The organism is Nonomuraea sp. NPDC048882, from assembly GCF_040649755.1.
Taxonomy (GTDB): domain Bacteria; phylum Actinomycetota; class Actinomycetes; order Streptosporangiales; family Streptosporangiaceae; genus Nonomuraea; species Nonomuraea maheshkhaliensis.
Map to the genome: position 1 here is coordinate 1 of NZ_JBEZGB010000037.1, position 55,148 is coordinate 55,148.

General features: G+C 71.8%; 49 protein-coding genes. 22 read left to right on the forward strand and 27 right to left on the reverse strand.

Annotated elements, in window-relative coordinates; genetic code table 11:
- Window positions 1-182: 182 nt before the first annotated feature.
- Window positions 183-1,289 (reverse strand): saccharopine dehydrogenase NADP-binding domain-containing protein, encoded by a 1,107-nt coding sequence (locus AB0C27_RS54980; RefSeq protein WP_357863055.1) that lies wholly within the window; start codon window positions 1,287-1,289, stop codon window positions 183-185.
- A gap of 98 nt (window positions 1,290-1,387) precedes the next feature.
- Here AB0C27_RS54980 and AB0C27_RS54985 point away from each other — a divergent pair, with 98 nt between their 5' ends.
- Window positions 1,388-2,332: a helix-turn-helix domain-containing protein gene (locus AB0C27_RS54985; RefSeq protein ID WP_357863058.1), complete on the forward strand. Its 945-nt coding sequence runs from the start codon at window positions 1,388-1,390 to the stop codon at window positions 2,330-2,332.
- Window positions 2,333-2,421: 89 nt separating this feature from the next.
- On the forward strand, window positions 2,422-3,840 hold the full coding sequence (locus AB0C27_RS54990; RefSeq protein ID WP_357863060.1) for a glycerophosphodiester phosphodiesterase family protein: 1,419 nt from the start codon (window positions 2,422-2,424) through the stop codon (window positions 3,838-3,840).
- A 17-nt stretch (window positions 3,841-3,857) separates the two neighbouring features.
- Here AB0C27_RS54990 and AB0C27_RS54995 read toward each other — a convergent pair whose 3' ends face one another.
- The 8 genes from AB0C27_RS54995 to AB0C27_RS55030 all read right to left on the reverse strand — a co-directional run bounded on the left by AB0C27_RS54995 (window position 3,858) and on the right by AB0C27_RS55030 (window position 14,597).
- Window positions 3,858-4,592: a polyprenol monophosphomannose synthase gene (locus tag AB0C27_RS54995; RefSeq protein WP_357863063.1), complete on the reverse strand. Its 735-nt coding sequence runs from the start codon at window positions 4,590-4,592 to the stop codon at window positions 3,858-3,860.
- A 10-nt stretch (window positions 4,593-4,602) separates the two neighbouring features.
- Window positions 4,603-6,081 (reverse strand): glycosyltransferase family 39 protein, encoded by a 1,479-nt coding sequence (locus tag AB0C27_RS55000; protein WP_357863066.1) that lies wholly within the window; start codon window positions 6,079-6,081, stop codon window positions 4,603-4,605.
- 58 nt (window positions 6,082-6,139) lie between these two features.
- Entirely contained in the window at window positions 6,140-6,817 is a 678-nt protein-coding gene (locus AB0C27_RS55005; protein WP_357863068.1) for a response regulator transcription factor, read from the reverse strand.
- Window positions 6,814-7,911: a histidine kinase gene (locus tag AB0C27_RS55010; protein ID WP_357863175.1), complete on the reverse strand. Its 1,098-nt coding sequence runs from the start codon at window positions 7,909-7,911 to the stop codon at window positions 6,814-6,816. Before AB0C27_RS55010 ends, AB0C27_RS55005 begins: the two co-directional genes overlap by 4 nt.
- A gap of 150 nt (window positions 7,912-8,061) precedes the next feature.
- Window positions 8,062-8,454, reverse strand: a complete 393-nt coding sequence (locus AB0C27_RS55015; protein ID WP_357863071.1) for a hypothetical protein — start codon at window positions 8,452-8,454, stop codon at window positions 8,062-8,064.
- Complete coding sequence (locus AB0C27_RS55020; protein WP_357863074.1) at window positions 8,451-10,754, reverse strand: excinuclease ABC subunit UvrA; 2,304 nt, start codon at window positions 10,752-10,754, stop codon at window positions 8,451-8,453. Before AB0C27_RS55020 ends, AB0C27_RS55015 begins: the two co-directional genes overlap by 4 nt.
- Window positions 10,755-10,857: 103 nt before the next feature.
- Entirely contained in the window at window positions 10,858-11,622 is a 765-nt protein-coding gene (locus tag AB0C27_RS55025; protein ID WP_357863077.1) for a MerR family transcriptional regulator, read from the reverse strand.
- 83 nt (window positions 11,623-11,705) lie between these two features.
- Window positions 11,706-14,597, reverse strand: coding sequence for a BTAD domain-containing putative transcriptional regulator (locus tag AB0C27_RS55030; protein WP_357863079.1), 2,892 nt, complete (start codon window positions 14,595-14,597; stop codon window positions 11,706-11,708).
- A gap of 370 nt (window positions 14,598-14,967) precedes the next feature.
- Here AB0C27_RS55030 and AB0C27_RS55035 point away from each other — a divergent pair, with 370 nt between their 5' ends.
- A complete protein-coding gene (locus tag AB0C27_RS55035) occupies window positions 14,968-16,068 on the forward strand; it encodes a ThiF family adenylyltransferase (protein WP_357863082.1) in 1,101 nt (366 codons plus the stop codon).
- Window positions 16,065-17,291 carry a hypothetical protein gene (locus AB0C27_RS55040; protein WP_357863085.1) on the forward strand — a complete coding sequence of 409 codons (1,227 nt, stop codon included), beginning with the start codon at window positions 16,065-16,067 and terminating at the stop codon, window positions 17,289-17,291. Before AB0C27_RS55035 ends, AB0C27_RS55040 begins: the two co-directional genes overlap by 4 nt.
- A gap of 83 nt (window positions 17,292-17,374) precedes the next feature.
- Here the strand turns inward: AB0C27_RS55040 and AB0C27_RS55045 are convergent, their stop codons facing one another.
- The gene (locus tag AB0C27_RS55045; RefSeq protein ID WP_357863088.1) at window positions 17,375-17,932 is read right to left on the reverse strand and encodes a hypothetical protein; all 558 of its coding nucleotides are present in this window, start codon (window positions 17,930-17,932) and stop codon (window positions 17,375-17,377) included.
- Between the two features lie 184 nt (window positions 17,933-18,116).
- Here AB0C27_RS55045 and AB0C27_RS55050 point away from each other — a divergent pair, with 184 nt between their 5' ends.
- Window positions 18,117-18,584, forward strand: coding sequence for a GNAT family N-acetyltransferase (locus AB0C27_RS55050; protein WP_357863091.1), 468 nt, complete (start codon window positions 18,117-18,119; stop codon window positions 18,582-18,584).
- A gap of 12 nt (window positions 18,585-18,596) precedes the next feature.
- Here AB0C27_RS55050 and AB0C27_RS55055 read toward each other — a convergent pair whose 3' ends face one another.
- The 4 genes from AB0C27_RS55055 to AB0C27_RS55070 are packed head-to-tail and all read right to left on the reverse strand — an operon-like array spanning window position 18,597 to window position 21,501.
- Window positions 18,597-19,112: an N-acetyltransferase family protein gene (locus tag AB0C27_RS55055; protein ID WP_357863093.1), complete on the reverse strand. Its 516-nt coding sequence runs from the start codon at window positions 19,110-19,112 to the stop codon at window positions 18,597-18,599.
- Window positions 19,113-19,138: 26 nt separating this feature from the next.
- Window positions 19,139-19,759 carry a helix-turn-helix domain-containing protein gene (locus AB0C27_RS55060; protein ID WP_357863096.1) on the reverse strand — a complete coding sequence of 207 codons (621 nt, stop codon included), beginning with the start codon at window positions 19,757-19,759 and terminating at the stop codon, window positions 19,139-19,141.
- A gap of 43 nt (window positions 19,760-19,802) precedes the next feature.
- On the reverse strand, window positions 19,803-20,609 hold the full coding sequence (locus AB0C27_RS55065) for a hypothetical protein (protein ID WP_357863099.1): 807 nt from the start codon (window positions 20,607-20,609) through the stop codon (window positions 19,803-19,805).
- A 37-nt stretch (window positions 20,610-20,646) separates the two neighbouring features.
- Window positions 20,647-21,501, reverse strand: a complete 855-nt coding sequence (locus AB0C27_RS55070; RefSeq protein ID WP_357863101.1) for an enoyl-CoA hydratase/isomerase family protein — start codon at window positions 21,499-21,501, stop codon at window positions 20,647-20,649.
- A gap of 150 nt (window positions 21,502-21,651) precedes the next feature.
- On the opposite strand from AB0C27_RS55070, the gene AB0C27_RS55075 reads away from it, so the two are divergent.
- Window positions 21,652-22,296 carry a TetR/AcrR family transcriptional regulator gene (locus AB0C27_RS55075; protein ID WP_357863104.1) on the forward strand — a complete coding sequence of 215 codons (645 nt, stop codon included), beginning with the start codon at window positions 21,652-21,654 and terminating at the stop codon, window positions 22,294-22,296.
- On the opposite strand, the gene AB0C27_RS55080 is transcribed toward AB0C27_RS55075, so the two are convergent.
- The gene (locus AB0C27_RS55080) at window positions 22,291-23,292 is read right to left on the reverse strand and encodes an AsnC family transcriptional regulator (RefSeq protein ID WP_357863107.1); all 1,002 of its coding nucleotides are present in this window, start codon (window positions 23,290-23,292) and stop codon (window positions 22,291-22,293) included. The genes AB0C27_RS55075 and AB0C27_RS55080 overlap by 6 nt on opposite strands.
- A gap of 123 nt (window positions 23,293-23,415) precedes the next feature.
- Between AB0C27_RS55080 and AB0C27_RS55085 the strand changes: the two genes are divergently transcribed.
- The 10 genes from AB0C27_RS55085 to AB0C27_RS55130 all read left to right on the forward strand — a co-directional run bounded on the left by AB0C27_RS55085 (window position 23,416) and on the right by AB0C27_RS55130 (window position 32,300).
- Window positions 23,416-24,681 (forward strand): amidohydrolase family protein, encoded by a 1,266-nt coding sequence (locus AB0C27_RS55085; protein ID WP_357863110.1) that lies wholly within the window; start codon window positions 23,416-23,418, stop codon window positions 24,679-24,681.
- On the forward strand, window positions 24,678-26,138 hold the full coding sequence (locus AB0C27_RS55090) for an MFS transporter (protein ID WP_357863178.1): 1,461 nt from the start codon (window positions 24,678-24,680) through the stop codon (window positions 26,136-26,138). The genes AB0C27_RS55085 and AB0C27_RS55090 overlap by 4 nt, the downstream gene beginning before the upstream one ends.
- 10 nt (window positions 26,139-26,148) lie before the next feature.
- Complete coding sequence (locus AB0C27_RS55095) at window positions 26,149-26,529, forward strand: RidA family protein (RefSeq protein ID WP_357863113.1); 381 nt, start codon at window positions 26,149-26,151, stop codon at window positions 26,527-26,529.
- 1 nt (window position 26,530) lies between these two features.
- On the forward strand, window positions 26,531-27,508 hold the full coding sequence (locus tag AB0C27_RS55100; RefSeq protein ID WP_357863115.1) for a threonine/serine dehydratase: 978 nt from the start codon (window positions 26,531-26,533) through the stop codon (window positions 27,506-27,508).
- Between the two features lie 29 nt (window positions 27,509-27,537).
- Entirely contained in the window at window positions 27,538-28,071 is a 534-nt protein-coding gene (locus AB0C27_RS55105) for a hypothetical protein (protein WP_357863118.1), read from the forward strand.
- Window positions 28,071-28,661, forward strand: a complete 591-nt coding sequence (locus AB0C27_RS55110) for a thiamine pyrophosphate-dependent enzyme (RefSeq protein ID WP_357863121.1) — start codon at window positions 28,071-28,073, stop codon at window positions 28,659-28,661. The genes AB0C27_RS55105 and AB0C27_RS55110 overlap by 1 nt, the downstream gene beginning before the upstream one ends.
- Entirely contained in the window at window positions 28,658-30,037 is a 1,380-nt protein-coding gene (locus tag AB0C27_RS55115) for an aldehyde dehydrogenase family protein (protein WP_357863124.1), read from the forward strand. The genes AB0C27_RS55110 and AB0C27_RS55115 overlap by 4 nt, the downstream gene beginning before the upstream one ends.
- Before the next feature lie 21 nt (window positions 30,038-30,058).
- Window positions 30,059-31,066 (forward strand): hypothetical protein, encoded by a 1,008-nt coding sequence (locus AB0C27_RS55120; RefSeq protein WP_357863127.1) that lies wholly within the window; start codon window positions 30,059-30,061, stop codon window positions 31,064-31,066.
- A 142-nt stretch (window positions 31,067-31,208) separates the two neighbouring features.
- On the forward strand, window positions 31,209-31,427 hold the full coding sequence (locus AB0C27_RS55125; protein WP_357863130.1) for a hypothetical protein: 219 nt from the start codon (window positions 31,209-31,211) through the stop codon (window positions 31,425-31,427).
- Window positions 31,428-31,577: 150 nt separating this feature from the next.
- The gene (locus tag AB0C27_RS55130) at window positions 31,578-32,300 is read left to right on the forward strand and encodes a maleylpyruvate isomerase family mycothiol-dependent enzyme (protein WP_357863132.1); all 723 of its coding nucleotides are present in this window, start codon (window positions 31,578-31,580) and stop codon (window positions 32,298-32,300) included.
- A 77-nt stretch (window positions 32,301-32,377) separates the two neighbouring features.
- Here AB0C27_RS55130 and AB0C27_RS55135 read toward each other — a convergent pair whose 3' ends face one another.
- Window positions 32,378-33,220 carry an SDR family NAD(P)-dependent oxidoreductase gene (locus tag AB0C27_RS55135; RefSeq protein WP_357863135.1) on the reverse strand — a complete coding sequence of 281 codons (843 nt, stop codon included), beginning with the start codon at window positions 33,218-33,220 and terminating at the stop codon, window positions 32,378-32,380.
- Between the two features lie 65 nt (window positions 33,221-33,285).
- On the opposite strand from AB0C27_RS55135, the gene AB0C27_RS55140 reads away from it, so the two are divergent.
- Window positions 33,286-34,032: a TetR/AcrR family transcriptional regulator gene (locus AB0C27_RS55140; protein ID WP_357863138.1), complete on the forward strand. Its 747-nt coding sequence runs from the start codon at window positions 33,286-33,288 to the stop codon at window positions 34,030-34,032.
- Between the two features lie 112 nt (window positions 34,033-34,144).
- Here AB0C27_RS55140 and AB0C27_RS55145 read toward each other — a convergent pair whose 3' ends face one another.
- Window positions 34,145-34,984 carry an alpha/beta hydrolase gene (locus AB0C27_RS55145; RefSeq protein ID WP_357863140.1) on the reverse strand — a complete coding sequence of 280 codons (840 nt, stop codon included), beginning with the start codon at window positions 34,982-34,984 and terminating at the stop codon, window positions 34,145-34,147.
- 380 nt (window positions 34,985-35,364) lie between these two features.
- Here AB0C27_RS55145 and AB0C27_RS55150 point away from each other — a divergent pair, with 380 nt between their 5' ends.
- Entirely contained in the window at window positions 35,365-36,522 is a 1,158-nt protein-coding gene (locus AB0C27_RS55150; RefSeq protein ID WP_357863181.1) for a histidine kinase, read from the forward strand.
- Window positions 36,519-37,178 (forward strand): response regulator transcription factor, encoded by a 660-nt coding sequence (locus AB0C27_RS55155; RefSeq protein WP_357863143.1) that lies wholly within the window; start codon window positions 36,519-36,521, stop codon window positions 37,176-37,178. Before AB0C27_RS55150 ends, AB0C27_RS55155 begins: the two co-directional genes overlap by 4 nt.
- 46 nt (window positions 37,179-37,224) lie before the next feature.
- Here the strand turns inward: AB0C27_RS55155 and AB0C27_RS55160 are convergent, their stop codons facing one another.
- Together AB0C27_RS55160 and AB0C27_RS55165 are read right to left on the reverse strand one after the other, a co-directional pair.
- Entirely contained in the window at window positions 37,225-38,025 is an 801-nt protein-coding gene (locus AB0C27_RS55160; protein WP_357863146.1) for a hypothetical protein, read from the reverse strand.
- Between the two features lie 67 nt (window positions 38,026-38,092).
- Window positions 38,093-38,467 carry an STAS domain-containing protein gene (locus AB0C27_RS55165; RefSeq protein ID WP_357863149.1) on the reverse strand — a complete coding sequence of 125 codons (375 nt, stop codon included), beginning with the start codon at window positions 38,465-38,467 and terminating at the stop codon, window positions 38,093-38,095.
- A 192-nt stretch (window positions 38,468-38,659) separates the two neighbouring features.
- Between AB0C27_RS55165 and AB0C27_RS55170 the strand changes: the two genes are divergently transcribed.
- A complete protein-coding gene (locus tag AB0C27_RS55170) occupies window positions 38,660-39,091 on the forward strand; it encodes a hemerythrin domain-containing protein (RefSeq protein WP_357863152.1) in 432 nt (143 codons plus the stop codon).
- Window positions 39,092-39,117: 26 nt separating this feature from the next.
- Here AB0C27_RS55170 and AB0C27_RS55175 read toward each other — a convergent pair whose 3' ends face one another.
- Window positions 39,118-39,405, reverse strand: coding sequence for a DUF3040 domain-containing protein (locus tag AB0C27_RS55175; RefSeq protein ID WP_357863155.1), 288 nt, complete (start codon window positions 39,403-39,405; stop codon window positions 39,118-39,120).
- Window positions 39,406-39,670: 265 nt separating this feature from the next.
- On the opposite strand from AB0C27_RS55175, the gene gdhA reads away from it, so the two are divergent.
- Window positions 39,671-41,014: an NADP-specific glutamate dehydrogenase gene (gene gdhA / locus AB0C27_RS55180; protein ID WP_357863184.1), complete on the forward strand. Its 1,344-nt coding sequence runs from the start codon at window positions 39,671-39,673 to the stop codon at window positions 41,012-41,014.
- A gap of 171 nt (window positions 41,015-41,185) precedes the next feature.
- On the opposite strand, the gene AB0C27_RS55185 is transcribed toward gdhA, so the two are convergent.
- The 4 genes from AB0C27_RS55185 to AB0C27_RS55200 all read right to left on the reverse strand — a co-directional run bounded on the left by AB0C27_RS55185 (window position 41,186) and on the right by AB0C27_RS55200 (window position 48,099).
- On the reverse strand, window positions 41,186-44,173 hold the full coding sequence (locus AB0C27_RS55185; protein WP_357863158.1) for a P-loop NTPase fold protein: 2,988 nt from the start codon (window positions 44,171-44,173) through the stop codon (window positions 41,186-41,188).
- Between the two features lie 52 nt (window positions 44,174-44,225).
- Window positions 44,226-45,824, reverse strand: a complete 1,599-nt coding sequence (locus AB0C27_RS55190; RefSeq protein ID WP_357863161.1) for an MFS transporter — start codon at window positions 45,822-45,824, stop codon at window positions 44,226-44,228.
- A gap of 30 nt (window positions 45,825-45,854) precedes the next feature.
- Complete coding sequence (locus AB0C27_RS55195) at window positions 45,855-47,756, reverse strand: tetratricopeptide repeat protein (protein ID WP_357863164.1); 1,902 nt, start codon at window positions 47,754-47,756, stop codon at window positions 45,855-45,857.
- A gap of 193 nt (window positions 47,757-47,949) precedes the next feature.
- A complete protein-coding gene (locus AB0C27_RS55200; RefSeq protein ID WP_357863166.1) occupies window positions 47,950-48,099 on the reverse strand; it encodes a hypothetical protein in 150 nt (49 codons plus the stop codon).
- A gap of 186 nt (window positions 48,100-48,285) precedes the next feature.
- On the opposite strand from AB0C27_RS55200, the gene fxsT reads away from it, so the two are divergent.
- Window positions 48,286-50,790, forward strand: coding sequence for an FxSxx-COOH system tetratricopeptide repeat protein (gene fxsT / locus AB0C27_RS55205; protein WP_357863186.1), 2,505 nt, complete (start codon window positions 48,286-48,288; stop codon window positions 50,788-50,790).
- Here the strand turns inward: fxsT and AB0C27_RS55210 are convergent.
- The 3 genes from AB0C27_RS55210 to AB0C27_RS55220 form a co-directional block, all read right to left on the reverse strand.
- Window positions 50,778-52,103, reverse strand: a complete 1,326-nt coding sequence (locus tag AB0C27_RS55210; protein ID WP_357863169.1) for an HEXXH motif domain-containing protein — start codon at window positions 52,101-52,103, stop codon at window positions 50,778-50,780. The two genes, fxsT and AB0C27_RS55210, sit on opposite strands and share 13 nt — an antisense overlap.
- Before the next feature lie 10 nt (window positions 52,104-52,113).
- Window positions 52,114-53,268 carry an FxsB family cyclophane-forming radical SAM/SPASM peptide maturase gene (locus tag AB0C27_RS55215; protein ID WP_357863189.1) on the reverse strand — a complete coding sequence of 385 codons (1,155 nt, stop codon included), beginning with the start codon at window positions 53,266-53,268 and terminating at the stop codon, window positions 52,114-52,116.
- A gap of 226 nt (window positions 53,269-53,494) precedes the next feature.
- On the reverse strand, window positions 53,495-55,148 hold a 1,654-nt coding region (locus tag AB0C27_RS55220; RefSeq protein ID WP_357863172.1), incomplete at its 5' end, for an MFS transporter.

A 55,148-nucleotide genomic window follows, 5' to 3' on the forward strand; every position in this document is an offset into this window, starting at 1 on the left:
GCGGGGGGGTTCCCCGCGCCGGGCGCGCTGGGGCGCCGGGGGGGGCCCGCCCCCGCGCCCCCCCACGGCGGGGGCGAGCACTCCGGCGAGACCCGAGCGCCCCGGCTCCGGGCTGAGGCCAAGCCGACCCGATCGGCCCCAGCCGGTCAAGACGCCTTGGCCGGTCAGGATGCCTTGGCCGGTCAAGACGCCTTGGCCGGTTCGGGGAGTTCGACCGTCAGGTGCGGCTCCAGGGAGCGCAGGAAGCCGGCCGCGTCGAACATCGCGCCGGCCGAGGCCAGCCCCTTCACCCGGAAGTCCCCCGCCAGGATGCGCGCCACCGCCTCCACCGCCAGCGGCGCGGTGATCGCGTAGATGTCCCGGCCGGCGGCCGTGGCGCGATGCTCGACGCCGTCCGCGTGCACCACGACGTCCACGACGAAGGTCTGGTCGGAGCGCCCCGACTCGTCGGCCGCCTCGGGCGCCGGGGTGTCGGCGCCGGACAGGTCCCGCGCGGCCACGACCGTCATGTAGCCGCGCACCTCGGGCACGTCCAGGTGGCTCGGTACGGTCACGACGTCCGCCATGGTGAACTCCGCGAGCACCGCCCGCCGGCCCAGCGGCTCGGGGAAGGCCCAGTCCTGCTCCGTCAGCCCGTCGTCGTGGTACTCCAGCGCGCCGTTCCTGAACCGGACCCGGCGGCCGGCGCGGCGCTCGTGGGACACCCGGCCCGCCGCCCTGGTGCCCTCCGTGGGATGCCAGCTGCTCAGCCCGTACGCGACGTGCACCTCGTCGGCGGCCGTCGAGCCGCCCAGGGCCCCCAGGGCCGCTGTGGCGAGCAGGTCGCCGAGCCCGCCGTAGAAGGCCATCGCGGGCACCACCGGCGTCCCGGCCTGCGCGGCCTGTTCGGCGTAGGTGGCGAACATCGACGCGTTCGCCTCGATCTCGGCCGCCACGTCCACGTACGGGATGCCGGCTCGCAGGGCCGCCTCGACCACGGGACCTCCCGTCACCGCGAACGGCCCCGCGCAGTTGACGACGGCGGCCGCGCCGGCGAGCGCCCGATCCAGCGCCTCCGGATCATCCACCGAGGCCGCCCGCACCTCCACCCCGCCCGGCGCCACTCGACCCGACGCCTGCACGCTGCCCGGCGCGAGCCCTTCCCCGAGCTCCTTGGCCAGTGCCGTCAGGCGGTTCGCGTCGCGACCCGAGAGGATGGGGGTGAAACCGCGCCGGAGCAGTTCGGTCACGACGAACCGTCCCGTGTGCCCCGTCGCCCCGTAGACCACCACCGCGTCCGACGTACTCATGACTTCCCCGATCTCCGTTGTGCTGAGGAGTCCACTCTCCACGGACGCGGACCCCAAGTGTGAGAGTCCGGAACGACAGCATGCGTACACTTTCGGACATGCACACCGTCGCGCTGGCGACCGCCGGGCACCTGCTGCACTTCGAGCTGGGCGTGGCCTACGAGATCTTCGGCAACCCGCCGCAGGAAGCCGTGGACGGCTGGTACGACGTCCGGCTCTGCGGCCCGGGCCCGGTGCGGGTCGGCCCGTTCGCGGTCGAGCCGGATCACGGGCTGGACCGGCTCGCCGAGGCCGGCACCGTGATCCTGCCCGCGTGCGCGGACATCGACGAGCCGCCGCCCCCTGAGCTGGTCGAGGCCGTACGCGCGGCACACGAGGCGGGGGCCAGGATCGCCTCCCTCTGCACAGGTGCGTTCATCCTCGGAGCGGCGGGCCTGCTGGACGGCCGCCGGGCCACCACCCACTGGGCGCACACCGCCGAGCTCAGCGCCCGTCATCCTCAGGCCGTCGTGGACCCGGACGTCCTCTACACGGACAACGGCAGCGTGCTGACCGCCGCCGGCAAGGCCGCCGCCGTCGACCTCTGCCTCCACCTGGTCCACCTCGACCACGGCGCGGCCATCGCCAACTCGGTGGCCCGCCGCCTGGTCATGCCGCCGCATCGTCCGGGCGGGCAGGCCCAGTTCGTGGCCACGCCGGTGCGGGTCGCCGGCGACCACGCGCTCGCGTCCGTGCTCGCCTGGGCCAGTGAACGGCTGGACCAGCCGCTCACGGTGACGCAGCTGGCGCGGCAGGCGAACACGAGCCCGCGCAACCTCGCCCGCCAGTTCCGCGCGGTGACCGGGCGGACGCCGCTGCAGTGGCTGCTGGCCCAGCGGGTACGCCGTGCCCAGGAGCTGCTGGAGACCACCGACGAGAGCGTGGAGGCGGTCGCCGCCGCCACCGGCATGGGCACCGCCACGACGCTGCGGCGCCAGTTCAAACGGATCGTCGGCGTCCCGCCCGACAACTACCGCCGCTCCTTCCGCGCCTCATCCCGCTGACCCGCACAGCGGGCGCCGCGAGATCATCTCGGCTTGCGGGGGCGTCCGCCGTCTGTTCATATGAGCGACATGTCGTCATTACAGGGTCTATGTCCATGATTCGGAAGTTCTGTCGTGGCCTGGCCGCCACCGGCCTGATCGCTCTGGCCGGCGCCACCGCCCTCACCACGCTCCCCCCGGCCCCCGCGGCGGCGACCGCGCCCGGCGGGATCGACCGCGTTCACCAGCGCCTGCTCAAGCACGGCCGCGGCGCCCCGCTCATGATCGCCTCCCATCGCGGCCAGTGGCGCGCGGCCCCCGAGAACTCCCTGGCCGCCATCGACGCCGCCATCAGGGACGGCGCCGAGGTCGTCGAGATCGACGTACGGCCCACCAAGGACGGCCACCTCGTGCTCATGCACGACGAGAGCGTCGACCGCACCACCGACGGCACCGGCCGCGTGGCCGACCTGACCCTCGACCAGATCAAGGCGCTCCACCTCAAGCAGGGCCTGGGCGGCGGCCAGGCCGCGGTCACCGAGCACACCGTGCCGACCTTCGAGGAGGCGATGCGGACCGCCAAGGGAAGGGCGCTGGTCAACCTGGACAAGGGCTGGCCGGTCAGGCAGCAGATGTACGAGGTGCTGAAGCGCACAGGCACCGTGGACCACGGCCTGTTCAAGGGCGCTCCCACGGTCGAGGAGGCCGCCGCCTTCATGGCCCAGGACCCCGAGATCCTCTACATGCACATCATCGACGACGCCACCGCCGGCGTCGTCGGCACCTTCCCCGGCCGCCGGCCGGTCGCGTACGAGGTGGTCTTCGACAGCACCGACGATCCGCAGGTCACGCGGGAGACGCTGGCCGAGATCGCGCGGCACAGCCGCGTCTGGATCAACAGCATGTGGTACGGCCTGGCCGCCAAGTACACCGACGAGGCGTCCCTGCGCGACGAGAACCTCGGCTGGCGCACCCTGGTCAGGACCTACGGCGCGAACATGATCCAGACCGACAACGTCGAAGCGCTCGACTACTGGCGCGACGGCGGCGACCTGTCCCGCTACGGGCGCCAGCACGGCGACCGGACGATCCGCGTCGAGGGCGAGGACTTCGCGCCGGGCGGCGAGGGCGTCGGCTACCACGACCTCGACCCCAACCGCTGCACCGTGGCCCGCCCCGACGAGGGCGTGGACATCTGCGACCTCGAAGGCGCTATCGCGGTGAACTGGATCCGCGGCGGCGAGTGGCTCAAGTACCGCTTCGAGGTCAGGAAGGCCGGCCTCTACCAGGTCTCGGCCCGCGTCTCCTCGCCCTACTCCCCCGCCGGCACCGTCGTGCTCGACTGGGGCACGGGCACCGGTACGACGGCCCCGATCGCGAACACCACCAACCACGACGCGTTCACGCTCCAGCCGCTGGAGCGCCGCCTGCTCACCAAGGGCACGCACGAGCTGGTCCTGCGCATGCCGGAGAGCGCGTACCAGAACTTCAACCTCGACTACCTGCAGCTCGACCTGACCGGCCGCTGACGGGAGCGCCCGCCGTTTCATGATCGCGAGCCGGTGGGCGCGGGCCCGGAGAGGGTATGGAAGGCCCAGGCGGTGATCCGCCAGAGCGCCTCGAACAGGACGCCCGCGTCCATCTTGCTCGCCCCCGCCGTACGGTCGACGAAGGTGATCGGCACCTCCGCCACCGTGCAGCCCTGGCGCACGGCCCGCAGGGTGAGGTCCACCTGGAAGCAGTAGCCGCGCGACTCGACGCCGCCGCGCAGGATCCGGGCCAGCGCGGCGGCCCGGTAGACGCGGAACCCGCCGGTGACGTCGGCGACGGGCAGCCGGAGCGCCAGCCGGGCGTATCGGTTGGCCAGGCGCGAGAGCAGCTCCCGGTGACGCGGCCAGTTCGCCACCCGGCCGCCGGGCGTCCAGCGCGAGCCGATGACGAGATCGGCCCGCTCAGCGGCGCTCAGCAGCGTGGGCAGCCGCTCGGGCGGGTGCGAGCCGTCGGCGTCGATCTCCACCAGCAGGTCGTACCCGCGGGCGAGCCCCCAGCGGAAGCCCGCCGTGTACGCGGCGCCCAGACCCTGCTTCTCCTTACGGTGCAGGACGTGCACGCCGGGCAGCTCGGCGGCGAGCCGGTCGGCGATCCGGCCGGTGCCGTCCGGGCTGTCGTCGTCCACGACGAGCAGGTGGGCGGCGGGCACGGCAACGCGGATCCTGGCGACGATGCGGGGCAGATTGTCTCGTTCGTTGTAGGTCGGGATGACGATCAGGACGGCGCTCATGATGACTCCCTCAGCTCGCGTGCCTGTAGTCGGTCCAGCCGGTGGTCCACGGGGTGTGCGGTTCCGAGCAGATGGTGATGGGCAGGCCCAGCTCCTCGTTCGGGACGCCGGTGCCGTGGTCGACGGTTCCGGCGGACGCGCACCGCGCGAAGCGGGTCCGCAGCTCCTCGAGCGGCAGCCCCACGGCGACCACCGTGCGTGCGGTCTCGGGCGGCGGGCCCTGGTACCAGAGCTCGTTGTGCCCGCTGTAGACGGGTACGTCCGGGGCGAATCGGCTGAGCGCGCCGGCCTCGCCGTAGTTCGCGGTGATGACGACCGTCCCCTGCGGCAGCTCCCGCTGCACCCCGGCGATCTGGGCGGCGAAGCGCGGCCAGCCCACCGACTCCCTGGACACCTCGTTCGGCGAGTAGCCCAGCGCCGGCAGCGGGAGCAGTGGCAGCGCCACGGCGATCCCGATGAGCGAGGTGCCGAGCAGCCCGCACCACACCGCTCCGCGCCGGGCGGCGCGGCGCTCCATCCACGCGGCGACGGGTACGCAGCCGGCCGCGAAGGCGAAGATCAGGCTGCCCGCGACGTAGTCGGCCCGGCCGCCGGACGCCCAGCCGAGCAGGATCGTCACGAGGGTCGCGATGGCCAGCGGCCGCGTCTCCTGCCGCCCATACAGCCGGCGCCATCCGATCACGGCGATCACGAACGCTCCCATGCTGAGCAGCGCCACCGTCATCGGCACGAACATGATCCGGTTGATCGGCTCGCTGAGCGTGGCGGCCATGGTGAGCTGGGGCCAGCCGTTGACGGCCTGGTAGACCAGGTTCGGGGAGGCGAGCACGGCGGCCAGGACCGCCCCCGACCAGAACCATCGCTCGGCGAAGACGGCGCGCGGGCCGCGCACGGCCAGCCCGACGCCGATGAGCAGGCCGGTGGCCAGCCCGGTGATCAGCAGCACGATCAGGTGCTTGTTGTACGTCGCCGCCCCGGCCACGGCGCCGGCCGCCAGCCACCACCGTCCGTCGCCGCGCAGCAGGGCCCGCAGCACGAACAGGATGCAGGTCGTCCAGAACACGAAGTCGGCCGACTGGGTGAGCAGGGTGTGCCCGACGACCAGGGGGAACATGCCGGTGCCGAGACCGGCGGCGGCGAGCGTCTGGGCTCCCGCCCGGCCGCCGAGCTCGCGGGTGATCGCGGCGCCGACCAGGATCAACAGCCCCGCGCAGAGGGCGGGGATCACCCGCAGACCGACGATGGTGTCGCCGAACAGCTCCGTGGACAGCCGGGCCAGCAGCGGGGTCAGCGGGGGCTGGTCGAAGTAGCCCCAGGCGGGGGTCTGGCCGAGGAGGCGGAAGTAGAGCTCGTCGCGGTGGTAGCCGTAGAACGGGCTGAGGATCAGCAGGGTGACCACGACGGCGGCGGCAATGGGGCCGGTGATCCGCCAGGCGATGGCGGGGAGCGCGTAGGCGGTGGTCTGTGGGCTGGGGGCTTTGAGTAGCATGCCTTCACGGTCTTCGATGCCGCCCCGCCTGTCGTCTGGCCCCAAGCAGAACCTGAAGTCAGCCCCCAGTCATACCCGGCGACTCGCCGGGGCGGACGACGCCGTGGTCGAAGGCGAAGACGACCGCCGCGGCGCGGTCGCGTACCGCCAGCTTGGTGAAGATGCGGCCGACGTGGGTCTTGATCGTGCCCTCGCCGATCACGAGCTGCCGGGCGATCTCGGCGTTCGTGAGCCCCCGGCCGATGAGCTTGAGCACGTCGAGCTCGCGGGCGGTGAGGTCGCCGAGCCGCCGCACCGCCTCGGGGTCGGTCACCGGATCGATGCGGTAGCGCCGCAGCACCCGCCCGCAGACGGCCGGATCGAGCCAGCCGTCACCCGACGCCACCGCGCGGACCGCGCGCTGGATGTCCTCGGCCGGGGCGTCCTTGAGGCAGAACCCCGACGCGCCGGCCCGCAGCGACGCCGCCAGCACGCCGTCCTCGCCGAACGTGGTCAGCACCAGGACCCGGCAGGCCGGATCGGCGGCCAGCAGCGCGCGGGTGGCCTCGACGCCGTCCATGTGCGGCATGCGGATGTCCATGACGACGACGTCGGGCCGGGCGCGCGCGACCTCCGCCTGCGCGGCCCGGCCGTCGGACGCCTCGCCCACGACGTCGAACCCGTACGGCTCGCGCAGGATCGTCCGCAGACCCGCCCTGGCCAGCTCCTGGTCGTCGACGAGCACCACCGAGATCATGCCGGTAACTCCGTCCGCACGACCCACCGATCGTCCTCGGGGCCGGCGGTGACCCGGCCGCCGACCATGCGCACCCGATCCGCCATCGTCCGCAGTCCCATGCCGCCATTCTGCCGGGGCGGGCGATCGGGCAGCAGATTCGCCACCGTGGCCTCGACGCCGCCCTCGTCCGACACGCGCAGCCGGACCTCGACCGAACGGCGCGGCGCGTGCCGGCTCGCGTTGGCCAGCGCCTCCTGCATGAGCCGGTAGAGCACCATCCCGGTCGTCGGGCTCACCACGGACAGCTCGCCCTCGACACTCGACTCCAGATCGAGGCCCGCCGTACGGTATTCGTCGAAGAGCTCGGGCAGCCGGGGCGCGGTGGGCTGCGGCGCGACCACGGCGGGATCGGCGCCTTCCTCGGCCAGGACCCTGACCACCTTGCGCAGCTCGGCCATGCTCTGCCGGGCCAGCCGCTCGGCCTCGGCGAGCCCGGCCGCCGCCCGCTCCGGCTCGTGCTCGATCGCCAGCCGCGCGCCGCCCAGGTGCAACACCGTCACGGCGAGCGTGTGGGCGACGATGTCGTGCAGGTCGGCCGCCAGCCGCTGCCGCTCGGCCAGCGTGGCGGCGGCGCTGGCGGCCCGCTCGGCGCGGTGCAGCCGCTCGCCCACGTCGATGCGGTAGCGCGCGGCCCAGGCGCTCCAGAAGACGAGCGTCACGGCGCCCAGCCAGTTGGGCCAGCCGGGATCGGGGGTGGTGAACGCCGCCACCAGCACCACGGCCAGCGAGGCGAGCCACATGACGATCCCCGGCCAGAGCCGCAGGGTGAGCGCGACGAACGCGATGTAGAGCACCAGGATGAACCAGCCGACGCTGTTGACCGCGAGCCCGGTGAGGGCCCCGATGGCGGCGGGCGCCAGGAGCCCGGCCACCTCGGCCGGGCGGCCCGGCGCAGTGCGCACCATGACGAGGCAGAGGACGAGGAAGGCGGCGCCGCCGGCGAACGGCGGGACGCAGCCGCAGCCGGCCGCGATCGTCTGCGCCCAAGACAGCCCGACCAGCAGCACCAGCAGCCCGAGACCGACCGGCACCAGCCAGCGGGGAGTCCGCATCACCCGCTCATCGTAGGAACCGGGCACTCCTCCGCGCATCCACCCTGAGTCATACTCCGCCCTCTGCCCACGGTCTGACCTGCCGCGCCTCCGGTCATCCCGTGGGCGCGCCTGGACCAGGCCGCCCCCGCGACCCACGTCCCGGACGGGTCAGGCCGTGCGGGCGGCGCGGCGGGCGTGGTCGCGCAGGCGGCGGCCGGCCAGGTGGATGGTCGACAGGTGCCGGGCCGCGTCGGCCCGCATGGGAGCGGGGATGTCGGACAGCCCCCGATACAGCACGCACGAGAGCTGCAGGTAGCTCATGAACAGCGCCAGTTCGCCCGCCAGCGGCTCCGGCCGGCCGTCGGCGGTCACCGCCAGCGGCCCCTCCCACCCGTCCACCGTCTCCAGCAGGATCCGCTGCTGGCCGAGCAGGACGGCGAGCACGTCGCCGGCCGGGTAAGGGCCGGATCCGCGCATCGGATGCGCGGCCAGCACGCTCACCACCGCGTCCGCCGCCCCCGCCACCGTCGCCGCCAGCCGCCGCCGATCCTCACCGCTCATGACGCGCTCCCTTCCAGTGCCCGGCGCAGGTAGGTCGCGGTCGGGGAGGCGGGGACGGCGAGCAGCCCGGCGGGCGGCCCCTGGTAGAGCAGCCGACCGCCGCGGCTGCCGCCCTCGGGGCCGAGCTCGATCAGCCAGTCGGCGTACGCGATCACGTCGAGGTTGTGCTCGATCACCACCACCGTGGCCGCGTACTCGTCCACCAGCCGGTCGAGAGTGGTCAGCAGCCGCCGCACGTCGGCCAGGTGCAGGCCGCTCGTCGGCTCGTCGAGCACATACGTGTCGCCCCTGCCGCTCAGATGGACGGCCAGCTTGACGCGCTGACACTCGCCCCCGGACAGGCTCGTCAGCGGCTGCCCCAGCCGCAGGTAGTCGAGCCCGACGTCCCCGACCGCCGTCAGCACCGGGACGATCCTGACGTTGCCCGCGAAGTGCTCGCGCCCCTCCCCGACGGTCAGCTCCAGCACGTCGCTGATCGTCAGGCCGCGCACCCGGTAGCCGAGCACCTCGTCGGTGAACCGCCTGCCGTCGCAGGTCTGGCAGGTCAGGCTCACACCCTCCAGGGAGGCCAGATCCGTGAAGATCACCCCCAGGCCGGCACACGCCGGGCAGGCGCCCGAGGAGTTCGCGCTGAATAACGACGGGCTCACCTTGTGCGCCCTGGCGAACTCGGCCCGGATCGGATCAGCCACGCCGGTGTAGGTGGCGACGGTGGAGCGGCGGTTCGTGTGCGGCATCGACTGGTCGACGATCACCGCGTCGGGGTACTGCGTACGGAAGGCCCCGTTGATCAGGCTCGACTTGCCCGCGCCCGCCACCCCGCAGACCACCGTGAGCACCCCTGCGGGGACGTCCACGTCGAGGTCGCGCAGGTTGTGGGTGCGGGCGTCGACGACCGGCATCATCCCGGACGGAATGCGCACCCGTTCCTTGAGCCGGGTCGGGGCGTTCATGAAGTCGCCGGTCAGTGTGCCGGAGGCGGCCAGTTCGCCCGGCGGGCCCGCGAACACCGCCCGGCCGCCCGCCGCACCGGCCCCCGGGCCCATGTCGATGACGTGGTCCGCGGCGGCGATCACGTCGCGGTCGTGCTCCACCACGAGCACCGTGTTGCCCTTGTCGCGCAGGGCGTGCAGCAGGTCCGTGAGCCGGTGCACGTCGCGCGGGTGCAGCCCCATGCTCGGCTCGTCGAAGACGTAGAGCAGGTCGTTGAGGCTGCTGGAGAGATGCCGGACGATCTTCACCCGCTGCGATTCGCCGCCGGACAGGGTGCCCGTGCGGCGGTCCAGGCTCAGGTAGCCCAGGCCGATCGTGGCCAGGTGGCCCACGCGCGAGATCAACGCCTCGATCACCGGCTTCGCCTTCGGGACGTCCAGCGAGCGCAGCACGCCGAGCAGGTCGTCGGCCTCCATCGCGGTGAGGTCGGCGATGGAGTGACCGGCGATCCTGCTGTCCAGGGCGAGCGCGGACAGGCGCGTGCCGCCGCAGGCGGGGCAGGGCACCGAGGTGGTGAACCGGGCGATCAACTGCTTGGTCCGCGTGCCCGGCTCGCGGTCGGGTTCGAGGTAACGGCGGCGGAACTTCACCACCGCGCCCTCGTAGGTCATGTTCACCCGCTGGCCGCCCACGTCCACGGGGACCGTGCCGCCCGTACCGTGGAGCAGCTCTTCCCGCTCCTCCGGCGTGAAGCCCGCCACCGGCTTGGCCGGGTCGAACCGGCCGGATGCGGCCAGCAGGTACCAGTCGCGCGACCCGACGGCGAAGAGCGGCGCCAGCAGCGCGCCGTCGTTCAGGGATCTGGCCGGGTCGAGGAAGGCGTCCAGGTCGACGCCGACGACCTCGCCCAGCCCTTCGCACTCCGGGCACATGCCGGCCGGCATGTTGAAGGAGAACGCGTCGGCGTAACCGACGAACGGCTCGCCCGCGCGGGAGAACAGCAGCCGCATCAGCGGCGCGATGTCGGTGATGGTGCCGACCGTGGAGCGCGGGCCGCCGGACAGCGGCCGCTGGTCCACCGCGATCGTCGCGGGCAGGTGCTCGATCAGGTCGAAGTCCGGCCGCGCCGAACTCGGCAGGAACGTACGGACGAACGCCGGCAGCGTCTCGTTCCACTGCCGTTGCGCCTCGACCGCGATCGAGTCGAACACCAGGGACGACTTGCCCGACCCCGACAGGCCGGTGACGACCGTCAGCGTGCGTTTCGGGATCTCTACGTCGATGGAGGTCAGGTTGTGCTCTCTGGCACCGGCCACCCGGATCCACTCCGGGGCCGATGCGAGGTCCTCGCGTGGATGGACTTTCACGACTTCAAGCGTATCGTTGAAGCTCCAAGTTGAGAGTTGGCTGCCACCACCGCTGGAAATACGGGAAGTCGTGGCCGGAAAGTCTCAACTGGACGGTCGCAGCTCACGCGCCCGGGAAAAGACCGCCTTCCGGCGCGTCCGCGCTCAGGTAGTGGTGCAGGGCGGCGGAGCCCGTCAGCATGGCCGCCGCCGTACGGGTGAGCTCCGCCCGCCGCTCCTCGATCGCGCTCCGCAGCGCCCGCGTGCTCCCCGTCCTGCGCAGCTCGTCGAGCAGAGCCCTGATCTGCGGCAGAGGGTGGCGGCCCTGGCGCAGGATGTTGATCATCCGAGCGTCACGGACGTCGTCGGGGCCGTAGCGCCGGTAGCCGGTGCCTGGCTCGCGCGGCGGCCTGAGCAGCCCGGCCGACTCCCACAACCGCAGCGCCGAGGCACGCAGCCCGAGGTGCCTGGCGGCGTCCCCGATCCGCATCACACGCGCGGGTGTGTCCGGGGCCTGGGCGGCGCTCGCCACGGCGTGCAGGGCCTCGCTGGTCGCCTGGAGCTCCTGGCGCCGGCCGTGCAGGGCCGCGTGGCTCGCGTCGATGAGGGCGAGTCCTCGTGGTACGTCCCCTTCGTGGATGGCCTGCATGACCGCGCGGGCGGTGTCCCAGCCGAAACCCCTGGCCAGCGTCCGGTACGCGAGCAGGGCGGCACGGTGCCGGGTGTCGAACCTGCGGTAGCCGGAGGGCGTGCGCTCGGCCGGCGGCAGGATGCCCGCGTCGGCGTAGTTGCGGATCTGCTGGGTGGAGACGCCCACCTCGCGCGCCAGGTCCACCGGCCGCAACGCCGTCCGCCCGGCGCCGGGCTGAGTCGAGGGTTCTGCTGCCACGAGCCGATTCTCCTCCGCGACGTACGGCGGCCCGGCCCGCGTGCCCAGCCGTCAACCCGTACCCGCAGGCCGCGCGGAGCAGGTCAGTCGGTGGGGTCGGACAGGGCGGCGAGGCGGGTGCGGAGGGCGTCGGCGTCGCCGGGGGCGAGTTCGGCGGTGAGGGCGAGAGCGCGCTGGAGGGTCGAGCGGCCCTCGCGCAGCCGGCCCGCCGCCAGTTGCGCCTCGCCGAGCCGACGCAGCGTCCTGGCGCCGAGGGCGCGCTTGCCGCCCCGCCGCCAGGCCAGGGACCTGCGGTAATAGGTGATCGCCTGCTCGTACTGGCCGAGCAGGTGGTGGATGTGGCCCAGGCTGTCGAGGGTGGCGGACTCGCCGGGAAGGTCGTCTATCTCGCGGTGGATGGCCAGGGCCTCCTGGCAGCGGCGCAGCGCCTCCCCGTACGCGCCGAGCTGGGCGTGGAACCAGCCGATGTTGTTCAGCACCCGGCCCTCGCCCGCCCGGTCGCCGGCCGCCCGGCAGAGGCGCAGCGCCTGGTCGCTCAGGCGCAGGCCCTCGTCGTACTGGCCACGACGGTCCTCGATCACGCTGCGGTAGATGAGGCAGATCGCCTGCCCGACCGCGTCGTTCTGCCCGCCGAACAGGTCGAGCGCCGCGCGCAGGTGGGCCTCGCTGGTGGCGTCCTGGCCGAGCCGGATGAGGGCCTGGGCCAGCCCCACGTGGGCGTGAGCCTGCGCGGCCGGGTCGTCCTGCCGGGTCGCCGCCTCCAGCGCGATGTGGTGCACGGCCGCCTGGTCGTCCGAGCGTCCCTCCTGCGACAGGAAGCCCCAGCAGGCGCCGGCCAGCTGCCAGGCGTGCCGGTCGAACCCGAGGCGCGCGGCGTGCCTGATCGCGGCCAGCAGCGTCCGGTGCTCGCGGCCGAACCAGGCCTCGCTCTGCGCGCGGTCGGTGATGCGGGCCACGACCACGCCGGGCCGGGGCGGCGCCGGGGTCAGGGGGACGCGGTGGTAGAGGTCGAGGAGGCGGTCGCCCAGGCAGGCGCTGTGCAGGTAGTGGTCGAGCAGCCGGTGCAGCGCCTCGTGGCGCTCGGCCTCGGAGTCGTGCAGGCGGGTCAGCTCCTCGGCGTACGCGCGCAGCAGGTCGTGCTGGCCGTAACGTCCCGGGGTGCGCTCCACGGCCAGGCTCGCCCTGGTCAGCTCGGTCAGCAGGTGGTGCGCCTGGCGTACCGGGATCCCGGCCAGGCTGGCGGCCGCGGCGGTGGAGATCTCGGGCGCGGGCAGCAGGCCGCGCAGGCGGAACAGGCGGGCGGCGTCGGGGGTGAGCGCGCGGTAGGACCAGGACAGGACGGTCCGCATGTTCGTCGAGGCGTCACCGCCGTCGAAGACGTCCAGCCCGCCGTCACCGCGCGGGCCTGCGTTCCCCTCCCCTTCTGCATTGTCCAGGCCCGAGATCAGGGCTTTGAGGGGGAACGACGGGCGCGTCTGGGCGCGGGCGGCCACGATCGCCAGGGCCAGCGGCAGCCCCGCGCACCGGGAGACGATGTCGTCCACCGCCCGCGGCTCGGCGTCCACCTTGTCCACGCCGAGCCGGCGGGTCAGCAGCAAGCGGGACTGCTCGGGTGAGAACAGCCCCAGCGACAGCGTGCGGGCGCCCTCCGCCGCGACCAGGCCGGTCAGCTCGGCCCGGCTCGTGATCAGGGCCAGGCAGCCGGGCGCGTTCGGCAGCAGCGGCCGTACCTGGTCGGAGTCGAGGGCGTTGTCGAGCAGGATCAGCATGCGCCGCTCCGCCAGCAGGCTGCGGTAGAGCCCGACCTGCGCCTCCAGCGTGGCCCCCACCAGCTCGGACGGCACCCGCAGCGCGTCCAGGAACAGCCGCACCGCCTCGCCGGGCGGCCGGGCGATGTGGGTGGGGCCGTACCCCTGGAGGTTGACGTAGAGCTGGCCGTCGGGGAAGCGGTCGCTCACCCGGTGCGCCCAGTGCACGGCCAGGGTGGTCTTGCCGACGCCGCCCGTGCCGGTGATCACGCACGGGGCCATGGCGTGCGTGGCGGTGGAGTCAGGGGCCGGGAGCGTCAGCCGGTCCAGGGCGGCCAGCTCCTCCTCCCGGGCGGTGAACAGCTCGGTGTCAGGGGGCAGGTGACGCGGCACGGCGACGACGCCGGCGGGTGCCGTCATGGTGTCGCGGCCGGCCAAGATCGCCTGGTGGAGGCGTTGCAGTTCCTCGCCGGGCTCGATGCCGAGCTCCTCGGCGAAGCCGCGTCTGACGCGGCGGAAGACGGCCAGGGCCTCGGTCCTGCGGTCGCAGCGCAGCAGCGCCGTCATGAGCAGGGACACCAGGCGTTCCCGCAGCGGATGCTCGCCGACCAGGGTCGTCAGTTCCGCCGCCGCCTCCTGGTGCCGTCCCCGCCGCAGGTCGAGCGCGAGTCGTCGTTCCAGTGCCGTCAGCCGTTCCTCCTCGATGCCGGGAACGACGACGTCGGGCAGCCACCCGCCGGCCACGTCGGCCAGCGGCGCCGTCCCCTGCCAGAGCGCCAGCGCGGCGCGCAGCAGCCCGACGGCGCGCTCAGCGCCGCTGTCAAAGCCCGCCCCGCTCTCACCGCCCGCCCCGCTCCCAAAACCCGCCCCGCTCTCGCCGCCGGCGTTTCCGGCCGCGCGGACCAGCTCGCGGAAGCGGAACAGGTCGATGCGGTCGCGCGCCACCGTGAGGCAGTAGCCGTGCGCCGTGGTCACCAGCTCGGCCTCCTCGTACGGCGCCAGCAACCGGCGCAGCCGGGAGACGTGCCCCTGCACGGCGTTACGCGCGGACTCGGGCGACTCGGCCCCCCACAACGCGCTCACCAGCCGCGTCACCGGCACGGGACGCCCCGCTTCGAGCAGCAGCGTCGCCAGCACGGTCCGCTGCTGGGCGGTGGCGGGGCCGAGCCGCCGCCCGGCGTCCCACACCCCCACCGGCCCCAGCAGGCGGAACTCAAGGCCGTCCACGGTCAACCACCCACGTCTTACCACCCACGCATTCCAGCCACCCCCGTGCCCTCCGCGAGTGCCCGGCGGTGATCATCTCATGGCAGCCTAACCGCCGACTCAGCGGAAATTCAGCGCTATTTCAGCACCAAAGACCACCCTTGCCTCAAGCGGCACTCACGGCCGCGGAACCTCACGAGGAGGAATGTCATGGAGATCAAGGTCAAGAAGGTCGAGTCCGTCAAGGCCACCCAGAACCCCGCCACGTGAGGCGCTGACACCGCCTGGCGATTTCTCCGCGGGGAGGGGGACGAGACGACGACGCTCACGTCGCGCAGCGCCGTCGCCCTCCCCGCGGGGCCCCATTTTGCGTACTGGCGCTGGAGGCACGATGCGTGTGGCGTTGAAGGAATGTGACTGGGAGGCGGACGGCGAGGATCTGCTCGTGGTCTTCGACGCCCGCGAGGCGATCACCCTGAGCGATCCCGACGGGCAGGTGGCCGCGCTCCTGAGCGAGCTGCGCCGGGCCCCGCGGACGGCGGCCGAGCTGAGCGAAGCCCTCGGCGCGCGCGGGTTCGAGGTCTCGGCGGAGGACGTCGGCCAGGGTCTGCGCGGGCTCGACTCCCTGGGCCTGGTCGAGGACGCCGACGGCAGGAGCCTCGGCGACCCGGACGAGGACGAACGCCACTTCTCCAACCTCTGCTTCTACGGCACCTACGCCGCCCTGGACCGCCACCGCGCCGGCTTCCAGCGGCCGATGCGCGAAGCGCACGTCCTGGTGCTCGGCGTCGGCGGGGGCGGCTCCTCCCTCGTGCAGTGCCTGGCCGGCCTCGGCGTCGGCGAACTGACGCTGGTCGATCAGGACCGCGTCGAACCCCGTAACTTCGCCCGGCAGTTCCTCTACCGGCACGCCGACATCGGCCTGTCCAAGGCCGAGCGCGCGGCCGCGTGGGTGCGCGACTACGACCCGGGCATCAAGGTGAACGCCGTCGATCGCTGGGTCTCCTGCCCCGAGGACCTCGCGGACCTGGTCGAGGGCATCGACCTGATCGCGGGCGGCCTCGACGGTCATCCGCACGCCAACCTCTGGGCGAACGAGGCCGCCGTCCGGGCCGGGGTCCCGTACGTGCTGGGCGGTGCGAACCGGACGCAGCTGATGTACCTCTCCGTGGATCCCGGCCGGACGGCCTGCCTGGCCTGCGACTACGCGGACCGGCCCGCCGAGGACACCTCGGAGGGGATCGCGTACCGGATCGTGGAGAACATGAAGCTGAGCAACCCGCTCACGGGGCCGATGGCGATGCAGGTCGGCTCGCTGCTCGCGTTCGAGGCGCAGCGCTACCTGACCGGGTACGAGCCGCCGCGCGCGGCCGGCTTCCGGGTGACCCTCGATCTGCGCGAAGGACTGACACCCTCGTGGCAGGCCCTGCCCAGGAACCCCGGCTGCCGGGTCTGCCGGCTGGCGCCGCCGCGCGAGGGTGAGCGTCCATGACCGCCACGGGGACCGTCGCGCTCAAGGCGCTCAGCGTCGTGCCGGAGGGTGAGGACGAGGTGCTGGTCGGCGACCCCGCGACCGGCACGTTCGTGACGATCCCGGCGGTCGGCGGGGTGGTGATCGCCGCGCTCCAGCGGGGCGCGAGCGTCGAGGAGGCGGCGGCCGAGGCGGAGGAGTTCGCCGGCGAGCCGGTGAACGTGCCGTCGTTCGTGGAGACGCTCGGGGAGCTCGGCTTCCTGGCCGACCCCTCGGACGAGGCCGCCGCGCCCGATCCCGTACGCACCGCGCCGATCCAGGCCCGCCGCTGGATGACCAGCGTCCGCCCCGAGGTCGTCCGCCCCTTCTTCGGCCGCGTGGCCTGGACCTGTTACGCCGCCTGCCTGCTGTTCTCGCTGGGCGTCTTCGCCTTCCGGCCGAGCCTGATCCCCGCGCCCGCCACCGACGCCTTCCCCTTCGCCGACATCGGGCTGAGCGCGCTGGCCTGGCTGCCGTTCGTCTGGTTCGCGGCGGCCAGCCACGAGGTGGGCCACTGGCTCGGCGCGCGGGCGCTCGGCATCCAGACCCGCTTCGGCGTCGACCGCCGCATGATCATGCTGGTCTTCGAGACGGACCTCACCCAGCTGTGGACGCTGCCGCGCCGGGTACGGTACGGCCCGCTGCTGGCCGGCCTGGCCGTGGACTCCGTGCTGCTCGCCGCCCTGCTCACCGGCCGGCTGCTGATCGACCTCGGCCTCTGGCGGGCCCCTGAGCTGGTCGGGTCGCTGCTGGCCGCCTGGGTGTTCATCAAGGTCATGCAGATGCTCTGGCAGTGCCTCGTCTTCTTGCGCACCGACCTGTACGCGGTGCTGGTCAACGCGCTCGGCTGCCGCAACCTGTGGCGGGTGAAGTCGCTGATGCTGAAGCGGGCGTTCGGCCGGCTGAGCGCGGAGGAGGCCGCGGAGCTGGCGGACGCGAGCGAGGCCGACCTGCGTACCGGGCGCTGGTTCCGCTGGGTGTGGCTGGCCGGCGGGGCCGGCGTGGCCGCCTGGTTCTGCCTCCTGCTGCTGCCGGTCTTCGCCGAGGTCCTGCGCTGGGCCGCCGATGGGCTGGCCGAGGGGCCGCTGACGGTGGGCTTCTGGTACCGGCTGCTCTGCGCCGGACTGCTCCTCGGCCCCGAGACGCTGGCCCTGATCCTGGCCGTCAAGGAACACGTGGGCCGCCTGGCCGCCCGCCGCTCCTGACGTCACAGCTCGATGCCTTCAAGAGCCGGTACGGCCAGACCCCCGCCGAGTTCGCCCGTTCCTCCCACCCCTGAGGGATGTGGTCATGGGGTCGCGTAGGCGCAGACGGCGTACACCTGAAGGAATACCAGGTCGTCCGGGATGTCGGTGACTTCGACGAACCATCCGGATCCGGCGTCGTCGTTGACGGCGTGGTTCTCCGTCGCGGTCCACCCTCTGGATCCGCCGGGAATGAGGCGGAAACCGCCGTCGGTCGCGCTTCTCCCCCTTGGACACCTCGCCGTGGCTGCACACATCCGGTCGCCGGCCGCGCAATCTTGCATCTCCACCACCGTCTCGGAGCGGGGGCCGCCGTCCGGCGGGGGCGCCGAATTCTGCTGCGCGCCCAGTGCGCAGTTGTCGATGCGACGGATGGGTATCCGGCCTCCGTCGCTCTTGACGTTGAAGTTCCGCGCCCCGGGAGTGCACAGCATCGAAGCCGCCTTGCTCAGGTTCGGCAGGAAACCCGCGTCCGGCACGATGTCGTCGATGGCATCGAAGACGGGGTGGGGGTCTGCCAGTGCCGGCGATCCGCCGCCGGCGACGAGGGCGCCACTCACGGTCATGGCGAGAACTGCGGCGCATTTCCCGATCTTGTTCATGTGCTGCTCCGGGCTTTCGGCGAACCTCTGATCTGCGTGGAAAGGTAGCTGTTGTCGTCGGCGTTCATGGAGACGACACCCGCCGGGCTGGCTCATCGATGGTCCAAGGATGGGAAAGGCATAGATCGACGACTACGCACTGGCACCACAGTCGATATCCCGAATGTGGGATAGAGTCTCAAATGTGGGAAATCAGGTGAGGATCGTCGTGGACGACCTGTCCGGGGAGCGGATCGCCGCGTTTCTCCGTGAGCACATGCGGGAGATGCGGGCCACCACGCCCGAGGAGAGTGTGCACGCGCTCGATCTCGACGCGTTGCGCAGGCCCGAGGTCACGTTCTGGTCGGCGCTGGACGGCGAGGCGGTGGTCGGGTGCGGGGCAGTCAAGAGGCTGAACGCGGCGCACGCCGAGTTGAAGTCGATGCGCACCGCCGCCGACCGCAAGCGTACGGGGATCGCGTCCCTGCTCATGGAGCACATCCTCACCGAGGCCAAGGCCATGGGGTTCACCCGGTTGAGCCTGGAGACCGGCTCGACCGAGTTCTTCCTTCCCGCGAGGAGGTTGTACGAGAGGTTCGGCTTCGCGTACTGCGAGCCCTTCGCGGACTATCGGCCTGATGTGCACAGTGTGTTCATGACGAGACAGCTCTGACTCGCGCGCGGCTCAGCCGGCGGTGAGAGCTCGTTGCATGAGGATGGTGTCGATCGAGCGGCCGTGCTTGTGACCGACGTCGATCAACCGGCCCGCATGGGCGAAGCCGAATCGTTCGTGCAAGGCGACCGAGGCCGGGTTTCCGGTGTCGGCGATGACGGCGATCATGCGGCGGAAGCCCGCCGTCGCGCACTCGCCGATCAGGGGGCCGAGCAGGGCGCCGCCCAGTCCTCTGCCGGTCAGGCCGGGAGCCAGGTAGATCGAGTTCTCCACCGTGTAGCGGTAGGCCGGCTTGGGGCGCCACTGACCGGCGTAGGCGTAGCCGGCCACGTCGCCCGAGTGCTCGGCGACCAGGAACGGCAGCCCGCGGGCGGTGAGGTCGGCAAGGCGCTGCTGCCAGTCGGCGAGGCGCGGCGGGGTCTGGTCGAAGGTGATCACGGTGTGGGTGACGTAGTGGGCGTAGATCTCCGCCACGTCCTTGAGATCCTCCGTGGTCGCGGGGCGGATGATCGTCTCGGGATCTGTCATGACGTCCTCGTCTCTGAAGTGTCCGGTCACGGCAGAACGATCATCACGGCGTAGCGGACCGGGCCGGGGCCCGGATTGTGAAAGTGAGACGGTCCCCACAGTCGGAACCGCAGGCAGTCACCCGTCTGGAGCTCGTGCACGACGCCGTTCACGGTGAACTCCAGCGCGCCTTCCAAGATCCAGATGTGTTCCTCCTGGCCGGGGACGGGTGGCTTGTCATAGGGGATGTCGGCGCCCGGCAGGAGGTGGCCTTCGAGGAGCTCGCCCTTGAGCCCGGGGTGCGGCGGGGACACCGAGCGCCTGGTGAAGCCCGACTCCCCGTCCCGCCACACCAGTTGCCGGGCGGAACGCACCAGTTGCGGCGGCTCCGCCTCCACCTCGGCCAGGAGGTGCGACATCGTCCGGCCGTAGGCCGCGCACAGCTTGCCCAGCAGCGCCGCCGTCGGGCTGATCTCCGCCCGCTCCAGCCGGGACAGGGTGGAACGGCTCACGCCCGTCCGGCCGGCGAGGTCGTCCAGCGACCAGCCGCGCTCGGTCCGCAACTCGGCGAGCCGACCGGCCAGGCGAGCATCGACATCGCTGGGAGATGGATCGCTTGGACGGTCGGGCCCACTGCTGCCGGGCGCCTGCCGCTGAAGGCTTCTCATATATGGGATCCTATCCCTGATCAGGGACGGGCACGGGACGCGATCAGGGCTCCGACGGGACGCCGATCGCGTCGGCCCAGGTGTGGATCAGCTCGTCGTGACCGGTGAAGTGCCTGCGTCGCAGGACGCCGGCCGGGTCGATGTGGCGGGACTCCGACAGCCCGAACCGGCGCAGCAGGTCGAGGACGAGCGGTCGCGCCGTCGCCGTCAGGGCGGGAGACGAGCACGCCGCCAGGCCGACGGTGCGGCGGGCGGTGCCGGCCGCGGCCGGCCGGCGCACTCCCGCCCGGCCGTACGTCCCGCCGTCGTGGTTCCACACCTCCATCGGCACCACACGACCGTCGCCGGTGGCGGGGATGACCACGGCTTCGACGGCACCCTCCCCCGAGCCGGTCTCGTCGGCGCGGGTGGCGTAGGACGTCAGGAGGCGGAGCAGCGCGATCGTGATCCACGCCAGCGCCCCCTCGCCGATCGCCCACACCTCCCCGCCGTCGGTGGGACTCGCCCTGAGCGTTCCCACCTGGAGCGCGCCGAGCGCGGAGCCGTCCGCGTGCAGCTCGCAGTAGTACGTGCCGGCGGCCCGGCCGGGCGGTGTGAAGACGGCCCTGTCCGGATGGGGCTCCGGCGGTTCTGAGGCGATCCCGATCGGCGCCGGCCACGCGTCGACGTGCCGCCGGACCCACCGCCGCAACGCGTCACCGTCCGCGAGACCGGTCCCTGCCGCCAGGCCGGATCCCGCCGGCGGCCGGTCCAGCGGTACAACGCCCAGCACCAGCCAGGGCGGCCCGGGGCCGAGTCGGGTGGCGGCGTCCGTGAGGAGCCGGCCGAGGTGTTCGTGCCGTTCGATCATCGTTCGCGCTCCTCCGGCCGAAGCCCGCCGAGCCGGGTCAAAACAGCTTGCGCGCCTCGGAGTCGGCTAGCAGCTCGGGGTCGGGCACCAGGGACTTGCTCGCCACGTTGGCCAGCATCTGGTGCGCCATGTGGAAGCCGAAGTCCTCGCTCACAGTCTTCTTCCAGTGCCTGGAGATGATGTTGTGCGCCGCCCACCGCGTGTAGCGAGGGCGCTTCATGATGAACCGGGCCAGCTCCCACGCACGATCGAGCAACTGCTCGCGCGGCAGCACGTCGCTGACGATGCCCCATTCGAGCGCCTTGTCGGCCGGGATGGATTTGGCGGCGTAGACGTAGTACGCGGCCCGCTTGGGGCCGATGAGCGCCTGGAGCGCCATGAACTGGCCGTCCCCGGGCGGGGAGCCCAGCCAGAAGTGCGGGTCCATGAAGTCGGCGTCCGGCGTCGCGAACGTGACGTCGCTCATCATCGCGAACTCGGTGTGCACACCGGGCCCGTTGACGGCCGCGATGGTCGGGATGTCGATGTTGCCGATGAAGCTCTCGATGAGCTTCCAGCCGTCCATCATCCGCCTGTGTATGTGGTCGGGCTCCAGGTCGGAGGCGGGCATGGGGTTGAGGCCCTTCGGGCTGCCGGTCATCCACCTGTCGCCGGTGCCCGTGATGATCAGGACGTGGTTCTCGGGGTCGTTGCCGACCTCCTGCCACACGCGCGGCCACACGTTGTGCGCGGCGTGGGTGTGCACGTACGGGCCGTCGTCCGTGTGCAGGCGGACCTCGATGATGCCGTCCTCGCGCCGCATCCGGAAGAAGTCCGCGTACCGGGCGGAGTACTCCTCGAACGTGGGCGGGGGGAGATATCCCTTCCAGTGGTCGGCCGGGTCGAATGCCATGTGACTGCCTCCTGGTGGTGGATGTCCGCCGAGCTCGGACGGGGTGCCGCGGAGAACACGCCGACGCGCTCGCCGTCCCGGACCGCCAAAAGTACACTAGCAAGTGTGCTTTTAGAAGTCGGGCGGGCGGAGGTGGCCTAGGCTTGGCCCATGTCGAGGGCAATCGCGGCGGTGCAGACTCCCGGGCGTCGCCGCCGGTCGGAGGGCAAGAAGGCGGCGATCCTGGACGCGGCCGAGGCGCTGTTCATCGCCGAGGGATACGAACGGGCGAGCGTGGACGCCATCGCGGCCCGCGCGCAGGTCTCCAAGCGCACCGTCTACGACCACTTCGGCGAGAAGGCGACGATCTTCCTCAAGGTGCTCGAACGGGTCAACGACGCGCTGGTGGGCGCCGTTCAGTCCGCGATCGAGGAGGAGCTGACGCCGGGCCGCGACCTGCGCGAGGCGTTGACCGCGTTCGGCCGGCGGGTCGTCACGCAGACCGTGCCGTCGTCCGACTACGTGACCTTCCGCCGCCTGACCTCGCAGCACTGGGCGGTCCCCCGGCTGGCGGGGGCCGTGCGCGAGCGTCCCGAGCGGATGCTGGAAGAGCGCTTCGCCGCGCTGACGGCCGGCGGTGAGCTCATGGCCGCCGATCCCCGCCTCGCGGCACGCCACTTCACGGCTCTGACGATCGGCCTTGCGCTGGACACGCTGGATACCCAGGATTCGAAGGATGAAGCGGAGATCGTGACGGTGATCGCCGACGGGGTGGACGCGTTCCTGCGCGCCTACCGCCGCCCCGGCCCCTCATGAGGGGATGAGCGGCACCGCGCGCACCGATCGTCCCTCGGCGTCCAGGATGCGGCCGAGCAGCTTCGTCATGCTCAGCACCAGTGACCGGTCCTGGATGCGCAGCGCCGGCACTTCCTGGCTCATCAGCCACTCCAGATCGTGCACCTCGGCGGTCGATCGCAGCGACGCGTCCACGATCACGTTGAACGGCCCGGCGACGAACGTGGAGGCACGCACCCCCGGCAGCGAGCGGATACGTTCTTCTGCGGCGCTCAGGTCCTGGACGTCCAGCGAGCCGAAGTAGACCGCGGAGACCGACCGGCCGGACAGATGGCGGGAGATGTCGCAGCGGAAAGTGACGAGCCCCGCCTGCTGCATGCGGGTCAGCCGCCGCCGCACCGGCACCGGGCCGATGCCCGCGTGCTCGGCCAGCCGTTCGAACGACATCCGCCCGTCGGTGTGCAGCGCGCGCAGGATGCGCAGATCGACGTCGTCCAGCGGGCCCGCGCCGCCTGACCCGCGCCCCGTGTCGGAGCCGAGGCGGCGCCGCTGCTCGGGGTTGAGCGCGCCCTCGCGCCAGCGGCTGGCCTCCAGGGTGGACCGGGTGACCACGTGGCTGCGGATCTTGGAGATGCCCGGGATCCGCGCCACGAGGTCGAGGAGGTAGCCGGACAGTTCGTCCAGGCCGGGCGCCTGGGCCAGCACAAGCACGTCCCTGGCGCCGCTGGTCACCTTGACGGTGGCCGCGTAGGTGTCCTCGGCGAGCGCGCGGGCGACCTCGGCCAGCCGCCCCGGCGCGCAGTCGACCTCCACCAGCGCGCACGCGGGGGTCGCGCCGCCCGAGGGATGGGCGGCGACCCAGGCGGCGCCTTCTGACTCCATCCGGGCCCAGCGGCGGCCCACGGTGGCCGGATCGACCCCGAGGACCTCCCCGAGGTCGCGCCAGCTCGCGCGCGGCGCCGACCGTACGGCGTCGACGATGGCGACGTCGAGCTCGTCGAACGTCGAAGAGAGCATCACATCAGCTTTCCTGCACGAATCAGCCCCAGAGAGCAGATTTCCAGCGATTCGGTGGCCGAAGCATGCGATCACCTTAGCGTGTCGCTCGTCAACAGCCGGCGAACGAGGACAGGGCGACGAGTGGGATCGAACGACGGAGCCGCGTTGCGGGTGCACAACGTACGGCTCATCGACGGGGCCGGCGAGCGAGCCGTGGACGACGCCGTACTGGAGTCGGGCGACGACGGCCGGATCACCTACGCCGGCCCGGCGGCAGGGGCGCCCGAGCCCCGCGCGGGCGTCAGGACGATCGACGGCCAGGGGGGAACGCTCCTTCCCGGGCTGTTCGACTGCCACACCCACCTGGGCGTCCCGTCCGACCGGTCGCTCGTGGAGGCCGCACTCCTGACGGACCCCGTCCTGGGCGTCCTCCAGACGACCGAACGCATGAAGCGCACGCTCGACGCCGGCGTCACCTCGGCCCGCGACCTGGGCGGGCTGCCCGCCGGGTTCCGCGACGCCGTCGCGGCGGGGCTCGTCCCCGGCCCCCGCCTGCAGACCTCGGTCGGCGTGATCAGCCACACCGGCGGCCACGCCGACGGCACCCTGCCCGGCGGCAGGAACCTCGACCTCGACTACTGCGAGATCGCCGACGACGTGCCCGGCGTGCGCAAGGCCGCGCGGCGGATGCTGCGGGCCGGCGCCGACCTGATCAAGATCTGCACCAGCGGCGGCATCAGCAGCGCGCACGACGACCCTGACGACCAGGACCTGCTCGACGAGGAGATCGCCGCGGTCGTGGACGAGGCGCGCCGCCGCCGCGACCGCCCGGTCGCCGCGCACGCGCAGGGGCGGGCCGGCATCCTCGCCGCGATCCGCGGCGGTGTCCGCTCGGTCGAGCACGGCTTCGGCATCGACGACGAGGGCTGCGACCTGCTCGGCGAGCGGGGAGCCTTCCTCGTGCCGACGCTGTCGACCGTCTTCCAGCCGCTGGACCCGCGCAAGACCACGCCGTGGCGCTACCAGAAGAAGCTGCGCTGGAACGAGCGGACCAAGGAGAACATCGCCGCGGCCATCGCGCGCGGGGTCGACATCGCGGCCGGCACGGACTCAGGGATCTCGCCGCACGGCGGCAACCTCTTCGAGCTGTCGTGCCTGGTCGAGCTGGGGATGTCGCCGATGGCCGCGATCAGGGCCGCGACCTCGAACAGCGCCCGGCTGCTCGGCGTCGAGGACACGCTCGGGACGCTGCGCGCCGGTTACGCCGCCGACCTCGTCCTGTGCGCAGGGGATCCGCTGCGCGACATCGGCCTGCTGTCGGCGCCCGAGCACGTCGTCCTGGTCGCCCAGCAGGGCGTCGTCCGTAAACTCACGCTGCCAGAAAGGAGCGGCTCGTGCCAGACATGAGCTCCGACACCACAGCGGTAAGGCCGCCGGCCGATCTGCACACCGGCTGGACCGGCCGGGTCATCGGCTACGTCGCGGTCCTCGTCCTGGTGAACGTCATGGTCGACACCGTGCTCGCCTCCCCCACCTTCGTCCTGCCGCAGTTGCGCGACGCCTTCGACACCACGCAGTTCGCCTGGCTCGACTCCAGCGCGATGCTGGCGGGCGCCATGTGGGCGCCGCTGCTCGGCAAGACCGCCGACATCCACGGCAAGCGCAAGGTCCTCGTGATCACGCTGGTCGTCGCGGGGCTCGGCGGGCTCGTGTGCCTGATGGCGCCGAACATCGGGGTCTTCGTCCTCGGCCGGGCCCTCCAGGGCGCCGCCGTCGCCGCTCTGTTCCTCACCGTCGCGATCATCAGGGACGTCTGCGCGCCCAAGTTCGCCATGATCGTGACCGGCGTCGTCACCTCGGGCTCGGCCGCGTTCGGGATCGTGCAGCCGTTCGTGCTGGAGGTCGCGACGGAGGTCTTCGGCTGGCAGTTCGTGTTCGTCGTCTCGGCGGTGTTCGCGGCCGTGGCCGCGCTGTTCGTGCGCCTGGTGATCCCGAACTCGCGGATCACGACGCCGGGAAAGGTGGACGTCGCTGGCGCGCTCGTCCTCGGCGGCGGGCTGGCGGGCGTGCTCGTCTACATCAGCCTCGGGCAGGAGTTCGGCTGGCTGGGGCTCGCCCCGATCGCCGCGCTCGTGCTGGGCGTGGTGGCGCTGCTCGTCTGGTACTTCGTGCTGAGCCGCGTCCCCGAGCCGGTGATCGACATCCGCGGCCTCTCCGCGGTGCTCGGGCTCGGCCTGCTCGTGGTGGTCATGGGGACGGGCGCGTACCGGAGCCTGCTCGCGCTGTTCAGCCTGCTGATCGACGTCTCACCCGACGAGGGCCTCGGCTACGGGATCGCGGGGCCGGCGGCGCTCGGCCTGATGTTCGGCATCCCGTCGATCGGGATCATGCTCGGCGGCATCCTGGCGGGCGCGATCGCCACCCGTGTGGGACCGGCCTGGCCCCTCGCCGCCGGTCTGACCCTCGGGACGATCGCCTCCGTCGCGATGTTCACCGTCGGCGCGGCGAACCTGCCGATCGCCGTGATCTGCTCGTTCATGCTGAGCCTCACGGCGGGCTCGCTGGTCACCTCGGGGTTCAACCTGGCCTCCATCCTGGCCCCGCCCGAGCGGCAGGGCACCGTCTCCAGCATGGTGATGGTCATGGTCGCGATCGGCTCGGTGACCATGAGCTTCGTCGGATCGGCGATCCTCGGGGCGACGGACGTCGTCGTGGCCGGCGAGACGGTCAACTCCTCACTCGGCGTGCACTCCTACATCGCGGTCGCGGGCTGCGCGTTCGTGCTCGCCGCCGTGCCCGTGACGTTCCTGCTGCGCCGGATGCGCGGCCACGTCGTCACGGACGTCCCCGTGAGCCAGGTCTGAGAGGAATGTCATGTCCGACCACGCACCGGCGAGCCCCGCGCAGGCGCGGCATCCGTACAGTCCCGTACGCGAGACCGGGACCGGGCTCGTCTTCCTCTCCGGTCAGCTCGGCGTCGCCGACGGCCGGGTGGTGGTGGGAGGCGTCGCGGCCGAGACGCGGCAGGCGCTGGCGAACCTGCGGGCCAAGCTGGCCTCGGCGGGGCTGGAGTTCCGCCACGTCGTGAAGATCACCGTCTATCTGACCACGATGGACGACCGCAACGCCATGGACGCGGTCTACCAGGAGACGCTGCCCGAGCCCCGGCCGGCCCGCACTTGCATCGCTGTGGCCGAGCTGCCCTACCGCGCCCGGGTCGAGCTGGACGCCATTGCGGTGCGGGAAGGTGACTGACATGCGGACCGTGTCCCCTGGCGCGCCCGGCCTCGCGGTGACGGCCGGCGACATCGTCGCGGCCCGCGCCAGGATCGCCGGCGACGTCGTACGGACGCCGCTGCTGCCCGCTTCGTGGGCGCCGGGAGAGCTCTGGCTGAAGGCCGAGAGTCTCCAGCCGGTCGGGGCGTTCAAGCTGCGCGGGGCGGTGAACGCGATCGGGCGGCTGCGTCCCGGCGTCCGCGCCCGTGGCGTCGTCACGCATTCGAGCGGCAACCACGGCCAGGCCGTCGCCTGGGCCGCCCGCGCGGCGGGCATCCCCGCGGTGATCGTCATGCCGGACGGGGCGACGGCGGTCAAGGTGGAGGCGACCAGGGAGCTGGGCGCCGAGGTCGTCATGGCCCCGGCCGCCCGGCGTGAACGCGTCGCCGACACCGTACGGGCCGAGCGCGGCATGACCCTGATCCCGCCCTACGACCACGCCGACGTCATCGCCGGCCAGGGCACGCTCGCCCTCGAAGTGCTCGAAGACCTGGACGACATCGACACCCTGCTCGTCCCGGTCGGCGGCGGCGGGCTGATCTCGGGAGTGGGGATCGCCGTCGCGGCGCTGTCCCCGCGCACCCGGGTGATCGGTGTGGAACCCGAGCTGGCCGCCGACGCCCGCGCCTCGCTCGCCCGGGGGCACCGGGTCGAGTGGGAGGCCCGCTCGACCGCCCGCACGATCGCCGACGGGACGCGGACCACGGTCGTGGGCGAGCTCAACTTCCCGATCATGCGGGCGACGGTCGACGACATCGTCACCGTGCGCGAGGACGAGATCCTCGCCGCGGTGGCGGCCCTGACCCGGCGCTCCCGTCTCGTCGTGGAGCCCAGCGGCGCCCTCGGCGTCGCCGCCCACCTGGCCGACCCCGCCAGGTACGGCCGGGCGGTGGCCGTGCTCTCCGGCGGCAACATCGACCCCGCCGTGCTCTTCCGCGCCCTCGCCTTCCCCGTCTGACAGAACGTTCTGGAAAGGAGTCACCGCACATGACCTATGCGGAGGCCGTCGCCGACGGCATCTGGGCGGCCGGCACCGCGCGGGTCGGGTACATCCCGTCCGTGACCGTGGCGCCGATCGTCACCTCGTTGATCGCGTCCGACGGCGGCGCGGACGGCACCTCGCCGCGCGTCACCCCGCTGTCGCGGGAGGAGGAGGCGATCGGCGTGATGGGCGCGGTGGCCTTCACCGGCCGGCTCGGCGCCGTGGTGATGCAGGACAACGGCTTCGGCAACGCGCTCACGGCGCTCACCACGTTCACGCTGTCGTACCATCTGCCGTTGCTGATCTTCGCCAACACGCGCGGCAGTCTCGGCGAGTACAACTCGATGATCCACTCCATCAGCCGGCCCATGCCGGCCGTGCTGCGCGCCGTCGGGCTGCCCGTCATCGAGCTGGACCGCAGGAGCGGGCCCGAGGACTGGCACGACACCGTACGGGAGGCCGGGGTGCACGCGGTCATGACGTACCGGCCCGTGGTCGTCCTCGGGTCCTTCTGGAACACCGACGGAAAGGTCGCCTGATGAAGCGGATCGAAGCGCTCGGCGTGCTCGCCGGCCTGACGGACCGCCACCCCGTCGTCGTCACCTGCGCGGCGACCAGCCGCGAGCTGGCCTCCGTGCAAGACCGCGACAACCACCTCTACCTGCTCGACGCGATGGGCCTGGTGGGCTCGGTGGCGACCGGGCTGGCGCTCAGTGTGGACCCGTCCGCGCCGAAGGTCGTCGGCATCGAGGGCGACGGCTCGCTGCTCATGAACCCGAACGTGCTCCCCACGGGCGGTTACCTCGCGCCGCCGAACCTGCTCCTCGTGCTGCTCGACAACGGCGTGTACGGATCGACGGGAGCGCTGCCGACCTACTCCTCCAGGATCGACCTCGAACGGCTGGCCGCCGCCGCCGGCTGGACCACGCGCAGGGCCGGCACCGCCGACGGGCTGCGGGCCGCGTTCGGTGAGCTGCTCGCCGTGGACGGGCCGGCCTTCCTGTACGCCCGCATCGAGGAGGGCAACGCCCAGGGGATCGCGAAGCTGCTGATCGACCCGGTCACGATCACCGGCCGGTTCACCCGCTGGTTGCGCGAGGTCCACGCCGTCTCTGGGGCCGACACGTGACCGAGGCAGGCATTGTCACGATAAATCCTGCTTCGGGGGACGAGCTGGGCTTCTACCCGTACACGACTCCCGAAGGCGTGGACCGGGTGCTCGACGCCGCCGCGCGCTCGCCCTGGGCGCGGTCGCGCCCGGAGGAGCGCGTCGCGGCGATCGGCCGGCTCGGCGACCTGCTGGCGGAGGGGCGCAAGCCGTTCGCCGCGCTGATCACCCAGGAGATGGGCAAGCCGATCGCGCAGGCGCGGGCCGAGATCGACAAGTGCGTCGCGGCCTGCCGCTACTACGCCCGCGAGCTGCCCTCGATGCTGCGGCCGGAGACGTTCGACCTCGACGGCGACACCGGGATCGTGCGGATCGTACCGATCGGGGTGGTCTTCGCCATCCTGCCGTGGAACTACCCGTGGTGGCAGGTCATCCGGGCCATGCTGCCCGCCGTCGCGACCGGTGACACCGTCGTGCTCAAGCACGCCGAGTCCGTCACCGGGAACGCCCTGGCGATCGAGCAGGTGTTCCGCGCGGCGTTCGGCGCGAACGTCCTGCGGACCGTCGTCGTGGACGCGCCGACCGCCTCGGACATCATCGGGGACCCCCGGGTCGCCGCCGTCACCTTCACCGGCAGCGACCGCGTGGGCGCGCTCGTCGCCGCGCGGGCCGGCGCCGCGCTCAAGAAGTGCGTGCTGGAGCTGGGCGGGTCCGACCCGTTCGTGGTCCTGGCCGACGCCGACGTGCCCGCCGCTGCCGCCGCCGCGGCGCGGTCCCGGTTCCTGAACAACGGGCAGAGCTGCATCGCCGCCAAGCGGATCCTCGTGCACCGCGACGTTCGGGACGCGTTCGTGGACGCGCTGATCCCGCACGTCCGCGAGCTGCGGGTCGGCGACCCGGCGGACGAGAAGACCGACGTCGGGCCGCTCGCCCGGCACGACCTGCGCGACACGCTGCGCGAGCAGCAGGCCCAGGCCCTGGCGGCGGGCGGCCGGCTGATCGCGCGGGCCGACGCGCCCGAATCCGGCCGGGGCGCGTGGCTCGCGCCGTCGGTGGTCGAGGTGGACGGGCCCTCGGTGCTGCTGTCGGAGGAGACGTTCGGTCCGCTCGGGGCGCTCACGACCGGCGCGGACGACGACGAGCTGATCGCCCTCGCGAACGCCTCCCGCTACGGCTTGAGCAGCAGCGTGTGGAGCTCCGACGAGGATCACGCCGCGGCCGTGGGCGCCGGGATCCAGGCCGGTGCCGTCTTCGTGAACACGATCTCGGCGACCGATCCGCGCCTGCCCACCGGCGGCGTCAAGGCCAGCGGGTACGGGCGCGAGCTCGGCCGGTGGGGGGTCCACGAGCTGGCCAACGTGCAGGCCCTGCGCGTCCGTACGGCCTGGACGAGGTGACACGTGACTTCTGGGGGAATCATGAGTGAAGTGAGTCAGGCCGAGGTGGTGCTCTCGGGCTTCGGTCCCGTCGGCCGGGCCTTCGCCGGGCACCTGGCGGAGCACGCCGACGACCTCGCCCTGCGGCACGGCGTGCGGCCGGTCGTCCGCGCCGTCCGCGCGAGCACGGCGCAGTGCCTGCTCCAGCCGGGCGAGCCGGTGCCGCCGCGCGCGGAGTGGAGCCCGCTCGGCCCGCTGGAGGAGACGCTCGACCGGACGGGGGCCCGCGTGCTCGTCCAAGCCGTGCCGTCCTCGCCCGAAGTGCGGCGGCAGGCCGCCGACGAGGCCCTGCTCGCGCTGCGCCGTGGTGTGCACGTGGTCACGGCCACGAAGAGCCACCTGCTCACCCACTGGCGGGAGCTCGGCGAGGCGGCCCGCGCGCACGACGCCATGATCAGGATCTCCGGCGCGACCGGAGCCGCCCTGCCTGCCGGTGACCTGGCCAGGACGGCGCTGCGCGGCCTGGGCTGCGCGACGATCAGGGCCTGCCCGAACGGCACCGTCACGTACGTCCTCGACCGCCTCGCCGCGGGCGACCCGCTGCCGGACGCGATCCGCGAGGCGCAACGGCGCGGCATCGCGGAGGCGGACCCCACCGCCGACCTGTCCGGCGCCGACTCCGCCACGAAGGTACGGCTGCTGGCGGCGCTGGCCTGGGGCTGGGACCCGGCGTCGGTACGGGTGGAGGCGCAGCCGGTGGACCAGTCCTGCGCGGTCACCGCGCCGGCCGCGCTCTCCAGGGGCCGCCGGCTGCGCGCCGTGGCGAGCGCCCGCGCCGACCAGCCGCTGCTTGTCGAGGTACGGCTGGAGGAGACGGAGCCGGGTGACCCCCTGTATGCGCTCTCCGGGCCGGAGAAGGCGGTCGTGTTCGGCTGCCAGGAGGCCGGGGACGTGGTCGTGAGCGGCGGACGGTCGAGCCCGCTGGGGGCGGCGCTGGCGCTGGTCAAGGACACCATCGACGTCACGGCTCCGCGCCTCGGCTTCTTCTGACCCGCCCGGCTTCTACCAGCACAGCTGAGCCGCCCTCCCTTGACGCACCCCCACCCCTCACCGACAGTCGTGATGCCGCCCACCGCACACGCATGAAAACGATCGCCCACGGAGCACGATCGCTCACGCCGAAGGAGCGCCCATGCCGCCATCCGCCCACGGCCTCATCCGCGCCACCGCGCTGGTAGCGGGCCTGCTCCTCGCCGCGGCGCTGTTCCTGGCCGTCACCGTCGCCTCCGGCCAAGCCACCGCGGCCGCACGCTCACACGCCAACGTCTGCGCCGGCGTCGTCGCAACGCACGACCTGTGGTCCGGCGTACGTTGTCTGCTGGCTCCGGTCATCGTCATGGACCGGCAGTAAGGAGTACCAGTACGTCATCGGCCGGCACGAACCGCCGGGCCGCCGGGCCGCCGCGCCGGCGCCCGATCAGGCGGCGATACGATGCCTCGACCCCACCATTGGAGGCGATGTGTCGATCCACGCCGAGACCGGCCGTTCGGAAGTGATCCTGTGACGGGTACGAAGCGCACCCTCGCCGACAGCATGCGCTGGCTGGCCGAGGGCACAAGGATCTTCTTCGACGCCCTGGCCGCGATGCCGGACGAGCGGCTGGACGGGCCGTCGGCGCTGGACGGCTGGAGCGGCAAGCACCTGCTGGCCCACGTGGCCGCCAACGCCGACGCGCTGCTCAACCTGGCGTACTGGGCGCGTACGGGTGAGGAGCGGCCGATGTACGCCTCCCGCGAGCAGCGCGACGCCGACATCGACGCGGGCGCGAAGTTGCCGGCGGCCGAGCTGCGGGCCTGGGCCGTCCGGGCGTCGGGCACCCTTGAGGCGCGGCTGGCCGAGCTGGACGAGCGGCAGTGGAGCCGTGAGGTCCGCACCTCCCGGGGCCAGGCCATCCCCGCGAGCGAGGTCCCCTGGATGCGCGCACGCGAGTTCATGGTGCACGCCGTGGACCTTGACGCCGGGGTGACGTTCGACGATCTCCCGGCCGGGTTCCTCATCGCGCTGATCGACGACATCTCCGGCAGCCGTTCCGGCCTCGGCGGCCCGGCACTGACCCTCACGGCCACCGATCACATCGGAACGTGGACGATCGCGAACTCGGACGCCCCCATTGAGGTCACCGGCACCCTCGCCGGCCTGGCCGCCTATCTCTCCGGCCGCCCGGCGCACGGTGTCACCGGGCCGGGCGGCGGGCCGGCGCCCCAGCTTCCTGGGTGGCTCTGAGGCGGCGCAGGCCGAAAGGGGGATGAGGTCCTAACAGGACGGCCCCTTCCAGGCGCTCCTCTCTCTGACGTTCTCCTTCACTGACCGGGCGGGAAGTCCGCGCCCCGCGCGACCGCCTCCTGCCCGCGCAGCTCGCTGAGCATCGCCTCCAGTTGCCCGACCACGGTGTCGTACCCCTCGCTCCCGAGCACGAGCCGCCGCGGCGGGTCGTCCTGGTTCATCGCGGCCAGCACCGCCCGGACGCCACCTACGGGATCGCCGGGCTGCCGGCCGTCCTGCGCGACCATGGCGGCCCGCACCTCAGCCAGCATCGGCCGGTACTCCGGCAGGTCGTCGTCGACCGACTCGGCGGCGAAGCCGGCGTACGCCCGGGTGCGGAAGGCCGCCGGCTCCACGGCGAGCACCTTGATCCCGAACGGCGCCACCTCCTGGCGCAGCACCTCGGTCATCCCTTCGAGGGCGAACTTGGCCGCGCTGTAGAAGCCGAAGCCCTGGATCCCGACCAGGCCGGCGACCGAGGACATGTTGACGATCCAGCCGCTCCGCCGCCGGCGCATGCCGGGCAGCACAGCCCTGGTCACGGCGAGCACGGAGAAGAAGTTCAGCTCGATCTCGTAACGCAGCGCGGTTTCGTCCATGCCCTCGACGGAGCCGAACCAGCCGCGACCGGCGTTGTTGACCAGCACATCGATGGCTCCGTACCGGCTCTCGACCTCGGCCACGGCGGCCTCGACCTGCTTGGTGTCGGTGACGTCGAGCGGCAGGACGAACACCCTGTCGCCGTACGGAGCCGCCCATCCGCGCAGTTCCTCCGGGCGGCGCGTGGTCAGCACGACGCGATCCCCGCCTTCCAGCGCCGCGTCGGCGTAGGCCATGCCGAAACCGCCGGGCGTGCCGCCGGTGATGAACCAGGTCTTCATGAGTCTCCCCCTTGCTAAATTCGCTACACAGATCAATGTAGCGATATACGAGATACTATAGCGACATGAGAACCCGAGGTCAGAGCGGCGAGGCCCGCGACCGGCTGCTGCTTGCCGCCGCCGAACTGCTCGAAGGCTCCGGCGACGGCACGCTGTCGACGCGCGCCGTGTGCGAGCGCGCCGGCGTTCAGGCGCCCACCCTGTACCACCACTTCGGCAGCAAGCAGGGCCTGATCGACGCGGTGATCAACCACGGTTTCACCCAGTACGTCCAGCCGGCCGACCCCACGGGCGACCCGCTGGACGACCTCCGTCACGGCTGGGACCGGCATGTCGCGTTCGGGCTGGAACACCCCGCCTTCTACGCGCTGCTCTACGGGCGCGCCGAGCCCGGCAAGCCCTGCGCCGTCACCGCGCCCGCGCACGCCATGCTGCGCGACCTGCTGACCGTGGCCGCCCGTCAAGGACTGCTCACGGTCCCCGTCGGCGACGCGGCCGAGCAGATTCTGGCCTCGAACGTCGGCGTCACCCTGAGCCTGATCACCCAGCCCGTGGGCGAGCGTGACATGGGGCTGTCCGACCGCGTCCGCGAGGCGGCGCTGGCCGCCGTACTCCAGCCCGCCGCCGGACGGCCCGCCCATGGCGGGGCGGCGGTCCCCGCGACGCGGGCCGGCGCGGCGCTGACCCTGCTCGCCCTCGTGGACGAGGACCCGTCCGGGCTGTCCGCCGGCGAGCACGCCCTGCTGCGCGAACTGCTGGACCGGCTGGCCGGAGGCGGCCCGACGCCAACGGCAGTCCGGGCAGGCGCATAGCAACAGACACTGACGGCGGCCGGCGCTGACGGCACTCCGACGCTGACGGCACTCCGACGCTGACGGCGGCGGGCGCACGGCGGCCGGCTCGCGGTTACGCCGCCCTCACCGGCTACTCCCCTTTCACCGAGCAGACCGCCGAGCCGATCACGGACGCGACCGCCTCCGGATGTGAGACCAGCGTGAGATGCGACCCCCCGGCGAACTTGGTCACCTTCGAGCCGGCCCGCTTCGCCATCGACAGCTGCGACTCGATCGTGATGATCCGGTCGCCGGTGCTGGCGAAGTACCAGGACGGGATCTTCTTCCACGCCGCCGCCCGCAACGGCGTATGGAACGCGTTCGTCGAGGCGGCCCGCTGCGTGGCCCACAGGCGCTCGGCGGTGTCCCTGGGCAGGTCCGAGGCGAACGAGCGGAGGAAGGGCTCCCGCTTGAGGTACAGGTCGCTGGCTCCCACGGGCGCGTTCGCGTAGGACACCTTGTCGTACAGGGTGTCGGGGGCGGCGCCGAGCGCGGAGCCCGACCCGCTGAGCTGCGCGGTGGTTTCGCCCTTGTCCGGTACGGCCGCGTCCACGTACACCAAGGCCTTGACGTTGGTGGCGTTCGCGGCGGCGTTCGTGATGACGGAGCCGCCGTAGGAGTGCCCCACGAGGACGACCGGCCCTGAGACGGTCTTCAGGAAGGCCGCGACGGTGGCGGCGTCGTCGTCGAGGTTGCGCAGCGGGTTTCCGATGGCGCGCGCGGTGTAGCCGGCCTTGCGCAGGGCGTCCACCTCTCCGCCCCAGCTCGACGTGTCCGCCCACGCGCCGTGCACCAGGACCACCGTCGGCTTGGTGGAGCCCGGCGGACAGGGTAGTGGGCTGCGCGCGTGCGCCGCGGCCGGATGTGTCGCGACCGCCACGGTCAGCGTGGCCATGATCGCCACCGTCTTCCCTGCAGTTGTACGGCTCATCTCGTCTCCCCCATCGGCGCTCGTCCCCCTGTCGCGCGCTGACCAGGGACTTCTCCTTTCCAGGAAGCCGCGCCTCTAACTCGGCCCCTGACTCGGCCCCTAAGTCGGCCCCTAAGTCGGCGGAGCCATCCCCCGTGCGAGCTACCGCGGAATGTCCACCGCGCGGTGACGATTCGCGAGCGGCGATTTCCTACCGTTCTCGACGAGACCGCGGCGCTCATGCCGCGGCCGGGGCGAGGGATCAGCACAAGGGAGTCGTCATGCGGCTGTTGCAGCAACTCGTGGCCGCCGCGGCGGCCACTCCGCACCGGTGGCAGGGTCGTGAGCTCGGTCCCTCGCCGCGGTGGTCGCCGGTCCTGCCCGGCCGCTACGCTCGTGCGGTGATCGTATTCCGGCGGCTAGCCGACCTGTGGCAGCGGTCTGACGTCGTGCTCCGCGACCTTTCCTTCGCGCTGCTGCTCGGCGCCGCCGCGCTGGTTCCCGTGCTGCACGGCAAGGGGACGCAGGTCGGTGACCTGCCGGTCCGTCCAATCGACGCGCTGGCGTACGTGGTGATCGCCCTGCAGTGCCTCCCGCTCGCGGTGCGGCGGCGGTGGCCGGCCGTGTGCCTCGTCCTGGTGACGGTCGGCTTCGCCATTGACGAGATCCGCGCCTACCACACGTTCACCAGCATCGCGCTGCCGATCGCGCTCATCAGCGCGGGCGCCCATCTCGAACGTGGCCGGCGCGTCGCCGCCGTCCTGCTCTCGGTGGCCTACGTGCCGCTGGCGATCGCGCTCAACCAGCTCGGCTCGACGGAGCGGCTGGAAGGGTACGTGATCTTCTACTTCCTGCTGGTGCTCGCGTGGGGCGTCGGCTCCTGGCTGCGCAGCACCAGGGCCGCCGAGGCCGAACGCCGCCGCCACGTCGCCGAGGCCACCCGTACCGCCGAACGCACCCGCATCGCCCGCGAACTGCACGACGTCGTGACCCACCACGTGACCGCGATGGTCGTGCAGACCGAGGCCGCCCGCTACCTGACCGCCGCGCCCGACCGCCTCGACGCGACCCTCAGCGCCGTCACCGACACCGGCCGGCGGGCCATCACCGACCTGCGCCACATGCTCGACCTGCTCGACCCCGGCCACCACACCGAACCCAGGGAGTCCTCGACGGCCGGCGACCTGCACGCCCTCGTGGAGCAGACCCGCCAGGCCGGGCAGCCGGTCGAGTTCACCGAGGAGGGCGAGGCCGCCGATCCGGCCGGCAGCGCGGAGTTCGTCACCTACCGGGTCGTCCAGGAGTCTCTGACGAATGCCCTCAAATACGCCCTTGGCGCCCCTACTGTGGTCCGCGTGCGCTACGGCGAGAAGGAGATCAGCGTGGAGGTCAGCACCGATGGTTCCGGCTCGCGAGCCGGCTCGCCGGGCGGGAGCGGGCGCGGTCTGGCCGGGCTGCGCGACCGGGTCGACGCCCTGGGCGGCGAGTTCAGCGCGAACGAGCAGGCGGGCGGCGGCTTCCTGGTACGGGCCCACGTCCCGGTGGGGAGCCGGTCGTGACCGCGCCCATCAGGGTCCTGATCTGCGACGACCAGACGCTGATCCGCACCGGGCTGGCGACGATCATCGACGCGCAGCCCGACCTTGAGGTGGTCGGCGAGTGCGGCGACGGGCGCGCCGCGGTCGAGCTCGCCCGGCGTCTCAAGCCCGACATGGTGGTCATGGACGTGCGCATGCCGGTGCTCGACGGCATCGAGGCGACCCGCCTGCTGGCCGGCGCCGGGGTGGCCGACCCCGTCAAGGTGCTCGTGGTGACGACGTTCAACCTGGACGAGTACGTCTACGAGGCGCTGCGCGCGGGCGCCAGCGGCTTCCTGCTCAAGGACGCCCCGCCGGCGCAGTTGCTGCACGGCATCCGCACCGTCGCGACGGGCGCCGCGCTGCTGGCGCCCGAGGTGACCAGAAAGCTCGTCGGCAGGTACGCCTCACGGATCCGTCCCACGGAGGACACACCGGACAACGTGGCGCTCACGCCGCGCGAGCTGGAGGTGCTCCGGCTCATCGCCGACGGCCAGTCCAACAGCGAGATCGCCGCGACGCTGGTGATCAGCCAGGAGACGGTCAAGACGTACGTGTCGCGCATCCTGACCAAGCTCGACCTGCGCGACCGCGTACAGGCGGTGGTGTACGCCTACCGCAACGGCCTGGTCACCTGAACCGCCTGGCTCCGCACGATCACGTGAGCCGCCTGGTCCCCCGCGATCACCTGGGCCGTCGGCTCGACGCGGTCACCGGCTCGGCACGGTGAGCTGAGCCGGTGACCGCGACGGGCTCGTGGGGCGCCGCGCCCGCGTGGAGTACGGTCTTCTCCGGCACATCGGGCACGCGCTGGGCGGCCGTGTAGGCGGCGCCGCGGATCTCGTTCAGCCAGCCCGCCGGCCGCAGCCCCTGGATGGGATGCCTGATCGGGTCGAACCGCATCGGGCGCTCCGCGTCAGGCCGCGCCGGCGCGGAAAGGTGCACCTGGCCGAACAGCCGCCACGGCCCCGTGGGCGCGGCGACCAGCAGTTCGAGCACGACCGGGCCGAACTCGGCGGCCAGCGCGAGCGCGTCGAACGTGGCGGGCAGCGACACGGGCGTGTGCAGCAACGCGCCCAGCAACAACCGCCGCTCCCCCACCTGGTACGGGAACAGGCTGGAGTACATCCCCGTCCACCGCCCCGCGGGCCGGAGCACCCGCCGGCCGATCCGGTTACGGCCGGTGCTGGCCAGCAGCAGGTCGCCGACGGTGCCGTCCTGCTGCTCCCAGCGGAGCGCGATGCCGAGGATGTCGGGCAGCGGCGCGGGCACCCCGACGGAGCGGGACAGGCGGGCGACCCCACGCAGCTCCATCGCCTGGTCGAGGAACGGAGTCCCCCACGGGCGCGGGGCGCCGTGCAGCCGCATATGCGCGTCCAGCACGAGCCCGGCCGGGTGCAGCGGCCGTCCGTGCCGCAGGCGCGCCGCCGTGCCGAAGGTGGCGGCCAGCGCCGACCTCGCAAGGGATGTGCCCGGCTGCCTCATCGGCCCGCTCCTCACCGTCGGTAACCTGCGTGCGACCCCTGGTGCTACCCAGCGGCGGCGCCCGAAATCACCCCGAGCCGGTCGCACCGGAAGGCTCCGCTCCGAGAGCCTGATCGGACGGTCCGAGATCCTGGTCGGCCGAGCCAAGGGGCTGGTCGGGGAGGACGGTCCGCAGCACCAGTGCCGCCGGTGCGCTGGGGCCGATCAGGGTGAGGTTCCCGCCGAGCGCGCGGGCCAACCGGCGGGCGGACAGGAGAGCGGAGGCGCCGCTGGAGTCCATGAAGGTCACCCGCCGCAGGTCCACGCTCAGCCGGGGGCCGCGCTGGCTGATCACCGTGGCGAGAAATTCGTACAGATCGTCGGAGACGAGCAGATCGACCTCTCCACCGATGGAGACGACGGGGGCGCCGGCGGACATGCTGACGCTGAGATCCAGTCTCATGAGGGTTCCTCGCTGGTGCACGCGCACCGCTCGGTGCGCTGAGTCCCCTCACGTACCCCCGGCCGATCGTCTCAATCGCCTGCTCACTTTTCCCTGACGGCGGATGTGAGGCCCTGCCGCCGCCGCGCGACGTCGTCCGCCGACGCCATGAGGGCCGCGCTTGCCGCTGGGTGAACGGGGTAGCGGGCGGCCATGGCTGACGACGTCATCACGTTCATCCTGGCCGACCACCGCAAGGTGGAGGAGCTGTTCGCCAGGCTGAACACCGGCAAGGGCGACCGGCGGGCCATCGTGGGCGCGCTGCACGCCCTGATCACCGCCCACGCCCGCGCCGAGGAAGACGTGGTCTATCCCCTGCTCGACGCCCATCACGGCCTGGAGCAGCACAAGGAGGCGGAGGTGCTGCTGGACGCGCTGCGGCGGGCCGAGCCCGGCAGTGCGGAGTTCGCCGGCGTCCACGCCCTCCTGGCGCTCACGGTCGATCGTCACGTACAGGAGGAGGAGAGCACGCTCCTGCCGCTGCTGGCCCGCACGACCGACGAACGGCGGCTGCGCGACCTGGGCAAGCTGTTCCGGCAACGCCGGCAACATGAGCTGCGCGCCCTGGCCAAGGCCCGTCCCTGAACCCCGGCGTTCCAAAGCGTCGGACGTCACATCGGCGGGCCGACGATTCCCCAGGTGAGGCCGGGCGCGGGCACGGGAGGCACCGCGGGGGCGCCGGCGTGGCCGGCCAGCAGGACCAGCAGGATCGGCAGCGTGGCCAGCACGATGACCACCAGCAGGACGCACCACACCTCGCCCCGGCCGGAGCGCCGCCTCTCCTTCCTGCGGCAGGAGGCGTCGAACGACTCGACGCGGCGGACGAACGCATGGTCCTCACGGCGGAGATCCTTTTCGATCTCGCCCAGAACGCGGCGTTCCCAGTCCGACAGCTCCATCGCCCAGCTCCATCGCCGTCACGGGCGTCCGACCGGCTCGGCGGCAGGATCGGCGAGGCCGCCCGCCGCTCCCTTCAGCAGATCGCGCCCTATGCGAGGTGGGTGCCCTCCAGATCCGGCCGGAAACGCGTCCCGTACGCGGGTAACCGACGAACCTCCGGCGCCGGCGGGGACGGCTGACTGATCGGCCAGACCGGGGCGCGTACTTCTCACAACATGCCAAACCGTAAAGTGAGGGCCATTGCACCAAGCCAGTGGGGAGAGCATCTTGCACGAAAAGCTGTCGTCGATCTACGACAACGTCCTGCGCCGCAACCCTGGAGAGGCCGAGTTCCACCAGGCGGTCCGCGAGGTGCTCGAAAGCGTCGGCCCGGCTCTCGGCAAGCACCCCGAGTACGCCGAATCGAAGATCATCGAGCGCATCTGCGAGCCGGAACGGCAGATCATCTTCCGGGTGCCCTGGATGGACGACCGCGGCGAGGTGCAGATCAACCGGGGCTTCCGGGTCGAGTTCAACAGCGCGCTCGGCCCTTACAAGGGCGGGCTGCGCTTCCACCCGTCGGTCTACCTGGGCATCGTCAAGTTCCTCGGCTTCGAGCAGATCTTCAAGAACGGCCTGACGGGCCTGCCCATCGGCGGCGGCAAGGGGGGCTCGGACTTCGATCCCAAGGGCCGTTCCGACCGCGAGGTGATGGCCTTCTGCCAGAGCTTCATGACGGAGCTCTACCGGCACATCGGCGAGTACACCGACGTGCCCGCGGGTGACGTCGGCGTCGGCGGGCGGGAGATCGGCTACCTGTTCGGCCAGTACAAGCGCATCACGAACCGCTACGAGTCCGGGGTGATCACCGGCAAGGGACTCGCGTACGGCGGCGCGCAGGTGCGGACCGAGGCCACCGGCTACGGATGCGCCTTCTTCGTGGAGGAGATGCTCAAGGCGCGCGGCACGTCGTTCGACGGCCGGCGGACCGTGGTGTCCGGCTCCGGCAACGTGGCGATCTACACGATCGAGAAGGTCGAGCAGCTCGGCGGCGTCGTGGTGGCCTGCTCCGACTCCTCCGGCTACGTGCTCGACGAGAAGGGCATCGACCTGGATCTGCTCAAGCGGATCAAGCAGCACGAACGCGGCCGCCTGGACACCTACGCCGCCCGCCGGGGCGAGCACGTCACCTTCGTCCCGGATCGCAGCGTGTGGGAGGTGCCCTGCGAGGTGGCGATGCCGTCCGCCACGCAGAACGAGATCACCGGCCGCGACGCCGCGTTCATGGTGGACAACGGCTGCCTCGCGGTCGGCGAGGGCGCCAACATGCCGACCACGCCGGAGGGCATCAAGGTGTTCCTGGAGGCGGGCGTCGCGTTCGGGCCGGGCAAGGCGGCCAACGCGGGCGGGGTCGCGACCAGCGCGCTGGAGATGCAGCAGAACGCCAGCCGCGACTCGTGGACGTTCGAGTTCTCCGAGCACCGCCTTCAGGAGATCATGCGCGACATCCACGGGCGTTGCCTGCAGACGGCCGACGAGTACGGCATGCCCGGCAACTACGTGGCCGGCGCCAACATCGACGGCTTCCGCCGGGTGGCGGACGCCATGCTGGCACTGGGCCTGGTCTGAGCGGGTCTCTCCCATCCCGCGCACCGGCACCGGACCGGGTCAACGCCGCCCCGCTCCGGCCGCCCACCCCTTCATCCAGCACCGCCCCACTCCGGCCGTCCGCCCCGCACCTTCGTTCAGCGTCGCTCGGCTCCGTTCAACGTCCTCTGGAGAGTCCGGGGAAGGCCGCCTTCAGCACCGTCCCGCCAGGTGCTCGCGCACCTGCCGGTGCACGAAGTGGAAGACGTGCGGCTCACACTGCCGCAGCAACCCCGCCCCGACCGCGGCCTGGAGCAGCGGTGACACGTCCATCGGCCGGACGCCCGCGCGCCGCAGCGTCGCCCTGACGTCCGGGTCGTCGCCCAGGAACGTCTCCGTCCGCCGCCTGGTCATCTCGGCGGCGATCTCACACAGCCCCTCGGCGACCATCCCGGCCTCGACCCCGGGCACCGCCGTCGCCGCCAGCGCCCGCTCGCCGTACCAGGGCACGAACCGGACCGGCTCCGGCGGCAGCTCGTCGATCCACTCCGGCGCCCCGGTGAGCAGCGCCAACAGCGCGGGCGAGCCCAGCAGCTCGGGGGTCAGCCCGAGCAGGCGGCCTGGATCGACCCGACGGGTGGCGAGCAGCGTCTCCAGCCGCGCGATCGCCTCGGCCGCGACCACCCCGACCACCTCCACCGCCTCGAACCCCGGCGCCGAGCCGATCCTGCCGGTCATGATCACGTCGTGCTCGGTGTGCTCCGCCCACGCCAGGAAGTCCGCGCGGGTGCTGAGGTTCAGCGCCTCCAGCCCGTCGAGCACCAGGATGAGCCGCCGCCGTACCAGCATGGCGTTGGCGTCCGCGAGCGACAGCCCGTACTCGGCCGCCAGCGCGTGCGTGAGCGCCCGTTCGTAGGTGGAGTGCCCGGCCGTCGCAGGCTGCCCGGCTCGTGGCGGCGGCACGTGGGCGGTGTGCTCGGGCTTCAGCGCCGCGAACGGCAGGAACACCGGCACGCGACCGTCCCGCCGCTCCGACAGGCGGCGCGCCAGCCTGGCCGCCAGGACGCTCTTGCCCGTCCCCGCCGCGCCGGTCAGCAGCAGTTTGCCGGTCCGCGAGCCAAGTATCTCGTCCAGCCCCCGGGCGCGCGGCTCGGCCTCGCCGCCGAAGCGCACCACCGGGTCGATCAGCGCGCCGTCGTCGCCGACCCTGCGGTCCAGTCGCTCGCGTACGAGCCCGGCCAGGTCGTCCAGCGGGCCCCGCAGCGGCAGCTCCTCCTGCCTGCTGATCCAGGGCGCGACCGATGACCGCCCGTCGTCCTGCGACTCCGCGGCCATCACGTCGCTCGGCTGCGGCGAGTCGCGTACCAGGTCGATGTAGGAGCCCGCGTCGTGCGGCACCCGTTCCCCGAGGCCGCGCAGCTCGCCCGCGATGCCGGCGACCGTCGCGTCCGCCGGTTGCTCCGCCGACCCGGCCAGCCGGCGCAGCAGCGCCGGCTCCTCGGTGAGCCGCGCGTACGTCTCCGGCGCCCGGTCCCGCAGCAGCAGCACCGCCGCCAGGATCGAGACGTCGTAGCGGCCGTGGGACGTCCCCGTGGTGACGCGGCCGTGCCGCTCCTGCCCGTCGTCCCCAGCGCGGTCCCGCGCCTCCCTGGCGACGCGGTCCTGGAGGATGAGGACGTTGACGAAGCGCTTGATCGAACGCGGGTTGCGCGGCAGCGCGCACTTCAACATCCCGCTCGCCGGCTCGATCTCCTTGCCCGCGAGCAGGCGGTCCAGGTAGCGCTTGAAGTCCGCCTCGGACATCCGTGGCATCTCAAAGGGAAACTGGATGATCTTATCCAGGTAGTCGCCGACCGGCTCGTCCCCGTACTTTTCCCGTACGGCCGCGATCAGCGGGCCCTTGGCCACACCCAGCACGAACACGCAGTTGCGCCGGTTGAAGTGCAGCTTCAGCGACTCCAGCAGGCCGGTGATCCGGTCGGCATCACAGCGGTCGAGATCGTCGACGAACACGACCAGGCGCTCCCTGCCCTTCGCGGCCAGCGCGGCGTCGATGAGGGAGCCGAGGTACTCGTCCAGCCGCGTGCGCTCGGAACGGATGCGGAAGTGCTGGCCGTCGTAGTCCTCGATCGACTGGCGCACGTCGGGCAGGCTGACCCTGAGCGTGGCCGACAGCACGAGCGAGCCGAGCACGTCGGAGATCGTCCGCAGCGTCTGGCGTACGTTCTCCCTGTTCCGCAGGCCGAGGTCGTTGACGATGGCGTGCAGCAGCGGCAGCACCGGGTTGTCCTCGTGCTGGTGCCGCCAGGGGTCGAACCAGACGAAGGCGCACTTGGCGTCCTCACCAAGCTCCTCCGCCTGCTTGTCGAGCTCTTCGAGCTGCTCGCGCAGTTGCAGCAACATCGAGGTCTTGCCGGTGCCCCACTCGCCGAACACGCCGATCACCATGGGCGGCGTCGCCTCGCGGGCCAGCCTGGCGAGCTGGCGGACGTAGGCCGCGCGGTTGAGCTCGTCGTCCCGTACGGGCTCGTCGCTGTGCGTGAAGCCTTCCGAGGCGGCGGGCACGCGAGTGGCCGGCGACGGCGCCACACCCTCCCCGCCGATCTCCGCCCCCGCCGGCTCCGCCTCCTCCTGCTCCTGGGGCTGCTCTTGGGGCTGGGGCTGTTCATGGGGCTGGGGCTGTTCATGGGGCTGGGACTGGGCGCGCCGGTGACGCCGCCACGTGAGCGGTGCCGCCACGAAGGCCACGAGCAGCAGGAAGCCGCCGGCATACGGCAGGAACGGGAAACGCTCCAGGAGGGACGACTGCGCCGTGACCGCCACCCGTAACCGGTCCACGCCGTCCGCCGAGATGAGAACCAGCTGACCTGTGCCGGCGTGCGGGCGCGTGCCGCGTACCACGGTGAACGTCGCCACGCCCCCGGCCGGAACGCGAGCCCTGGTGGCGCCCTTGACCGCGATGGCGTCGGCGAGCCGCCCCGCGACACGCACCTCGACATCGACGGCCGGCCCCGGATTGACCACGACGACCGGCCACGTGCCGGTGGGCAGGCGCTCCAGGGGGATGGAGAGCTGGTCCTCGTCCAGGAACTCCGGCGCGGCCCGCGCCGGGAACCCGGCCGCGATGAGCCCAGCGGCGATCACCGCGGTGAGGCCGACCCTGGCGCATGAGCGCAGCAGCGGACCAAGTCTCCTCGCCATGCTCCGATTGCAACCCAAAGTGGCGCTTGCCGCACCATTCGTCACCGATCGGTTATGTGGCGACAGCCTGCGAAGCGGAGATCTGCTGCCCAGCGACGCGCCCACCGACGTGCGGTTCGGCAACGAACGACGAGGCGACGTTCGGCCCAGCGTCGTGCGGCTCGGTGACGGGCGGCTCGGCGCCCTCGTCGCCGTACGGGGAGTCGTCCATCCGCCGCACGACCCCTTCGGCCCTGCCCAGCGCGACCTCCGCCGTGAGTACGGCCGCCTCCGCGTGGCGCAGGGCGGTCTCCATCTCCCGCATCGTGGTCTCTAGCCTCGGCACGGACACCAGGGCGCTCCTGAACCCCGGCATCGTGGTCATGGCCAGGGTCAGCACACCCATGGGGAGGCAGAGGATGAGCAGAGCGACCCAGGACTCGACCCACCCGACCAGCAGACCGGCCAGCAACGGCCCGAGCGCGACGGCGCTGTAGCTGCCCAGGCGGGACACCGCGGCCACACGAGCGACCTCGTCGAGCGGCGCCTCATAGAGCACCGTGCGCATGGTGACGTTGCTGAGCCCTCCGGCCAGCCCGATGATGAGCAGCGCGACCGCGAACGACCACCACGCCTGGAGGAAGACGAGCGGGATCACCAGCGCCACCATGCAGGCCCACAGGTGCACCAGCATCACGGGCCGGTGCCGGAGCCGCCGGTCGGCCCGGCCCCGTCGGAGCGAGGTGATCGCCCCGATGACGCCGCCGATGCCGGACGCGGCCAGGATGGTGCCGGCCAGGGCGGAGGGGAGATGGTCGTCCGTGGCCTCCGACAGGAATACCACGATCATGCCCTGCACCATGAAGTTGATGAACGCCGTGATGAGCGTCGAAGAACGAAGGAAGCGATTCCTCCGCAATTCGGTCAGACCGCCACGCATCTCCCCGAAAATCTTCCCGAGCGGCTTTCCTTTCCCCCTGATATCGCGAGGGAGCCCGCTGAGTGTCGCGGCCGCCGCGAACAACATCACCGCATTTGTAGCAAATGCGACAATGGGGCTAAATCCGTAAAGAAGCCCACCCAAGGGACGACCGGCCAGAACCATGCCGTGCACGGACGCCTCATGCAGAGCCAAGGCGTTCTCCACCTTGTCCGGCTTGACGGTGGACGGGATCAGCACGGTCTCCGCGACCGACGAGTGCACGGAGAGCGTTCCCTCGGCCAGTGCGACGACCAGCAGCAACTTGAGCTCAAGAGTGTCGGTGACCAGTGCGAACACGATCCCCGCGAGCAGCAGGCCACGGCCGAACTCGCTCCACACCATGACCCGGCGCGGGCCGATCCTGTCGATCCACGCCCCGGCCGGGATATACCACAACAGACCAGGAACCGTCGACGCGAACATGACCCAAGCGATCGACGTCGGTGACTGCGTGAGACCATATGCCAGCAGCGGGTAGGTCACGCCGATGGTGCGGCTGCCCAGCATGGACAGGGTCGATCCCACCCAAGACCACACAAAGGACGAATTATCTATAAAACCACGCACGAAGTCCGCTCCACGCCCGCGACCGCTTATATCGCGAAAACGGACGTTGGCGGCCTCTGATTCCCAAATGGCACATCGGTTGAAAGCCGAAGTTCGATATGATAATAGAGCACCACCAGTCACGCCTGTGACAAACTCCGGCCAATTTTTTCGTCAGGCCGTGCCAATCAGCCGGTCGGCCGCCGCGGTCAACTGCGGCGGGAGCGGGCGTCTGCCCCTGCTGTCCCGCGCCCGGCAGGCCAGCCGCGACGCCTCCGAGTCCCGCCCGGCCTCCTTCATCACCCGCGCCGCCCGCAGCAGGGTCGCCGCGTCGCTGTCCACGTCGAGCCGGGGCACCGCCTCGACCGCCTTGCGCACGTCGCCGCTCAGCGCCAGCGCCAGCGCGTAGGCGGCCTGGGTGGAGGGTTGCTCGTGCGGCTCGACCTTGCGCAGGTCGCTCAGGGCGCGCTCGGGCCTGGCCAGGTCGGACAGGATCTCGCCCCTGGCCCGCAGGATCTCGGGCCGCTCACCACTCTGCCGCATGGCGCTGTCGAGGACGTCCACCGCCCCGCTCTCCCTGCCGACGTACCACAGCGCCCAGGCCAGCTCGGTCCTGATGGCGGGCTCCCTGCTGCGCCTGGCCGCCGACTCCAGCTGGGTGACGGCGTCCTGGTAGGCGCCGCGATCGAGCAGGATCGTGCCGATGGCGGTCAGGTGGGTGGCGACGATCTGCTCGGATCCCGGCGTCGCGTCGTAGTGGCGGGCCGCCGTCCGATAGTGCTCAAGAGCGGAGTCGACGTCGTCGCGCAGGTACGCCAGATCCCCCAGCAGCGACTCGGCCCGGGCCCGCGCCCTGTTGTCCGGCCGCTGGCCGATCTCGTCGCGGGCGTACCGCTCGGCGACGTCGAACCAGCCCTTGTGCAGCGCGGCGGTGGCCACGGCCAGCCGGTCGGCCACCATCGGGGCGGGAACGCCGGCGGCGCGTCGCAGAAAGGGCTCCACCAGCCGTTTGGGCATCTCGTAGCGGCACTTCTCGCTGGCGCGCAGCACATGACGTTCGGTCAGGGCCTGCGCGACCGGCTGCGGCAGCTCCTCGCAGGTGTCGTCCTGACGGGCGATCGGCCGTAGCAGCGCGAGCAGTTTGTCGGTGTCGCCGCGGAAGTGGTCGCGGGCCACCTCGTGGACCATCCGATGGGTGAACGAGCCCAGCACGTCATCGACGTCCACCAGGTCGCCGGCGCCGATGGGCGCGGAGCGGTCGCGGACGGAGTCCCACAGGGCGGTGCACGCCAGTTGCAGGTGCAGGGGCTCGACGGTGGCCGCCGGTGCCGCCCGTTCGCCCCGCAGCCGCTCGGCGAACGTCTCGTCCGCGCCCGGCTCGAACACGTGGCCCGCCGCTTCGAGCGGACGGCGGCACGCCTCCAGCGCGGCCTTCCTGCTCAGCGGGCCGAGCCGGAAGGAGGCGCCTCTGGCCAGGTGGGCCCGCAGGCCGTCGTGCCGGCGCAGCGATTCGAGCTGCTCGTCGCCGACCACGACGAGCAGCCGGAGCGGCAGGTCGTCCTCGGAGGCGGCGAGCGCGTCGCTCAGCTGGTCGAGCAGCTGGGCATGGCCGCGCGACGGCCGGCGGAAAGCGGTGAAGACCTCGTCGGCCTGGTCGAGCACGGCCATGATCGGACGGTGGTCCGGGCTCCAGTGATGCCAGCGCAGGTAGGAGGAGATGGTCAGGCCGGCGAACCGGATCGGGTTCTCGTACGGCGACCAGGAGGCCAGCAGGCCGAAGACGTGCGGGTCGCCGCCCTCGGGGATGACGGCCGACGGCACGAAGGGCGGCGGCTTCACCCCGCCCACGGGCAGCACGTCGAACCGCGACAGGTCGAGCCTGGGCAGCACCCCGGCCGCGACGAGCGACGTCTTCCCGACTCCCGGAGGGCCGTGCAGGACGGTGAGGCGATTGTCCTGCCAGCGTTCGGTGAGTTCGCGGATCTCGTCATCCCGCCCATGAAATCTGGCGACGTCCTCGCGGCGGAATGGTTGCAGACCGACGAACGGGGCCAAGCCCTTGCCGGTGGAAGTCATGCCACGCTCCGCCGCCTAGTGTCGGGACCGAACAATTCGTTCACCGTCGCATCACCGGATTAGCAGGGCATCAGTGTCCGGTTGCGGACAGATAAACCTGACCTCACCGTACCGCGCATCCACCGGAGCCGCCCGCGTCCATGGACATTGTTATGCGGAGCGAGCCGCGCCGGCACTATTTCCGAACGTCAGGTCAGGTCGCCGACGAGAAACCCGCGACCGTCGTGCTCTGGCCCGAGATCCGCTGCAGTGCTCGCGTAAGCACAGGTAGATCGAGGTCCTTGAGGTCCTCCAAGGTCGCCTCGTCCACGTCGATGACGCCGGTCGCGTGTTCGCCGCCCATACAGCCTCCCGTCGCCGCTTTACGGCCGCCCGTAAAGCGGGATTGAATCCAAGACGCGTCGGATAACGCCTTAATAGTGATTCTGTGGCTACCCTTCGCCAGAATCAATCGTAGGATCGAAATTCAGTGGGACTGAGAAGGCGAGGCGACGTGAACGAGCAGGCCGTTCCTCCGGCGGTGCCCCGGATGCCGCCCATCTGGGGCCGGAAAATCCCAGGTCGGAATAGACATTTCACCGGGCGCGAAACCCTGCTCAACGGGTTGCGGAAAAGCTTGACGGAGACCAACACGGCCGCCGTCGTGCCTCTGCCCCAGGCTCTGCAGGGTCTGGGCGGCGTCGGCAAGACGCAGCTCGCGATCGAATACGCCTGGGCCTACCGCGGCTACTACGACCTGGTCTGGTGGGTCGCGGCCGACCAGCCGCTGCTGATTCCGAGCGCGCTCGCCGGGCTGACCGAAGACCTGAAGCTGCCGTCCGCGGGCAGCATGGGCATCGAGGAGGCGGCCGACTCGGTACGCGACGCGTTGCAGCGCGGCGACCCGGTGGACCGGTGGCTGCTGATCTTCGACAACGCGGACGATCCTGAGGAGATCCGGCCCTTCATCCCCCAGGGCAGCCAGGACGGCCACGTGCTCATCACTTCAAGAAACAGCAGGTGGAGCGGCGTCGCCGAGACCGTGTCCGTCGATGTCTTCTCCACCAACGAGAGCGTCGCCTTCCTGCGCAAGCGCCTGCGCCGCGACGTACCCGAGAACGAGGCCGTGCATCTGGCGCACGAGCTCGGCAATCTGCCGCTGGCGCTGGAACAGGCCGCCGCCGTCCAGGACACGACCGGCATGTCCACCGACGAATACGTGGGTCTGCTCGCCGAGCAGACCGGAGATCTGCTCCAGCTCGGCAAGTCCACCGAATACCCGCACACCATGACTGCCGCCTGGCAGCTCTCGGTGCACCAGGTCGAGAGCCGGATGCCCGAGGCGGCCGAAGTGCTGCGCTGCCTGGCCTTCTTCGGCCCCGACCCGATCCCGCGCTTCGTCTTCCAACGCAGCAGAGACAGCGGCGCCGAGCGCATGGGGACGGTGTTGTCCAACCCGCTCACCCGCAGCCAGGCGTTCGCCGAGCTGGCCCGCTTCTCCCTGCTGCGGGTCGAGCCCGACACCGGCACGGTGCAGGTGCACCGGCTGGTGCAGGCGCTGCTGCGCGACTCGCTCACGCCCGAGGAGCAGGAGGAGTTCCGGCACGAGGTGCACCTGCTGCTGGCCGCCGGCGCTCCCCCTGACCCTGAGGACATCTCCACCCAGGAGGAGTACACCTTCCTCCTGCCGCACGTGCGCCCGTCCGGTCTCACCCGATCCGATGACGAGCGCGTGCGGGAGTCTGCTCTGAACTTCGTGCGCCACCTCTACCGCGTGGCCAACTGGCGCTCCGCGCGCTCGCTGGCGGAGGAGTTCCGCCAGAGCTGGGTCGCGGCCTCGGGCGAGCACGACCCCTTCGTGCTGCGGCTACGCCGGCACCTGGGCACCGTGCTGTGGCAGCTGAGCGCGAACAAGGAATCTCTTGAGCTCAACGACGCGACGTTCGACCTGATGCGCGAGGTGTTCGGGGCCGATCACGAGGAGACCCTGCGCATGGCCCTCACCTACGCCGCCAACCTGCGCGCCCAGGGCCGCTTCGAGGACGCCAAGGAACAGGACGCGGCGTCGCTGGCCGCGCTGGAAGCCAGGTACGGCGTCAGCGATCCGACGACCCTGAGCGCCATGAATAATCTGGCGCTCGACCACGCCCTGCTCAGCCGCTACGACACCGCCCTGGAGTTGCAGAAGCTGGCCTACATCGAGCAGAGCAGCGTGCGGCGGAAGGTCAACAAATGGGAGGTGCAGCTGTTCTGGAACAACCTGGCCCGGGTGGTGCGCCTGTCCGGCCATCACGAGCAGGCGTGCGACGTGGGCGAGGAGGCGTACGCCTACGGCGTGAGAGAGCTCAAGATCGAGCATCCGCTCACGCTGGCCACCGCCCGCGACCTGTCGATCGCCAAGCGGCGGATGGGACACCTCGACGATGCCAATGAGCTCATCCAGGACGTCCACACCAGGCTGAACAAGCTCTACGGCCCCGACTCCCCCGAGACCATGGCCGCCACGGTCGCGCTGAGCAACACCCTGCGCCAGCTGAACCGCCTGGAGGAGTCCATGGCGCTGGCCAAGGACGCGCACCAGCGTCACCTGCAGACCTACGGCGCGAATCATCCGTTCACCTACGGCTGCCAGCTCAACCTCGCCCTGCTCTACCGGCTGCGCGGCGACGCGAAGAAGGCGATGGAGCTGGACGAGAAGACCTATGAGGGCCTGCTCGACCGGCTCGGCGCGGCGCACGTCTACACCTTCAGCAGCACCATCAACCTGGCCGGCGACCTGGCGGAGCTCGGAGAGCCGGAGCGGGCGGCCGAGCTGGGCCGGGCGACTCTGACCGGCGTGCGCGACTTCGTCGGGCCCAAGAACGGCCTGTCGCTCTCGGCCGCCGTCAACCTCTCCATCGACCTGCGGGCCATCGGGCGGATCGACGAGGCCACGGAGCTGTACGACCGGACAATGGCGGCGTACGAGACCACCCTGTCGCCCACCCACCCGGAGCGGCTGCACGCCGCCGACGGCAAGCGCTTCAACTGGGACTTCGACTCCTACAGCCTGTGAACGGGAGCGCTCCCGTTCGCGGCCTGCCAGGTGCTCAGGTGGGCCTCGGCCTCCTGCCGCGCGATCTCCAGCGCGGCGGGAGGCACCGGCTCCGACAGCCACGGGGTCAGGGTGCGCCGCATCGCCCCGACGAACCGTTCGCCCTCCGTGGTGAGCAGGCCGCTGTCCAGCAGGGTGCCGGTCACCAGGTGCGTGGCCACCCGCCAGTGGGCGAACTCGATGTGCGGCCGCAGGTCGCTCTCGTGCGCCCGCTGCCGCCGCCAGAACCCGGACACGCCCAGATAGGCGTAGGCGCCCTGGAGCAGCCCTGACAGGGGGCGCGGGTCGGGGCGCCAGGGTGCGTAGAAGCGGTTCGGCTCGTCGCTCTCGTCGGGTTCCAGCAGCCGGACCAGGTCCAGGATCGCGTTGAGCTTGCCGTGCTGGACCTCGTGTGCGAACGTCGAGGCCAGCCAGCGGCCGTCAGGCGGCGTGGACATGCCGATCGTCCCGAACAGGTCGCCCGAGGAGGCGCTGTTCATGCCCTGGGCCGGCCCCTTGATCGGGGTGAGCACGGTGACGAGGGCCTGGGTCTCCTCGGCGATCGTCCAGTGGTGGGCGCGCAGCATCGTCCAGGCCGCGTCCAGGCTCGCCCGCCACGTCTGGAGCTCCGGCTCGCGCAGGCGTCCGCCGACCCCGGCAGTGTCGCTCCAGCGGAACGTGTCGAGGTCGTCCACCAGCACGCGCAGCCCGGCGTCGGCGGTCTCCAGCCGACGGAGCGGACGCCAACCGCGCTGTTCCCCGGCGCCGGGACGCAGGCAGAGCTCCCCGGCCTCCAACCGGCCGTCGGCGCGTACGACGAGGTCGGCGAGCCCGTCGTCCTGGGCGTCGCCCAGTTCGAGCCGGCCGAGGGACGGCAGCATGATCGTGCCGCCGGAGACGGGCGCCTGGACCTCGCACGGCATGCCCGACTTGAGCGCGGCTGCGGCGGCCACCGCGCCGAGCCGGGCCGGATCGCCGGATCCGTCCGGAGTATCGCCCACCTCCAGCGAACGGACGGCAAGGGCGGCCCAGGCGCCCACCGCCGGATGCGCCAGCGTGCCGCGTACCGCCGCCGGGCTCTTCTTCTCGATCTCGGCGAGCACGTCGTAGGCGTGTTCTGCGGCCCGCGCGTGCGGATGGCCGACCTCGGCGGCCAGCCGCATCGTGCCCACCACGTTGAGCAGGCGCTTGCTGCGCTGCGGGGCGGCCAGGTGGCGTACGGCGTCCGCGCCGCCGCCCCCCGAGGCCAGCCGGGACAGGGCATGGCGAGGCAGGCGGTGATCGCTGGGGGGCATGCGGATCCTTTCAGCGAGAAGCGCGGCGGAGGTCGCCGACGAGACGGTTGTGGATGTGCTCGATCAGCCGGTAGAGGTCCGGGCAGTACACGGACGGGTTGAGGAAGCCCGTGCCGGGACGGTAGCGGTGGGGGTAGAGGCCCGCCCCGCACACCCGGCCGAACCGGCAGTCGCGGCAGGTGTCGCTCAGCGCGTCGGCGCCCAGTTGCCTGGCCACCATCCCGGGGTGGGTGAGGGCCAGGTCGAAGGGGTGGTCGACCACGTTCAGGCCGGTGACGGGGGCGCCGTGCCGCACGACCTTGAGCGAGTCGGTCTGCTCGATCGTGCCGTCGGTCTCGATGACGACCAGCGTGGACGGCGTCAGCCCGACCGCCTCGCTGGCCGACGCGCCGCCCAGCATCAGGGTGACGATCTCCTGAAAGAGGCGGACGACCGTTTCACCGCTGCGTCCGTACCAGTGGTCGAAAACGGCGATCAGCCAGTCGCCATAGGGCGTATTCGTCGGGTCGGATGATCGATACGGCGGCGGCGATTCCCAGGTGCCGTGCGGCAGCAGGAAATCCACCATCGGCGGCTCGAATTGCACCAGCGACTCATATGTTTCGACGGGGTCGTTCGCCAGGTCCACCGTGCACAACAGACCGGTGTAGAGCGGACGGAACTCCGGGGCGCGCAGCAATGTCAGCGCGTCGGCGACGGCGTCGTAACTGCTGCGGCCGTCGACGTAGCGGCGGTTGCGGTCGTTGGCCCCTCTGCCGCCGTCGAGGCTGATGCCCACCCGCACGTCGAGCTCGCGGAACGTGCGCAGGGCGGCCTCGTCGAGGAGCACTCCGTTGGTCTGCACGACCGCGTCAATGTGCAGGCCGGCCGGAGCCGCGGCGCGTAACGTCTCCACGACCTTGCGCAGGTAGGCGTGGCCGGCCAGGAGCGGTTCGCCGCCGTGCAGGATCAGCCGGACCGAGCGCAGGTTGTGCGTGGTGGCGTGCTCGGCGATGCGGCCGGCGACGGCCGTGACCAGGTCGGGGGCCATGACCATGGGTTTGGAGCGCCAGCTCTGGTCGGCGAGCGTGTAGACGTAGCAATAGTCGCAGGCGAGGTTGCAGCGGCTGTGCACCTTGAGCAGGAACTGCCGGAAGGGGCGGGGACGCCAGCCGTCCTTCAGCATTCGGGCCACGTCGAGAGTGTCGGGCCACTCTCCCGCTGGATCCTCCCCCTGGTACGTCAATCCTGTTACACCCCGCACCGCCGGAAATATCCGAGTGAATGACGATGCTATCCGAGACGCCATGCGATGGGGAGAACTAGTTTGCTACCCCCGGCAAATTCCCGCATATTCCGCGACCGGTTTGCGCGGCATTTATTTACCGTTTTCGGTCGGCACCGGAGAGTCACTACCCGCTGGTGGCCACCTTGCTCTTGGGTCGGTGACCGGTGACCTCGTGGCCCGCGTCGGGGCGGAGGCGCAGCATCAGCAGGGCGCCGGCCAGTGCGACCGCGCCGGTCAGCACGAACGCGAGGGAGAAGTCCTCCTGCGTGAGCGGGGTGGCCGCCGAGCCGTGCGACACCTGGAGGACGATCGCGGCGGCGGCCACGCCCAGCGCCACCGAGATCTGCTGCGTCATGCTGAAGAACGTCGAAGCCGCCGCCCGGTCGGCGGGACCGATGTCGGCGAACGACAGCGTGTTGATCCCGGTGAACTCGATCGACCGGGTGACCCCGGCGGCGAACGCCACCAGGGCGACCACGGCGAACCCGGTGCCGGCGTCCACCAGCCCGAGCGCCCCGATCGACAGGGCCACCGCCACGCCGTTGCCTGCCAGCACCGTACGGAACCCGAGCCGCCGCATCAGCGGTGTGGTCACCGTCTTCACGACCAGGTTGCCCAGGAAGTACACCAGCACGACCTGGCCCGCCTCCAGCGGCGTCAGCCGCCACGCCTCCTGCAGCATGAGCGGGAGCAGGAACGGGGTCGCGCTGATCGCCAGCCGGATGAGGTTGCCCGCGTGCAGGGTCGTGGCGGCGAACGTCGGCACCCGCAGCGGCCCCAGCGCGATCAGCGGGTGGGCGGCCCGGCGGAACCACCACACGGCCACCGCGCCCACCAGGCAGCCGACGGCGAGCAGGGCGAGGTCCAGCCCGAGCGCCGACGGCTGTGCCAGCTCGGACAGGCCGTAGATCGTCAGGCTCAGCGCCGTGACGATCAGGACCGTGCCCACGCGGTCCAGCGGCTTGGGGTCCGGCTCGCGCACACCCGGGACGTACGCCAGCACCAGCGCGGTGCCCACCAGGGCGAGCGGCACGTTGAGCAGGAAGATCCACTGCCAGCCGTACCAGGTGGTCAGCGCGCCGCCGACGACCGGGGCGATGACCGGGGCGATGAGGGCCGGCCAGGTGATCAGCGCCGTCGCGCGGAGCAGGTCGGCCTTGCCGGCGTTCTTGAGCACGATGATGCGGCCGACCGGCATCATCAACGCGCCGCCGATGCCCTGGATGACGCGGGCAAGGACGAACTGCCACAACTCCGTACAGGCCGCGCAGCCGATCGAGGCCAAGCCGAAGATCACGATCGCGATGGCGAACACGCGCTTGGCGCCGTACCGGTCCGACAACCAGCCGCCGAGCGGGATGAAGGCCGCGCCGGCGACGACGTACGCGGTGATGCCGACGTTCACGCTGACGACGTCCACGCCGAAGGTCCGCGCCATCTGCGGGAGCGAGGTGTTGATGATCGTGATGTCGAGGTTCTGCATGAAGAAGGCGACGGCCACGATCAGCGCCACCCGCCGGGGTGCGGATCCTTCGGTGGCGGCCGTCATGCGAGCTGGGGGCGGGGGGCGTAGTGCGTCAATGTTCTCTCCGGGGTGCCGGTCGCGGCGGTCTCGCGTCGGGGTCACGAGGCCGTCCGGCCGGCTCGGCTGTTCGCCGACCATGGTCACACATGGGCGCCCGGCGGCTTCGCGGCGGGTGTCCGGGCAGCGGGCGGTCGGGCGGCGGGCGGTCGCGGCGGCGGGCGGTCGCGGCGGCGGGCGGTCGCGGCGGCGGGCG

Bases quoted from the DNA above. Each gene is read 5' to 3' on its own strand.
- AB0C27_RS55160 (WP_357863146.1), bottom strand. From the start codon at position 38,025: ATGAGGCAGCCGGGCACATCCCTTGCGAGGTCGGCGCTGGCCGCCACC.
- AB0C27_RS55200 (WP_357863166.1), bottom strand. From the start codon at position 48,099: ATGGGCGGCGAACACGCGACCGGCGTCATCGACGTGGACGAGGCGACC.
- AB0C27_RS55185 (WP_357863158.1), bottom strand. From the start codon at position 44,173: ATGGCGAGGAGACTTGGTCCGCTGCTGCGCTCATGCGCCAGGGTCGGC.
- AB0C27_RS55075 (WP_357863104.1), top strand. From the start codon at position 21,652: ATGTCGAGGGCAATCGCGGCGGTGCAGACTCCCGGGCGTCGCCGCCGG.
- AB0C27_RS55135 (WP_357863135.1), bottom strand. From the start codon at position 33,220: ATGAAGACCTGGTTCATCACCGGCGGCACGCCCGGCGGTTTCGGCATG.
- fxsT (WP_357863186.1), top strand. From the start codon at position 48,286: ATGCCGCCCATCTGGGGCCGGAAAATCCCAGGTCGGAATAGACATTTC.
- AB0C27_RS55120 (WP_357863127.1), top strand. From the start codon at position 30,059: ATGAGTGAAGTGAGTCAGGCCGAGGTGGTGCTCTCGGGCTTCGGTCCC.
- AB0C27_RS55110 (WP_357863121.1), top strand. From the start codon at position 28,071: ATGAAGCGGATCGAAGCGCTCGGCGTGCTCGCCGGCCTGACGGACCGC.
- AB0C27_RS55040 (WP_357863085.1), top strand. From the start codon at position 16,065: ATGACCGCCACGGGGACCGTCGCGCTCAAGGCGCTCAGCGTCGTGCCG.
- AB0C27_RS55210 (WP_357863169.1), bottom strand. From the start codon at position 52,103: ATGCCCCCCAGCGATCACCGCCTGCCTCGCCATGCCCTGTCCCGGCTG.
- AB0C27_RS55105 (WP_357863118.1), top strand. From the start codon at position 27,538: ATGACCTATGCGGAGGCCGTCGCCGACGGCATCTGGGCGGCCGGCACC.
- AB0C27_RS55070 (WP_357863101.1), bottom strand. From the start codon at position 21,501: ATGGCATTCGACCCGGCCGACCACTGGAAGGGATATCTCCCCCCGCCC.
- AB0C27_RS55055 (WP_357863093.1), bottom strand. From the start codon at position 19,112: ATGACAGATCCCGAGACGATCATCCGCCCCGCGACCACGGAGGATCTC.
- AB0C27_RS55170 (WP_357863152.1), top strand. From the start codon at position 38,660: ATGGCTGACGACGTCATCACGTTCATCCTGGCCGACCACCGCAAGGTG.
- AB0C27_RS54990 (WP_357863060.1), top strand. From the start codon at position 2,422: ATGTCCATGATTCGGAAGTTCTGTCGTGGCCTGGCCGCCACCGGCCTG.
- AB0C27_RS55015 (WP_357863071.1), bottom strand. From the start codon at position 8,454: ATGAGCGGTGAGGATCGGCGGCGGCTGGCGGCGACGGTGGCGGGGGCG.
- AB0C27_RS55080 (WP_357863107.1), bottom strand. From the start codon at position 23,292: ATGCTCTCTTCGACGTTCGACGAGCTCGACGTCGCCATCGTCGACGCC.
- AB0C27_RS55060 (WP_357863096.1), bottom strand. From the start codon at position 19,759: ATGAGAAGCCTTCAGCGGCAGGCGCCCGGCAGCAGTGGGCCCGACCGT.
- AB0C27_RS55100 (WP_357863115.1), top strand. From the start codon at position 26,531: ATGCGGACCGTGTCCCCTGGCGCGCCCGGCCTCGCGGTGACGGCCGGC.
- AB0C27_RS54980 (WP_357863055.1), bottom strand. From the start codon at position 1,289: ATGAGTACGTCGGACGCGGTGGTGGTCTACGGGGCGACGGGGCACACG.
- AB0C27_RS55005 (WP_357863068.1), bottom strand. From the start codon at position 6,817: ATGATCTCGGTGGTGCTCGTCGACGACCAGGAGCTGGCCAGGGCGGGT.
- AB0C27_RS54985 (WP_357863058.1), top strand. From the start codon at position 1,388: ATGCACACCGTCGCGCTGGCGACCGCCGGGCACCTGCTGCACTTCGAG.
- AB0C27_RS55090 (WP_357863178.1), top strand. From the start codon at position 24,678: ATGAGCTCCGACACCACAGCGGTAAGGCCGCCGGCCGATCTGCACACC.
- AB0C27_RS55035 (WP_357863082.1), top strand. From the start codon at position 14,968: ATGCGTGTGGCGTTGAAGGAATGTGACTGGGAGGCGGACGGCGAGGAT.
- AB0C27_RS55145 (WP_357863140.1), bottom strand. From the start codon at position 34,984: ATGAGCCGTACAACTGCAGGGAAGACGGTGGCGATCATGGCCACGCTG.
- AB0C27_RS55175 (WP_357863155.1), bottom strand. From the start codon at position 39,405: ATGGAGCTGTCGGACTGGGAACGCCGCGTTCTGGGCGAGATCGAAAAG.
- AB0C27_RS55010 (WP_357863175.1), bottom strand. From the start codon at position 7,911: ATGCGGACTCCCCGCTGGCTGGTGCCGGTCGGTCTCGGGCTGCTGGTG.
- AB0C27_RS55000 (WP_357863066.1), bottom strand. From the start codon at position 6,081: ATGCTACTCAAAGCCCCCAGCCCACAGACCACCGCCTACGCGCTCCCC.
- AB0C27_RS55140 (WP_357863138.1), top strand. From the start codon at position 33,286: ATGAGAACCCGAGGTCAGAGCGGCGAGGCCCGCGACCGGCTGCTGCTT.
- AB0C27_RS55165 (WP_357863149.1), bottom strand. From the start codon at position 38,467: ATGAGACTGGATCTCAGCGTCAGCATGTCCGCCGGCGCCCCCGTCGTC.
- AB0C27_RS54995 (WP_357863063.1), bottom strand. From the start codon at position 4,592: ATGAGCGCCGTCCTGATCGTCATCCCGACCTACAACGAACGAGACAAT.
- AB0C27_RS55195 (WP_357863164.1), bottom strand. From the start codon at position 47,756: ATGACTTCCACCGGCAAGGGCTTGGCCCCGTTCGTCGGTCTGCAACCA.
- AB0C27_RS55095 (WP_357863113.1), top strand. From the start codon at position 26,149: ATGTCCGACCACGCACCGGCGAGCCCCGCGCAGGCGCGGCATCCGTAC.
- AB0C27_RS55065 (WP_357863099.1), bottom strand. From the start codon at position 20,609: ATGATCGAACGGCACGAACACCTCGGCCGGCTCCTCACGGACGCCGCC.
- AB0C27_RS55125 (WP_357863130.1), top strand. From the start codon at position 31,209: ATGCCGCCATCCGCCCACGGCCTCATCCGCGCCACCGCGCTGGTAGCG.
- AB0C27_RS55215 (WP_357863189.1), bottom strand. From the start codon at position 53,268: ATGCTGAAGGACGGCTGGCGTCCCCGCCCCTTCCGGCAGTTCCTGCTC.
- AB0C27_RS55045 (WP_357863088.1), bottom strand. From the start codon at position 17,932: ATGAACAAGATCGGGAAATGCGCCGCAGTTCTCGCCATGACCGTGAGT.